54 protein-coding genes (2 of these 54 running past the window's edge) are annotated in these 57308 nt (G+C 68.3%); 25 read left to right on the top strand and 29 right to left on the bottom strand.

Annotated features, from left to right (window positions below):
- Window positions 1–210, bottom strand: partial view of an ABC transporter ATP-binding protein gene (locus ACGFH6_RS11155; RefSeq protein WP_393382569.1) — the beginning only. The gene continues 1572 nt to the left of window position 1, outside the view; the window shows 210 of its 1782 coding nt (coding positions 1–210); it begins with the start codon at window positions 208–210; the stop codon falls past the left edge of the window.
- A complete protein-coding gene (locus tag ACGFH6_RS11150; RefSeq protein ID WP_393382567.1) occupies window positions 203–2026 on the bottom strand; it encodes an ABC transporter ATP-binding protein in 1824 nt (607 codons plus the stop codon). The genes ACGFH6_RS11155 and ACGFH6_RS11150 overlap by 8 nt, the downstream gene beginning before the upstream one ends.
- Window positions 2027–2122: 96 nt before the next feature.
- On the opposite strand from ACGFH6_RS11150, the gene ACGFH6_RS11145 reads away from it, so the two are divergent.
- The 4 genes from ACGFH6_RS11145 (at window position 2123) to ACGFH6_RS11130 (ending at window position 6717) form a co-directional block, all read left to right on the top strand.
- Entirely contained in the window at window positions 2123–4759 is a 2637-nt protein-coding gene (locus ACGFH6_RS11145; RefSeq protein ID WP_393382565.1) for a LuxR C-terminal-related transcriptional regulator, read from the top strand.
- Between the two features lie 53 nt (window positions 4760–4812).
- Window positions 4813–5064 (top strand): hypothetical protein, encoded by a 252-nt coding sequence (locus ACGFH6_RS11140; protein WP_393382563.1) that lies wholly within the window; start codon window positions 4813–4815, stop codon window positions 5062–5064.
- Window positions 5061–5759 carry a DUF4386 domain-containing protein gene (locus ACGFH6_RS11135; RefSeq protein WP_393382561.1) on the top strand — a complete coding sequence of 233 codons (699 nt, stop codon included), beginning with the start codon at window positions 5061–5063 and terminating at the stop codon, window positions 5757–5759. Before ACGFH6_RS11140 ends, ACGFH6_RS11135 begins: the two co-directional genes overlap by 4 nt.
- A 94-nt stretch (window positions 5760–5853) precedes the next feature.
- On the top strand, window positions 5854–6717 hold the full coding sequence (locus tag ACGFH6_RS11130; RefSeq protein ID WP_393382559.1) for a DMT family transporter: 864 nt from the start codon (window positions 5854–5856) through the stop codon (window positions 6715–6717).
- Here ACGFH6_RS11130 and ACGFH6_RS11125 read toward each other — a convergent pair whose 3' ends face one another.
- The 3 genes from ACGFH6_RS11125 to ACGFH6_RS11115 form a co-directional block, all read right to left on the bottom strand.
- Window positions 6718–7086, bottom strand: a complete 369-nt coding sequence (locus ACGFH6_RS11125) for an STAS domain-containing protein (RefSeq protein ID WP_393382558.1) — start codon at window positions 7084–7086, stop codon at window positions 6718–6720.
- Between the two features lie 162 nt (window positions 7087–7248).
- Window positions 7249–7950, bottom strand: coding sequence for an NADPH-dependent F420 reductase (locus tag ACGFH6_RS11120; RefSeq protein WP_393382556.1), 702 nt, complete (start codon window positions 7948–7950; stop codon window positions 7249–7251).
- Window positions 7951–7954: 4 nt separating this feature from the next.
- Window positions 7955–8986, bottom strand: coding sequence for an LLM class flavin-dependent oxidoreductase (locus ACGFH6_RS11115; RefSeq protein WP_393382554.1), 1032 nt, complete (start codon window positions 8984–8986; stop codon window positions 7955–7957).
- A 161-nt stretch (window positions 8987–9147) separates the two neighbouring features.
- Here ACGFH6_RS11115 and ACGFH6_RS11110 point away from each other — a divergent pair, with 161 nt between their 5' ends.
- Window positions 9148–10215, top strand: coding sequence for a mandelate racemase/muconate lactonizing enzyme family protein (locus ACGFH6_RS11110; RefSeq protein WP_393382552.1), 1068 nt, complete (start codon window positions 9148–9150; stop codon window positions 10213–10215).
- 122 nt (window positions 10216–10337) lie between these two features.
- Here ACGFH6_RS11110 and ACGFH6_RS11105 read toward each other — a convergent pair whose 3' ends face one another.
- Window positions 10338–12143, bottom strand: a complete 1806-nt coding sequence (locus ACGFH6_RS11105; protein ID WP_393382550.1) for a sigma-54-dependent Fis family transcriptional regulator — start codon at window positions 12141–12143, stop codon at window positions 10338–10340.
- Between the two features lie 162 nt (window positions 12144–12305).
- Here ACGFH6_RS11105 and ACGFH6_RS11100 point away from each other — a divergent pair, with 162 nt between their 5' ends.
- The 9 genes from ACGFH6_RS11100 (at window position 12306) to groL (ACGFH6_RS11060) (ending at window position 21507) form a co-directional block, all read left to right on the top strand.
- Window positions 12306–12551: a hypothetical protein gene (locus ACGFH6_RS11100; RefSeq protein WP_131354052.1), complete on the top strand. Its 246-nt coding sequence runs from the start codon at window positions 12306–12308 to the stop codon at window positions 12549–12551.
- A 95-nt stretch (window positions 12552–12646) separates the two neighbouring features.
- Window positions 12647–14296, top strand: coding sequence for a methane monooxygenase (locus ACGFH6_RS11095; RefSeq protein WP_131354050.1), 1650 nt, complete (start codon window positions 12647–12649; stop codon window positions 14294–14296).
- Window positions 14297–14389: 93 nt separating this feature from the next.
- Complete coding sequence (locus ACGFH6_RS11090; RefSeq protein WP_360448988.1) at window positions 14390–15445, top strand: 2Fe-2S iron-sulfur cluster binding domain-containing protein; 1056 nt, start codon at window positions 14390–14392, stop codon at window positions 15443–15445.
- Window positions 15442–16626 carry a hypothetical protein gene (locus ACGFH6_RS11085; RefSeq protein WP_393382548.1) on the top strand — a complete coding sequence of 395 codons (1185 nt, stop codon included), beginning with the start codon at window positions 15442–15444 and terminating at the stop codon, window positions 16624–16626. Before ACGFH6_RS11090 ends, ACGFH6_RS11085 begins: the two co-directional genes overlap by 4 nt.
- The gene (gene mimD / locus ACGFH6_RS11080) at window positions 16623–16997 is read left to right on the top strand and encodes a propane 2-monooxygenase effector subunit MimD (RefSeq protein WP_393382546.1); all 375 of its coding nucleotides are present in this window, start codon (window positions 16623–16625) and stop codon (window positions 16995–16997) included. The genes ACGFH6_RS11085 and mimD (ACGFH6_RS11080) overlap by 4 nt, the downstream gene beginning before the upstream one ends.
- A 14-nt stretch (window positions 16998–17011) precedes the next feature.
- On the top strand, window positions 17012–18055 hold the full coding sequence (locus tag ACGFH6_RS11075) for an amidohydrolase family protein (protein WP_393382544.1): 1044 nt from the start codon (window positions 17012–17014) through the stop codon (window positions 18053–18055).
- Window positions 18055–18762: an iron-sulfur cluster assembly protein gene (locus ACGFH6_RS11070; RefSeq protein ID WP_393382542.1), complete on the top strand. Its 708-nt coding sequence runs from the start codon at window positions 18055–18057 to the stop codon at window positions 18760–18762. Before ACGFH6_RS11075 ends, ACGFH6_RS11070 begins: the two co-directional genes overlap by 1 nt.
- Before the next feature lie 2 nt (window positions 18763–18764).
- Window positions 18765–19790 (top strand): NAD(P)-dependent alcohol dehydrogenase, encoded by a 1026-nt coding sequence (locus tag ACGFH6_RS11065; RefSeq protein WP_393382540.1) that lies wholly within the window; start codon window positions 18765–18767, stop codon window positions 19788–19790.
- 22 nt (window positions 19791–19812) lie between these two features.
- The gene (gene groL, locus ACGFH6_RS11060) at window positions 19813–21507 is read left to right on the top strand and encodes a chaperonin GroEL (protein ID WP_393383025.1); all 1695 of its coding nucleotides are present in this window, start codon (window positions 19813–19815) and stop codon (window positions 21505–21507) included.
- A gap of 149 nt (window positions 21508–21656) precedes the next feature.
- Here the strand turns inward: groL (ACGFH6_RS11060) and ACGFH6_RS11055 are convergent, their stop codons facing one another.
- The 9 genes from ACGFH6_RS11055 to ACGFH6_RS11015 form a co-directional block, all read right to left on the bottom strand.
- Entirely contained in the window at window positions 21657–21989 is a 333-nt protein-coding gene (locus ACGFH6_RS11055) for an ArsR/SmtB family transcription factor (RefSeq protein ID WP_393382539.1), read from the bottom strand.
- 3 nt (window positions 21990–21992) lie between these two features.
- The gene (gene groL, locus ACGFH6_RS11050) at window positions 21993–23642 is read right to left on the bottom strand and encodes a chaperonin GroEL (protein ID WP_393382538.1); all 1650 of its coding nucleotides are present in this window, start codon (window positions 23640–23642) and stop codon (window positions 21993–21995) included.
- Window positions 23643–23661: 19 nt separating this feature from the next.
- Entirely contained in the window at window positions 23662–24687 is a 1026-nt protein-coding gene (locus ACGFH6_RS11045; protein ID WP_393382537.1) for an NAD(P)-dependent alcohol dehydrogenase, read from the bottom strand.
- Window positions 24684–25421, bottom strand: coding sequence for an iron-sulfur cluster assembly protein (locus ACGFH6_RS11040; protein WP_393382535.1), 738 nt, complete (start codon window positions 25419–25421; stop codon window positions 24684–24686). Before ACGFH6_RS11040 ends, ACGFH6_RS11045 begins: the two co-directional genes overlap by 4 nt.
- Window positions 25418–26449, bottom strand: a complete 1032-nt coding sequence (locus ACGFH6_RS11035; protein ID WP_393382534.1) for an amidohydrolase family protein — start codon at window positions 26447–26449, stop codon at window positions 25418–25420. The genes ACGFH6_RS11040 and ACGFH6_RS11035 overlap by 4 nt, the downstream gene beginning before the upstream one ends.
- Window positions 26450–26533: 84 nt before the next feature.
- A complete protein-coding gene (gene mimD, locus ACGFH6_RS11030) occupies window positions 26534–26869 on the bottom strand; it encodes a propane 2-monooxygenase effector subunit MimD (protein WP_393383024.1) in 336 nt (111 codons plus the stop codon).
- Between the two features lie 2 nt (window positions 26870–26871).
- Window positions 26872–27969 (bottom strand): aromatic/alkene monooxygenase hydroxylase subunit beta, encoded by a 1098-nt coding sequence (locus ACGFH6_RS11025; protein ID WP_393382532.1) that lies wholly within the window; start codon window positions 27967–27969, stop codon window positions 26872–26874.
- Window position 27970: 1 nt separating this feature from the next.
- Window positions 27971–29011, bottom strand: a complete 1041-nt coding sequence (locus ACGFH6_RS11020) for an FAD-binding oxidoreductase (protein ID WP_393382531.1) — start codon at window positions 29009–29011, stop codon at window positions 27971–27973.
- Between the two features lie 78 nt (window positions 29012–29089).
- Window positions 29090–30727, bottom strand: coding sequence for a methane monooxygenase (locus ACGFH6_RS11015; RefSeq protein WP_131515078.1), 1638 nt, complete (start codon window positions 30725–30727; stop codon window positions 29090–29092).
- Window positions 30728–30914: 187 nt separating this feature from the next.
- Here ACGFH6_RS11015 and ACGFH6_RS11010 point away from each other — a divergent pair, with 187 nt between their 5' ends.
- The 4 genes from ACGFH6_RS11010 (at window position 30915) to ACGFH6_RS10995 (ending at window position 35622) form a co-directional block, all read left to right on the top strand.
- Window positions 30915–32615: a sigma-54-dependent Fis family transcriptional regulator gene (locus ACGFH6_RS11010; RefSeq protein WP_393382529.1), complete on the top strand. Its 1701-nt coding sequence runs from the start codon at window positions 30915–30917 to the stop codon at window positions 32613–32615.
- A gap of 197 nt (window positions 32616–32812) precedes the next feature.
- Window positions 32813–34678 (top strand): heparinase II/III family protein, encoded by a 1866-nt coding sequence (locus tag ACGFH6_RS11005; protein WP_393382527.1) that lies wholly within the window; start codon window positions 32813–32815, stop codon window positions 34676–34678.
- Window positions 34679–34734: 56 nt separating this feature from the next.
- A complete protein-coding gene (locus ACGFH6_RS11000; RefSeq protein WP_393382526.1) occupies window positions 34735–35409 on the top strand; it encodes a VOC family protein in 675 nt (224 codons plus the stop codon).
- Between the two features lie 75 nt (window positions 35410–35484).
- Window positions 35485–35622: a hypothetical protein gene (locus tag ACGFH6_RS10995; RefSeq protein WP_393382524.1), complete on the top strand. Its 138-nt coding sequence runs from the start codon at window positions 35485–35487 to the stop codon at window positions 35620–35622.
- 9 nt (window positions 35623–35631) lie between these two features.
- On the opposite strand, the gene ACGFH6_RS10990 is transcribed toward ACGFH6_RS10995, so the two are convergent.
- The 8 genes from ACGFH6_RS10990 to ACGFH6_RS10955 form a co-directional block, all read right to left on the bottom strand.
- A complete protein-coding gene (locus ACGFH6_RS10990; RefSeq protein ID WP_393382522.1) occupies window positions 35632–37098 on the bottom strand; it encodes a M81 family metallopeptidase in 1467 nt (488 codons plus the stop codon).
- Between the two features lie 94 nt (window positions 37099–37192).
- Entirely contained in the window at window positions 37193–38419 is a 1227-nt protein-coding gene (locus tag ACGFH6_RS10985) for a hypothetical protein (RefSeq protein ID WP_393382520.1), read from the bottom strand.
- Window positions 38409–38927: a SigE family RNA polymerase sigma factor gene (locus tag ACGFH6_RS10980; RefSeq protein WP_393382518.1), complete on the bottom strand. Its 519-nt coding sequence runs from the start codon at window positions 38925–38927 to the stop codon at window positions 38409–38411. Before ACGFH6_RS10980 ends, ACGFH6_RS10985 begins: the two co-directional genes overlap by 11 nt.
- A gap of 113 nt (window positions 38928–39040) precedes the next feature.
- Entirely contained in the window at window positions 39041–39319 is a 279-nt protein-coding gene (gene catC, locus ACGFH6_RS10975) for a muconolactone Delta-isomerase (RefSeq protein ID WP_393382516.1), read from the bottom strand.
- Between the two features lie 3 nt (window positions 39320–39322).
- Complete coding sequence (locus ACGFH6_RS10970; protein WP_393382514.1) at window positions 39323–40474, bottom strand: muconate/chloromuconate family cycloisomerase; 1152 nt, start codon at window positions 40472–40474, stop codon at window positions 39323–39325.
- Window positions 40474–41319 carry a catechol 1,2-dioxygenase gene (catA, locus tag ACGFH6_RS10965; protein ID WP_393382513.1) on the bottom strand — a complete coding sequence of 282 codons (846 nt, stop codon included), beginning with the start codon at window positions 41317–41319 and terminating at the stop codon, window positions 40474–40476. Before catA ends, ACGFH6_RS10970 begins: the two co-directional genes overlap by 1 nt.
- A gap of 11 nt (window positions 41320–41330) precedes the next feature.
- The gene (locus ACGFH6_RS10960) at window positions 41331–42899 is read right to left on the bottom strand and encodes a 4-hydroxyphenylacetate 3-hydroxylase family protein (RefSeq protein ID WP_393382512.1); all 1569 of its coding nucleotides are present in this window, start codon (window positions 42897–42899) and stop codon (window positions 41331–41333) included.
- A gap of 11 nt (window positions 42900–42910) precedes the next feature.
- Window positions 42911–43462 carry a flavin reductase family protein gene (locus ACGFH6_RS10955; RefSeq protein WP_393382510.1) on the bottom strand — a complete coding sequence of 184 codons (552 nt, stop codon included), beginning with the start codon at window positions 43460–43462 and terminating at the stop codon, window positions 42911–42913.
- 127 nt (window positions 43463–43589) lie between these two features.
- On the opposite strand from ACGFH6_RS10955, the gene ACGFH6_RS10950 reads away from it, so the two are divergent.
- On the top strand, window positions 43590–44408 hold the full coding sequence (locus ACGFH6_RS10950) for an IclR family transcriptional regulator C-terminal domain-containing protein (protein ID WP_393382509.1): 819 nt from the start codon (window positions 43590–43592) through the stop codon (window positions 44406–44408).
- Here the strand turns inward: ACGFH6_RS10950 and ACGFH6_RS10945 are convergent.
- Window positions 44335–45273 (bottom strand): LysR substrate-binding domain-containing protein, encoded by a 939-nt coding sequence (locus ACGFH6_RS10945; RefSeq protein ID WP_393382508.1) that lies wholly within the window; start codon window positions 45271–45273, stop codon window positions 44335–44337. The genes ACGFH6_RS10950 and ACGFH6_RS10945 overlap by 74 nt on opposite strands.
- Before the next feature lie 78 nt (window positions 45274–45351).
- Between ACGFH6_RS10945 and pcaD the strand changes: the two genes are divergently transcribed.
- Complete coding sequence (gene pcaD, locus ACGFH6_RS10940; protein ID WP_393382506.1) at window positions 45352–46104, top strand: 3-oxoadipate enol-lactonase; 753 nt, start codon at window positions 45352–45354, stop codon at window positions 46102–46104.
- On the opposite strand, the gene ACGFH6_RS10935 is transcribed toward pcaD, so the two are convergent.
- Window positions 46091–46546, bottom strand: coding sequence for a nitroreductase family deazaflavin-dependent oxidoreductase (locus ACGFH6_RS10935; RefSeq protein WP_393382505.1), 456 nt, complete (start codon window positions 46544–46546; stop codon window positions 46091–46093). The two genes, pcaD and ACGFH6_RS10935, sit on opposite strands and share 14 nt — an antisense overlap.
- Window positions 46547–46688: 142 nt before the next feature.
- Here ACGFH6_RS10935 and ACGFH6_RS10930 point away from each other — a divergent pair, with 142 nt between their 5' ends.
- Window positions 46689–47369, top strand: a complete 681-nt coding sequence (locus ACGFH6_RS10930) for a DUF429 domain-containing protein (protein WP_393382503.1) — start codon at window positions 46689–46691, stop codon at window positions 47367–47369.
- Here the strand turns inward: ACGFH6_RS10930 and ACGFH6_RS10925 are convergent.
- The gene (locus ACGFH6_RS10925; protein WP_393382502.1) at window positions 47356–47820 is read right to left on the bottom strand and encodes a winged helix-turn-helix transcriptional regulator; all 465 of its coding nucleotides are present in this window, start codon (window positions 47818–47820) and stop codon (window positions 47356–47358) included. The genes ACGFH6_RS10930 and ACGFH6_RS10925 overlap by 14 nt on opposite strands.
- Before the next feature lie 122 nt (window positions 47821–47942).
- Here ACGFH6_RS10925 and ACGFH6_RS10920 point away from each other — a divergent pair, with 122 nt between their 5' ends.
- Genes ACGFH6_RS10920 through ACGFH6_RS10910 form a run of 3 tightly spaced genes read left to right on the top strand, consistent with a single transcriptional unit; the run spans window position 47943 to window position 51362 of the window.
- Window positions 47943–48854 (top strand): nitrilase family protein, encoded by a 912-nt coding sequence (locus ACGFH6_RS10920; protein ID WP_393382500.1) that lies wholly within the window; start codon window positions 47943–47945, stop codon window positions 48852–48854.
- 4 nt (window positions 48855–48858) lie between these two features.
- Window positions 48859–50034, top strand: coding sequence for a hypothetical protein (locus ACGFH6_RS10915; RefSeq protein WP_393382498.1), 1176 nt, complete (start codon window positions 48859–48861; stop codon window positions 50032–50034).
- Window positions 50031–51362 (top strand): amidase, encoded by a 1332-nt coding sequence (locus ACGFH6_RS10910; protein WP_393382496.1) that lies wholly within the window; start codon window positions 50031–50033, stop codon window positions 51360–51362. Before ACGFH6_RS10915 ends, ACGFH6_RS10910 begins: the two co-directional genes overlap by 4 nt.
- A gap of 281 nt (window positions 51363–51643) precedes the next feature.
- On the opposite strand, the gene ACGFH6_RS10905 is transcribed toward ACGFH6_RS10910, so the two are convergent.
- Window positions 51644–54094 (bottom strand): glycosyl hydrolase, encoded by a 2451-nt coding sequence (locus ACGFH6_RS10905; RefSeq protein ID WP_393382495.1) that lies wholly within the window; start codon window positions 54092–54094, stop codon window positions 51644–51646.
- A gap of 174 nt (window positions 54095–54268) precedes the next feature.
- Here ACGFH6_RS10905 and ACGFH6_RS10900 point away from each other — a divergent pair, with 174 nt between their 5' ends.
- Window positions 54269–55126 carry a hypothetical protein gene (locus ACGFH6_RS10900; protein ID WP_393382493.1) on the top strand — a complete coding sequence of 286 codons (858 nt, stop codon included), beginning with the start codon at window positions 54269–54271 and terminating at the stop codon, window positions 55124–55126.
- A gap of 45 nt (window positions 55127–55171) precedes the next feature.
- Here ACGFH6_RS10900 and ACGFH6_RS10895 read toward each other — a convergent pair whose 3' ends face one another.
- The gene (locus ACGFH6_RS10895) at window positions 55172–56905 is read right to left on the bottom strand and encodes an L-aspartate oxidase (protein WP_393382491.1); all 1734 of its coding nucleotides are present in this window, start codon (window positions 56903–56905) and stop codon (window positions 55172–55174) included.
- A gap of 77 nt (window positions 56906–56982) precedes the next feature.
- Window positions 56983–57308: the 3' portion of a GNAT family N-acetyltransferase gene (locus ACGFH6_RS10890; RefSeq protein WP_393382490.1), read on the bottom strand. Its footprint extends 217 nt past the window's final position; only the last 326 of its 543 coding nucleotides appear in the window; its start codon lies off the right edge, out of view; the stop codon is at window positions 56983–56985.

Here is a 57308-nt window from a genome sequence, read left to right as displayed (position 1 = left end):
GGCCAGCGCACCGACGATGATGCCGATGCCGAGCGCGATCGTGCTCGACTGGTCTCCTGCGATCCCGTCGACGAGCCGGCTGACGCCGTACGTCTGCAGCGGGGCGGTGACCGCTCGGGCCGCGACGAGCACAGCCGAGATCGTCATCAGCAACGGAGCGGCCCGGAACGACGTCGACAGCCACAGCCAGCAGATCCGGAGGCTACGCATCGAGGACCTCTCTGCCCGCCTTGTCCGAGGACGTCACGTAGCGCTCGGCCTGCAGGCGGAACATGGCCGCGTACGTCCCACCCTTGTCGAGCAGTTGATCATGCGTGCCGTCCTCGATGATGTGGCCGTCGGCCAGCACGCAGATGCGATCCGCGTTGCGGACGACCGAGAAGCGATGCGAGATGATCAGCGACGCCACGCCCGACGTCAGCTCCAGGTACCGCTCGACCAGCTCAGCCTCGGCTCGTACATCGAGTGCCGCGGCCGGCTCGTCCAGCACCAGCACGCCGGCGCCCGCGTGCACGGCGAATAGCGCACGCGCCAGCGCGATCCGCTGCCATTCACCGCCGGACAGGTCGACGCCGCCGTCGAACGTCTTGTCGAGCACGGTGTCCCAGCCCTCCGGCAGCCGGCGTACGACGTCGTCGATGCCCGACTCCCGGGCGACCTTCGCCAGCCCGACCTCGTCGTCGACGCGCTCGACCGCGCCGAACGCGACGTTGTCGGTCACCGACAACGGGAAGCGGAGGAAGTCCTGCACGATCGCGGCGATGCGCCGCTGCCAGGCGGTCAGGTCGATGTCGGCGAGGTCCACGCCGTCGACCAGGATCCGGCCCGTCGTCGGCCGGTACGCGCCACCGAGCAGCTTCACGAGAGTGGACTTGCCGGCCCCGTTGACGCCCACCAGCGCGAGTGCTTCGTGCGCACGGATCGTGAGGTTGAGGTCGCGGAGTACGTCGACGTCTGAGCCCGGGTACCGGAAGCTCACGTTCTCGAAGCGGACCTCGCGGGCCGGCATCGTCTCGACGCGGTGCCTGGTCGTCGCGCGCGGCTCGGGATGACGCTCGGCGATCGTCCCCGGCAGTCCCTTCATCGCCCGGTACGCCGACAACCCGCGCCGCACCTGCACGACGCCGTACCCGTTGCTCGACACCCCGATGGCCAGGATCGCCGGAACCGTGGTCGCGACCTCGGTCAACGGCAGGTCGCCGTTCAGCGCGGCACGGCCGGCCAGCAGGATCGCCAGGCCGTTCGCAGCCAGGTGCAGGCCGCCGGTCAGGATCGACCACTTCACGTTCCTGCGGCGGCGTTCCCAGACCGGGCGGAAACCCGCGGTCCACTCGCGGACGTACCGCTGGACCAGCCAGTTGTGGAGGCCGAAGACGCGCAGCTCCTTCGGCGCGTCGCGCATGCCGAGGTCGAACAGGTAGTTGGCCCGGCGCTGCTCCTCGGTGTTGCCCCACCACACGTCGATCTCGCGCTCGATCAGGCGGCCGCCGTACCACTCCAGCAGGAACGTGACCGCGACCAGCATCGCGGCGACCGGCCACGAGAACATCACGCCGACGATGACCGCCGAGCCGATCAGGGTGACCCGGCTCGCGAGCAGCCACGGCAGGTTGCCCAAGCCCTGCGCGAGATGGAAGCCACCCTTGCCCTTGGCCCGCTCCTGCACATCCAGCACCTCGGTGTCCTCGAGATGCGCGATCCGGCGCGGACGGAGCAGGGGCTCGGTGATGCCGGTGCCGATCGCCCGGGTGAGCGCCGCGTCCATGATCAGCGTCGCCACCTGGTGGATCGCGGGCGTCAGACTCTCCAGGACGAACACCACCAGCAGTCCGCCGAGCAGCCAGCTGAACTCGGTCATCGGCATCGCTCCGGGCGCGTCGTCGATCACCCCGGGAACGGCGCCGACCACGCGGCCGGTGAGCAGTACGACGGCCATGCCCAGCAAGGAGCCGAGCACCGCCAGGCTCATCGTCAGGGCGGTGCTCCAAGGTGCAACACGCAGGGCGTACCGCAACAGGGTCAGCACTTGACCGACCGTAACGGGGCCCACCGACAAAAACATCCGAGTTTCACAGGCCCTGCCCTACGCTCGTTCCAAGAACGCCGACGAGGGGAGCTGGTGATGCACAGCCCTCTCCTCGAATCAAAGCTCTATCTGCCCCGGAACCGGCAGGCTCTCGTGCCACGAGCGCGGCTCGCCGAGCGTCTGCGACGCCGGGACGACATCAGGTTGACGCTCGTCTCGGCACCGGCGGGTTTCGGAAAGACGACCCTCCTCTCGGCCTTGGCGGCCGAGCGCCCAGGCCGGACAGCGTGGGTCTCGTTGGAGGCGAGCGATCGTCACGCCACCACGTTCTGGGCCTACGTGCTGACCGCATTGGAGCGGGCCGCTCCGGGTGTTGGTGAGGGCGCGCTCGGGTTGCTCCGGTCGGGTCAGGCACCGATCGAGTCGGTGCTGGCCGGCGCACTCAACGAGCTCAGCGTTCTTCCGGACGACGTGGATCTTGTGCTGGACGACTATCACCTTGCGGACGGTCCGGAGATCCAGCCGGGGATGGCGTTCCTGGTCGAGCATCTGCCGCCACAGGTGCAGCTGCTGATCAGCACCAGGGCCGACCCCGCGCTCCCCCTTGCTCGCTTGCGTGCGCGGGGCGAGCTGGTCGAGATCCGCGCCGCCGATCTCCGCTTCACCGTCGACGAGGCGACGGCGTACCTGAACGATCTGACCGGGCTGGATCTTGATGCGGCGGCCATCGCCACGCTCGAAGGGCGGACCGAGGGGTGGATCGCCGCTCTCCGGCTGGCGGCACTCTCGCTGCAAGGGCGTGACGACGCGACCGCGTTCATCGAAGGATTCGCCGGTGATGACAGGTACGTCGTGGACTACCTGCTCGACGAGGTGCTCGACCGGCAGCCGGACCACGTACGCCGGTTCCTGCTCGAGACGTCGATCGCCGACCGGCTGACCGGACCGCTGTGTGATGCCGTGACCGGACGGTCCGGTGGCAAGGCGATGCTCGAGGCGCTCGAGCGGCAGAACCTCTTCCTGGTGCCGCTCGACGACCATCGCCGGTGGTACCGCTATCACCACCTCTTCGGCGACGTACTGCGGTCGCATCTGCGTGAGGAACGTGGCGACCTCGCGGAGCTGCACCGACGCGCCAGCAGCTGGTACGAGGAGGCCGGAGAGACCGTCGCAGCCGTGCAGCACTCCCTTGCGGCCGGCGACGCTGAGCATGCCGCGGACTTGGTCGAGCTGGCTGTGCCCGCCTTGCAACGGGAGCGGCAGGAACCCACGCTGCGACGCTGGCTGGACGACATACCGAACGACGTCGTGCAGAAACGGCCGGTCCTCGCGATCGGATTCGTCGGGGCGCTGATGTCCTGCAACGAGTTCGACGGCGTCGGGCAACGGATCGACGACGTCGAGCGTGTGCTCGCGGGACCGGCGGACGCCTTGGTGGTCGTCGACCGCGGCGAACTCGTCAGGCTGCCCGGCACCATCGAGACGTACCGGGCCGCATTGGCGCTGGCCTCTGGCGATCCGGCCGGGACCATCGAGCATGCCGGCCGCGCGATCGATCGCGCTGTCGACGGCGACCACCTCACCACCGCCTCTGCCTCGGCGCTGGCGGGTCTCGCGCACTGGGCCGGCGGGGATCTCGAAGCCGCGCATGACGGCTACACGACGGCCGCGCGGGAGCTGCAACGGATCGGGTACATCGCCGACGTCCTCGGCTGTTCGATCACGCTGGCCGACATCGAGATCACGCAGGGCCGGCTCCGGCAGGCACAGAGCACCTTCGAGCGAGCCCTCGACCTCGGCGAAGGTCTCCGCGGGACCGCGGACATGTACGTCGGGTTGAGCCGGCTCGCGCTGGAGCGGAACGATCTCGATGCCGCTAGCAACTATCTGCGGCGCGCCGAAGACCTGGGGCCAGCCGCCGGCCTGCCGCAGAACCCCTATCGGTGGCGCGTGGCGACGGCCTGCCTCCGGGCAGCGGAGGGCGATCTCGCCGGCGCCCGGGATCAGCTCGATGCGGCCGACCGCGTGTACGTCGGCGACTTCTCACCGAACGTTCGTCCGATCGCGGCGCTCCGGGCGCGCGTCCTGGTTGCCCAGGGCCACTTGTCCGCCGCCCGCGACTGGATCCGTCAGCAGCGGCTGTCAGCGGACGACGAGCTCTCCTATCTGCGCGAGTACGAGCACCTGACGCTGGCCCGCATCCTCCTCGCCGAGCAAGCACGCGGTGACGCCATCCGGCTGCTCGAGCGGCTGCAAGAGGCGGCCGAGGCAGGAGGCAGAACCGGCACCATCATCGAGATCCTCGTACTACGGGCACTCGCCCAAGGCGACGTCGACCCGCTGGAACGAGCCCTGACACTGGCCGAGCCCGAAGGCTACATCCGTGTCTTCATCGCCGAGGGCCCACCGATGACGTCCATGCTGTCCGCTCTCGCGCAACGCCGGCCCGACTGGCTCTATCCGCCCATGCTGCTGGACGCGGTACGCCGACCCACCTCCCAGGCTCCGAAGCCGGCCGGAGATGACGCCCTGGTCGACCCCCTGAGCGACCGCGAACTCGACGTCCTGCGGTTGCTCGCCGGCGAACTCGACGGTCCCTCGATCGCACGCCAGCTCGTCGTGTCGCTGAACACCGTGCGCACTCACACCAAGCACATCTACGCCAAACTCGGCGTGACCAACCGGCGCAGCGCGGTCCGGCGGGCTCACCAGCTCCACCTGCTCACACGCTGAAATCACCACATGATGTGATGCCCGGTCACCACAAGCGCTCGTAGCTTGCGGACATGTCGCACGATTCAGCTTGGTACGAGATCCGCCTACAAGGGCAGCTCCACCCACGGTGGGCGTCCTGGTTCGACGGCCTGACCGTCACCAGCGCCGCCGACGGCACCACGGTCATCCACGGCCGCGTCGCCGACCAGGCCGCACTGCACGGCGTACTGCAGAAGCTGCGCGACCTCGGCCTCCCGCTGCTGTCGGTCGCCCGGACCGACTCCGATCCGGCGAAGCACTCATCACCTGGAGAACTGCCATGACCATCACCGCATCCACCGCGTCCGCCGACCGTCGTACAGCCGACCCGACCAGGAACAACGCCCGGGCCGGCGGCATCTTCTACCTGATCACGTTCGCCGCCTCGATCCCCGCGCTGGTGCTGCTCAGCCCGGTGCTGAACGACGCCGGCTACATCACCGGTGCCGGTCAGGACACCCGCGTGCTGTGGGGCTGCTTCCTCGATTTCGTCAACGCCGTCACCTGTGTCGGCTCCGCGGTCGCGGTGTATCCGGTGGTGAAGCGACACAACGAATCCCTGGCGCTCGGCTTCGTCAGCTCCCGGCTGATCGAGGCCGCCATCATCATGGTCGGTGTCGTCAGCCTCCTCGCCGTCGTCACCCTGCGGCAGGATCAGGCTGGCGACGTCGCGACCGGTCAAGCACTGGTCGCCGTCCGCGACTGGACGTTCCTGTTCGGCCCCGGCTTCATGGCCACCATCAACGCCGTACTCTTCGGCACACTGCTCTACCGGTCCCGCCTGGTGCCCCGCATCATCCCCACACTGGGCCTCATCGGTGCACCGCTTCTCTTCACTGCGAACATGCTCACCGTCTTCGGCCACAACACGCAGACGTCCACCTGGTCCCTGCTCGCCACGCTGCCCGTCGCCGCCTGGGAGCTGTCCGTCGGCGTCTACCTGACCACCAAGGGTTTCCGTCGGGTCCAAGCCGGCTGACACCCACCAAACTTGCCGAATCGAAGGTATCGGGCACCTTTCGCTGACCGGAACGCCATGGTCGTCGGAGGTGTCCGATTCCTACGGTTGTGGGGTGCGAAAGACCAAGGACGCCGGGCTGGTCGACGTCGTACCCGCACAGACGTACTTCGTGGTCAGCGCGATCTTCCACTATCTGGGCCCGGCCATGGCAGTCCTGCTCTTCGCGCGGATCGAGCCGCTCGGCGTCGCGTGGTTGCGCATCGCGGCCGCGGGCACGATCTTCTGGCTCTGGCGCCGGCCACTCAGGGCGTGGCGATCCCTGGACCCGGCCACCCGCAAACTGCTGGCCGGGTGGGGCGCCGTTCTCGCGGTGATGAACTGCAGCTTCTACCTGGCGATCGACCGGGTGCCGCTGGGAACGGTCGCCGCGGCCGAGTTCGCACCGGTCATCGTGCTGGCCGCGATCGCGGTGCGGAGCCTGCGGAACCTGCTGGCACTTCTCCTCGCCATCGCCGGGGTCTACATCCTCACCGACATCAGACTGTCGCAGGATTGGATCGGACTGGTCTGCACAGCGCTCAATGCGCTCCTCTTCGCGGCGTACGTCGTACTCGGACACCGGGTGTCGCGCGTCGACGGCCTGCGCAGGATCGAGGGGTTGGCGCTCGCGATGGGCATCGCCACTGTGATCGCGCTACCGGTCGGGGTCATGCAGGCCACACCGGCGTTCACGGACTGGAAGCTACTGGCCGCGGCGGTCGGCGTCGGGGTCTGCTCGTCGGTCATCCCGTATGTCAGCGATCAACTCGCGATGGCCCGACTCAAGCGATCAACGTTCGCACTGATGCTGGCCTTGCTGCCCGCCACAGCGACGGCGATCGGTGCCGTCGTACTGCGTCAGATCCCGACGCTCGCCGAACTCGCGGCGGTCGCGGTCATCGTGGCAGCGGTCGCGCTGCACCACGAGAAGACGTGATCACGCGGACGGAGCCGGCCGGTACGACGGCAACGCGTCCGCGAGGCTCGGATACTGACGGATCCGCCCGCCGAGGTCCGACAACAGCTCGGCCAGCCAGGTCGCCGCGCCGGCGACCCGCAGCCATCCGTTGTGCTGGACCGCCAACTCGCCGGCGGTCCTCAGCACCTCGATGCCGGCACGGTCCATGTGACTCACGCGGCGAAGATCGACCACGAGCGTCGGCCGCTTGGTGGTGATCACGTGGTGTAACTCGGTCTCGAACGTCGGCGCGCTGACGTCGTCGATCCTGCCGGCGACGCGAACCACCGCGCACTCTCCGACCGCCGACCAGCCGCAGACGAACGGTCCACTCACGTCCGTCGGCATGTTGGCAGATCGGACCACGCGCGGTGTACTCACATGCCCGGCCCCCGAACGCCTCACTGCTTTCACTGCGAACTCCTCGAACGTACTACGGGCCGTCCCTTCGACATGCCACGTGCATACGTCCCGTACCCAGTCGTATTCACCGTGACACCGAGGCGTGGGTCACGCCGTCAGGCGGGAGTCCTCCGACCGGGCCTCGCTGACCGCCTGGCCACGCGGTGTGTCGGGGAAGCGCGTGAGCATGGCGTGGATCTCGTCCGCCGGGACGTTCGCGCCGAAGAGCTCGGTCCCGGGTTCGAGTCGCATGCCTTCGGCGAGCGGGCCCGCAATCACCGGGTCGAAGCCCAGCGCGTCGACGATCTCCGCGACCGCGGCTGTGTCCGCGGGTTCGCCCGCGATCGCGATGGCCCTTCGATCCGGGGATCCGTGCGGGCGGGCGCCCTCGTCGAGGTCGTGGTAGCCCATGTGGTTGAAGGCCTTCACCACGCGGGACCCGGGCAGGAAGTCCTGCACGATCTCGCTGGACGACGTCCGCGGATCGGTCAGGTCGTCGCGGATGCCGTCGACCTCCCACCAGTAGTTCATCGCGTCGATCACGAGCTTGCCGCGCAACGCCTCGACCGGAACAGTCCGGTACTTGCCGAGCGGCAGCGCGAGGATCACGACCTCGGCCTGCGCCGCCGCCTCGGCCGCCGTCGTCGCGACCGCGCCCGGCGTGACGATCTCGACGATCAGCGCGATCTTCGAGACATCACCCGAGCCGGCGATCAGTACGCGGTAACCCGCCGCGACCGCGAGCCGGGCGAGCACGGTGCCGACCTTGCCGGCACCGAGGATGGCGATCGTGGTTGCGTCGTTCGTCATGACGTCAGCCCGCCAGGATGTCGCGGACCATCGGGATGACCTTGGTGCCGTACAGCTCGACCGCCTTCATCCGGGCGCTCGCCGGCACCGGACCGGCGCTGTAGATCAGGTCGAACCGGCCGACACCCAGCTTCTGGACCGCGCCGGCGATCCGGCGGGCCACGGTCTCCGGCGACCCGACGTACATCGAGCCGTGGGCGACCTCGGCGTCGAACTCCTCACGCTTGATCGGCGGCCAGCCACGCAGCGCGCCGATACGGTCGCGCATGACCTTGTACCGCGGGTAGAACACTTCCTTCGCTTCCTCGTCGGTGTCGGCGACGAAGCCCGGCGAGTGCATCCCGACCGGGTGCGCGACGGTGCCGAACTGCTCGGCCGCCTTCTTGTACAGATCGAGGTACGGCGCGAACCGGTCCGGCGCTCCACCGATGATGGCCAGCATCAACGGCAGGCCGTAGTACGCCGTACGCACGACCGACTGCGGCGATCCACCGACGCCGACCCACGTGTTCAGGTGGCCGGACTCGGTCTTCGGGTAGACCTCGGCGTTGTCGAGCGCGGCCCGGGTGGTGCCTTCCCAACTCACCGGCTTCTCGTCGAGCAACCGCACGAACAGCTGCAGCTTCTCCTCGAACAGAACGTCGTAGTCCTTCAGGTCGTAACCGAACAGCGGGAAGGACTCGGTGAACGAACCGCGACCCAGGATCACCTCGGCGCGTCCGTTCGAGAGCGCGTCCACGGTCGAGAACCGCTGGAACACCCGGACCGGGTCGTCGGAGCTCAGCACGGTCACGCCGGATCCGAGCTTGATCCGCTCGGTCTTCGACGCGATCCCGGCCAGCACCGTCTCCGGTGTGGAGATCGAGTACTCCGGCCGGTGGTGCTCCCCCAGCGCGATCGCGTCCACGCCGAGCTGGTCGGCCAGCACAGCCTCCTCGACCACCTGCCGGATCGCCGCCGCGGCCGGCACGAGCTCGCCGTTGTCACCCTCCGGAATGTCCCCGAAGGTGTCGAGCCCGAACAAGAGGTCGCTCATCCGCTCCACTTCCCATCTGCCGTTCACGTCAGCCTGAACAATTCTAGGTTGACGTGTCAACACCACTGGGGGCGGGTTCATTCCGGGGCGGCCGCTGCCAGGATGGTCCGGACGATCCCCGAGGCCTGAGGCAGGTGCGAGCCGCTGTGAGAATCATCGCCGTGGAGACGATCCGACCCCGGATCCAGCCGAATCTGATGTTCCTGCGCCTGCACACCGACGACGGGCGGATCGGGCTCGGGGAGGCGTTCTTCGGTGCGCGGGCCGTGGAGGCGTACATCCACGAGTCCGCCGCCGAGGTGGTGCTGCAGGCCGAGGACCCCACCCCGGAGGCGATGGCACAGGCGCTCACGCCGTACCTCGGGTTCCAGGGCGCCGGCGCGGAGGTACGCGGCAACGCTGCCGTCGACCTCGCGCTGTGGGACCTGCTCGGGCAGTACGCCGGTCTGCCGCTGGCCGCGCTGCTCGGCGGTCCGGTGCGGACGTCGGTGCCGATCTACAACACCTGCGCCGGGCCCGGGTACATCGGCTCGAGCACGCGACAGCGGTCGGACAACTGGGGTATCCCGGATGGCTCCGCCGACCAACGCCAGTACGAGGATCTCGAGGCATTCATGACCCGGCCCGCCGCGCTCGCGCGGGAACTGTTCGACGAGGGCATCGGTGGTCTCAAGGTCTGGCCGTTCGACCAGGCCGCGGAAGCGACCGGCGGGCTGACGATCGGCCACGACGACCTGCAGCGGGGTCTTGCCGTCATCGACGCGATCCGGTCCGAGGTCGGGATGGACATGAAGCTGATGGTCGAGTTGCACGGCTTGTGGAGCCGCCGCGCCGCGACCACGATCATGGAGGCGCTCACGCCGTACCGCCCGTACTGGGTCGAGGATCCGATGCGCTCCGACGCGGTCGACGCCCTCCAGGTGCTGGCGTCCTCCGTCGACGTACCGATCGCCTGTGGCGAGACGGCTGTCGGACGACGCGGGTTCGCAACTCTCCTGCAGTCCGGTGCCATCGATGTGGCCACCCTCGACGTCCAGTGGACCGGCGGGCTGACCGAAGCCCGCAAGGTCGCCTCACTGGCGGACACCTACGGCATCCCCATCGCCCCGCACGACTGCACCGGCCCCGCCTCCCTGGCCGCCTGCACCCACCTGACCCTCGCCTCCCCAACGGCCTCATCCAGGAAACAGTCCGAGCCTTCCTCCGCACCTGGTACACCAACCTGGTAGAAGGCCTCCCCCACATCACCAACGGCCAAATCATCATCCCCACCACCCCCGGCCACGGCGTACGTCTCCGCCCCGGCCTCCCCGAGAGCGACACGGTGGAACGGATCGTCACCAGGGCGTGACTACGAGGGCTGGATGCCGTAGTCGTGGATTTTGCGGTAGATGGTGGCTCGGGACATGCCTAGGGACTTGGCGGCTCGGCCCTTGTGGCCGTCGTTGGCGACGAGGCTGCGGATGATGGCGTCGCGTTCGAGGGCCTCGAGTTGGCTGAGGCTGCGGCGGCTGATGGCCTGGACGCGGGCCGGGAGGTCGGCCGGCATGATCACGCCGGTACGACGGCGGCGGAGAACGACCTGCTTGAGGACCTGGCACAGCTCCCCGGTGTTGCCGGGCCACGAGGACCGCATCAGCTGATGCATCGCTTCCGGTGAGCAGCTCAGGTCACCGTGGCTCACCTGGTTGAGGACGTACGGGACGAGTTCGCGGACATCCTCGATGTGGTGCCGCAACGGTGGTACTTCGACGGTCAGCGGGAACAACGCCAGCAACTCCCCCAGATCGGGGAGATCCGTGCCGTCCGAGGTCATCGTGAGCACGATCCACGGCGGCTCCGACGGCCGGCGCTCGAGTACGTCGTACAGGGCCTCGATCGTCCCCTCGACATCGCGCGGGCCGAGGCGGTCGGCGTGCCGGATGACCAGCGCCTGAACCATGTCGTCGGCCAGCTCGGCCTCCAGCTCCGCGCCGAATCCGCCGCTCGAGCCGACAGCGTCGACGATGTGGAACAGGCCGGCCGGATTGTTCTGGTGGTGCGCTGCGCGGGCGAGTGCGACCTTGCCGACACCACGCTCGCCGGTGAGCACGACCCATTGCCCGGCCCGGCAGGCGTTGTCGACCTCACGGCTGCTGCCCAGCCACGGCGCGCTGCGGCCGACCAGGCCAGGAAGGACCGGCCGGGGCGGCGGACGATGCGTCGCGGTCGGCATCCGATTCTCCGAGCCGGAGTTGTGCGGGCTGACCTGGATGATGCCGGCCTCGTCCCGCGCGCCGACCGCGATCGGGCGGCAGCTGATCTTGACCCAGCTCCCGGTGGGCAGCTCGACCACGACGGCGTCGCTGCCACCGCGCGCCAGCAGCTCGCCGGCGTACCCGAGCACCGCTCGCTGGTCGGTGGCGTCGAGACACTGCCGGGCCTTGGCGTTCATCAGCAGCAGGTCGTCATCGACCGCGAGAATCATGTCGCCGAGCCGGCGTGCGCTCTGCCGGTACGCCTGCAGCAGCGCCAGCTCCCGCGTCGAGCTGTCGGTCAGCATCGCTGCCCTGATGTTGTCGGCCGTGGTCTTGGCGAGCGCGATCAGCAAGGTGCCGGCGTCCTTGCGCCAGCAGGTCAGGTCGATCGCGCCGACCGTCTTGCCGGTGACCGGATGCTTGATCGGCACGCCCGCGCAGGCGAGGTCCTCGAGATCCTCGGCGTAGTGCTCGTGCCCGAAGACATGCATCGGTCCGCCGCCTTCGAGGGCGGTCCCGATCCCGTTCGTCCCGGCGAACTCCTCGGCATAGCTGAAGCCGGGCGCCAGATGGACCTTGTCCAGGTGCCGGGCCAGCTCGGTGTCAGCGGTCAGACGCTGGAGCACCAGGCCGGTCCGGTCGGTCAGGATGACGCTGATCGGTTGACCGGCAAGGTGTTCGTGCAACTGCTGCAGGACTGGTCTCGCGCTCCTGGACAACGGAAGTTCCAGGTCGGGATCCGCGACGTACGGCAGCGAGATCCGATCGGCGGGCAGATTCCACCGCCGCGACCGGACCCAGGAGGCAAGGATCGACGGCCGGACGTCCTTCGGCCCGACCGGGTCGAGCGTGAGGAAGTTCAGCCGTGCCTTTGCGGCCCGCCCGCTGTCGTCTTCCGTCGGGAGCACGAGTTCTTCCACGGGGCCTCCTGACGCCCGGCGGGGACGGGTGCGGAAGTGCCACCGCCCCACCGGTCGCTCGCACTTCGAGCCTAATGCAGTCCGGCGCCGTTGGCGTCTCAGATTGAGACACCCATCGAGGCCCGGCGGGATTGTGATCGAAGCAGCGATCAGGAGGTTGCGATGGACAGCGCTGTCCCGAGCCGGGAGACCTACAACCCGTGGACTGTCGTGAACGTCGTCTTCGAGCACCTGGCCGACGCCGGGCTCCATCCGGTCCTCGGTACGACCGGGAACCCGGGTGAGCCGGCCGCCGCTCTCCTGCAGGCGTTCGGGATCCAACCCGACCCGCAGGGTGACGAGCAGATCGCGCTGGCCAAGGATGCGCGGCTGGCGGAGCTCAGACAGGCGATGTTCGGCAACCCCTGAGCCGGTGACCGTCCGTCATCTCAATTTGAGACCTCCACGGCGGTCACACCGGCGATGTACTGCAAGTGCAGTCGGCCACGAGTGTGAGGAGTGCCATGAGTCGCCAAAGTGTGGCGAAGGCCCACCAGAAGATCCAGGAATTGTCCTGGGAACCTGCGTATCACGAGCCGGTCTCGCACTACGGGACCGACTACACGTTCCAGAAGGCGCAGAAGAAGGACCCCCTCAAGCAGGTCCTGCGGTCGTACTTCCCGATGCAGGAGGAGAAGGACCACCGCGTGTACGGCGCCTCCGACGGAGCCATCCGCGGAAACATGTTCCGCCAGGTGCAGGAACGCTGGCTGGAATGGCAGAAGCTGTTCCTGAGCATCATCCCACTGCCGGAGATCTCGGCCGCCCGGGCGATGCCGCTGCTGTTCCGGACGGTGCCGAACCCGGAACTGCACAACGGCCAGGCAATCCAGATGATCGACGAGGTACGGCACTCGACGATCCAGCAGAACCTCAAGCGCCTGTACATGAACAACTACATCGACCCCGCCGGCTTCAACTCCAGCCTGCGGAACTTCCAGAGCGACTACTGCGGCACCATCGGCCGTCAGTTCGCCGAGGGGTTCATCACCGGTGATGCCATCACGGCGGCCAGTATCTACCTGACCATCGTGGCGGAGACGGCATTCACCAACACGCTGTTCGTCGCCATGCCGGCCGAGGCGGCCGCGAACGGCGACTACCTGCTACCGACCGTGTTCCACTCGGTCCAGTCCGACGAGTCCCGGCACATCAGCAACGGCTACGCGACGCTGCTGATGGCACTCGCCGACGAAGGCAACCACCAGCTGCTCGCCCGCGACCTGCGCTACGCGTGGTGGAACAACCACCGTGTCGTCGACGCCGCGATCGGCACCTTCATCGAGTACGGCACCAAGGACCGCCGCAAGGACCGTGAGAGCTACGCGGAGATGTGGCGGCGCTGGATCTACGACGACTACTACCGCAGCTACCTGGTGCCGCTGGAGAAGTACGGCCTCGAGATCCCGCACGACCTGATCGAGGAGTCCTGGAACCAGATCTGGAACAAGGGCTACGTGCACGAGGTGGCGCAGTTCTTCGCCACCGGCTGGCTGGCCAACTACTGGCGGATCGACCCGATGACCGACAAGGACTTCGAGTGGTTCGAGTACAAGTACCCCGGCTGGTACGACAAGTACGGCGCCTGGTGGGAGAACTACAACCGCCTGTCGATGCCGAACGGGCACAAGCCGATCGTCTTCGAGGACGTCGACTACGAGTACCCGCACCGGTGCTGGACCTGCATGGTCCCGTGCCTGGTCCGCGAGGACATGGTGATGGCCAAGGTCGACGGCCAGTGGCGGACCTACTGCCACGACATGTGCCGCTGGACCGACGAGGTCGCCTTCCGGCCGACGTACCAGGGCCGGCAGACGCCGAACATGGGCAAGCTGATCGGCCACCGCGAGTGGGAGACGCTGTACCACGGCTGGAACTGGGCCGACGTGGTGTCCGACATGGGCTTCGTCAGGGACGACGGCAAGACCATGGTCGCGCAGCCGCACCTCGACCTGAACCCGGACAAGATGTGGACGCTCGACCACCTGCGCAAGTGCCCGCCGCTGGCGAGCCCGAACGTGCTGCTGAACGAGATGAGTGACGACGAGCGGACCGCGTTCGCCGCCCGCTATGTACGCGGAGGCCCCGCCGGCCGCGCACCCGCCGACGCATGATCCCCTCCCCGGGGCGGGCGGGCACCCCCGTGTGTCCGCCCGCCCCGGTCCGTCCCCGCAGAGACGTCAGGAACCATGGGCGATAAGCATGTCGTGAGGTTCGAGCCCGTCGGCATCGAGATCGAGGTCGACGAGGATCAGACGATCCTGCGCGCCGCGGCCGAGCAGGGCGTGATGCTCATGCACGGCTGCAAGGAGGGCCAGTGCTCGTCCTGCAAGTCGTTCGTCCTGGACGGCGAGGACATCGAGCTGGACCGCTACTCGACGTTCGCGCTGCCCGAGTACGAACTGGACGAGGGCTACACGCTGTTGTGCCGGGCCCATCCGTACGAGGACCTGACCATCGAGCTGCTCAACTACGACGAGGACATGATCCGGTCCGGGCTGCCGATCCAGGACCGGGTCGCGGAGGTCGTCGCGATCACGCCGGTCACCCACGACCTGCGTCATCTCGTCCTGCGCCTGACCGACCCCGGGGAGCTCAAGTTCTTCCCCGGCCAGTACGTCGACATCCTGGTCCCGGACAGCGAGGCCAGCCGATCGTTCTCGATGGCCAACACGACCAGCCGCGACTCCGGGCAGCTGGAGTTCGTGATCAAGGTCTATCCCGGCGGAGTCTTCTCGGAGTTCCTCGACACCCGGCTCAACGTCGGTGACCGGCTGCAGCTGAGCGGGCCGTTCGGGGTCTTCACCCTGCGGGACAATCCGGGCGCCCGGATCGTCTTCGTCGGCGGTGGCGCCGGGATGGCACCGATCCTGTCGCTGCTGCGCTCGATGGCAGAGCGCGGGATCGACCGGCCGGCGACCTACTACTACGGAGCCCGGACCCATCTGGATCTGTGCTTCGACGAGGAGCTCCGGGCGCTGCAGGAGGTCCTGCCGGGGTTCAAGTACGTCCCGGCGCTGTCCGAGCCGGCCGAGGACGCCGAGTGGGACGGCGAGGTCGGTCTGATCACCGACGTCGTCCGCCGGCACGAACCGGATCTGGCCGGAGCCGACGCCTATGTCTGCGGTCCGCCACCGATGGTGGAGGCCGCGATCCCGCTGCTCGAAGGGCTGGGCGTCGTCACGAAGCACATCTACTACGACAAGTTCACCACGACCGGCGACGCCGGCGACCCGAAGGTGCTGGAGGCAGAGAGCCGATGACCACCACACAAGACTCCCCGACCGAGCGGAGCGTGCCGAAACCGGTCTTCACCGACGCCGAAGCGGGCGCGCGTGTGTTCCCGGACTCGAGTTCACGGCGGTACAACTACTACCAGCCGCAGAAGCGCAAGCAGAGCCACTACGAAGACGTCACGGTCGAGGTGCAGCCGGATCCGCGGCACTACCTCACCCAGGGCTGGCTCTACGGGTTCGCCGACGGACGCGGCGGCTACCCGCTGGACTGGACCGCACTGAAGGCGTGGGGCTCGGACAAGCCGTCACCCCAGCGCGGACCGGGCAGCGGCGGCATGCTCGTCACCGACTGGCCGGCCACCGGCTGGCACGAGTTCCGCGACCCGAACGAGGAATGGGAGCTCACGCTCTACCGCTACAACTCCAACGTCGTCCGCCAGGTCACCCAGAACGTCGAGGCCGCCAAGCAGTCGAAGGCCTTCGAGCAGTGGAACACCAACTGGGTCCGCTTCGTCGAGCAGCACATCGGCGCCTGGATGCACGTCGACCACGGTCTCGGCCTGTACCTGTACGCGAACGCGAACCGGCGCGCGCCGACCAATATGCACAACAACGCGATCTCGGTGAACAGCATGCACCGGATCCGGGCCGCGCAGGATCTCGCGCTCTACAACCTGACCCTGTCCGAGGAGCTCGAGGGGTTCGACGGCAGCGCGCACCTGGAGACCTGGAAGTCCGACCCGGCCTGGCAGGGCGTCCGCGACCTCGCCGAGCGGCTGACCGCGATCGACGACTGGTGCGAGGCGATCTTCGCCGCGAACATCGTGTTCGAGCCGCTGGTCGGCGAGCTGTTCCGCAGCCAGCTGGTCCAGCAGGCCGCACCCCGCAACGGCGACTTCGTCACCCCCACCGTGATCGGCGCCGCCGAGTACGACTTCGCCGAGCGCGACCTGCGCTACACCACGGCGATGTTCGAGCTGCTCACCAACGACCGCGAGTTCGCCGACCACAACAAGGCGATCATGCAGGACTGGACGTCGAACTGGGTCTCGCTGGCCCTGTCGGCGGCCCGCACCCTGCAGCCGCTGTGGTCGCAGCCGGACGCGAAACCACCACGGTTCGAGGACGGACTCGACCGCGTCAAGAGCCGCTTCAGCGGCATCGTCACCTCGCTGGGTCTCGAGGAACCGAAGGAGTTGGCACAGTGACCACGCTCAAGGCAGTCGTCGAGAGCCCGTTCAAGTCCGACAACACCGCGTCCAACCGGTGCGGCGTCACGCTGATGAACAACCAGGTCGGGGCGGTCGTCGCCGACGTGATGAGAGGGCTGGACAACGTCACGGTGACGCCGCTGCCGTCGATGATCCGTGTCGACGCGGTCGGCAAGATGGAGTTCGTCTACGACGACATCTCCGAGGCCCTCGGTGAGGAGCCCGGGTACTTCGACCAGGCCGAGTTCGAGGAGAACATGTCGACCCACTACGGGCGCATGGTCCACCTCGACGACCGGACGATCATGTTCGCCAATCCAGAGGACGCGGCCGAATACATCGGGTTCGACCTGTCCGCTTCCAAGTAGAAGGAGGGCCGGACGTGTACGAGAAGAATGGTGAGAAGTACTTCGTCGTCGACAGTCACATGCACTACTGGGACGCCTCGCCGGACAACTGGGTACCAGGCGCCGAGCAGTACGCGAAGGGCTGGATCGAGTGTTTCCACGCCTATCAGAGCCTCGCGCCGAAGGAGACCCACTGGACCATCGGGAAGTTCATGAAGTACTCCGAGGACGACCTGATGAAGGACGTCTTCGAGGACGGCTACGTCGACGTCGCGGTGTTCCAGCCGACGTACCTGAAGGAGTGGTACACGGAAGGGTTCAACACCACCGCGAGGAACGCGGCGCTGGGTGAGAAGCACCCGGGCATGTTCGTCCACAACACCCGGTTCGACCCGCGCGACGGCGACGTCGGGATCGAGGAGCTGAAGCGCAACGTCGACCGGTACGGGTCACGCGGCGTCAAGCTCTACACCGCCGAGTGGAACGCCGGTTCCCGTGGCTACAAGCTGACCGACCCCGCGGCGTACCGGTATCTGGAGAAGGCGCAGGAGTTCGGGATCAAGAACATCCATGTCCACAAGGGCCCCACGATCTGGCCGCTGGACAAGGACGCGTTCGACGTCTCCGACGTGGACCACGCCGCGACCGACTTCCCCGAGCTCAACTTCATCGTCGAGCACGTGGGACTGCCGCGGATCGAGGACTTCTGCTTCATGGCGACCCAGGAACCCAACGTGTACGCCGGCCTGTCGGTCGTCATCGGCGGCCTGATGCACGCCCGGCCGCGGTTCTTCGCGAAGGTGATGGGCGAGCTGCTGTTCTGGGTCGGCGAGGACAAGATGACCTTCGGCAGCGACTACGGCATCTGGGAGCCGAAGTGGCAGATCGAGGGCTTCGTCGACTGGGAGTTCCCCGAGGGTGACGAGTTCGCCGACTACCCACGACTCGGAGTGGAGGGCAAGAAGAAGATCCTGGGCCTGAACGCCGCGAAGCTGTACGACCTCAAGGTCCCCGACGAGCTCCAGCTCAAGGAGGCGGAGCCGGCCGCGCAGGACGACGCCAAGCTGGTCACCCAGTAATGACGGCGGTGGCTGGGGAGAAGTCCCGGGTCCTGACCGCGCTGGACGCGGTCCGGGACCCGGAGCTGGACGAGCCGATCACGACGCTGGGTTTCGTGTCCACCTGCGTCGTGTCGGCCGCCGGTGACGTGGTGGTGCGGTTGCGGCTGCCGACGTACTTCTGCGCGCCCAACTTCGCCTTCCTGATGGTCGCCGACGCGTACGACGTGGTCGCCGCCCTGCCCGGTGTCCGCGGTGTCGACGTCGCGCTGGAGGACCACTTCGCGTCCGACCAGATCAACGCCGGGGTGGCGGCGCGGGCCGGATTCGCCGCCTCGTTCACCGGCGAGGCGGCCGGCGAGCTGGACGAGCTGCGCCGGACCTTCGTGACCAAGGCGATGCTGGCCGGGACCGACCAGGTGTGCCGGCCGCTGCGGGCCGCCGGCGCCGATCCGGCCCGGCTCGCCACGATGACCCTCGGCGACGTCCCCGCGTCTGCCGAACTGGAGCGGCTGCTGCGGCGGCGGGCCGAACTCGGGCTCCGCACCGATCCCTCCGCTCCGCTCCTCGTCGACCCCGGTACCGGCTCCCCCATCACCGGTGCCGAGGCGACGAGGCATCTCGGGTTGGCCCGCGTCACCCGGACCGGGATCGAGGCCAACACCGGCATCTGCAGGGGAATGCTGCGCCACCGGTACGCCGAAGCCGGCGTCGGCGAGGAGGAGTAGGGATGAAGGCCGTTCGACTGCACGGATACCACCAGCAGCCGGTCATCGACGACGTACCGGAACCGGTCGTCAAGGGCCCGCTGGACGTCATCGTCAAGATCGGCGGCGCCGGGGTGTGCCGCACCGACCTGCACATCATCGAAGGCCAGTGGGCCGAAGCGATGCACCCGGCCCTGCCGTACACGATCGGCCACGAGAACGCCGGCTGGGTGCACGAGATCGGTTCGGCGGTGACCAACGTCCAGGTCGGTGACACGGTCATCCTGCACCCGACCCCGACCTGCGGGCTCTGCGCCGCCTGCCGGGCCGGCAACGACATGCACTGCGCGCAGAGCAGTTTCCCGGGTCTCGACAGCGACGGCGGCATGGCGGAGTACCTGCTCACCTCGGCGCGCGCCTGCGTGAAGCTCGACCCGAGCACCCGGCCGCAGGACGTCGCGGCGCTGGCCGACGCCGGCATCACGGCGTACCACGCGGTCCGCAAGGCCATCCCGCTCCTCCCACCCGGTACGACGTGCGTCGTGATCGGTGCCGGCGGTCTCGGGCACATCGGGATCCAGTGCCTGGCCGCGCTCACCGCGACGAGGATCATCGTCGTCGACCGCAACCCGGAGGCCCTGAAGCTGGCCGAGCAGCTCGGCGCCGATCAGACAGTGGTTGCCGACGGCAAACAGGTGGAGGCGGTCCTCGACCTGACCGGCGGCGTCGGCGCGAACGTCGTCCTCGACTTCGTCGCCGAACAGGGTGCGGAACAGGACGGCTTCGCGATGACCGCACCGGCCGGTTCGTACTTCGTCATCGGGTACGGCGGCCAGGTCCAGATCCCGACCCTCGACATCATCTCGACCGAGCGCAACATCATCGGCAACATCGTCGGCACGTTCAACGAACTGGCCGAGCTGATGGCGCTCGCCCAGGCCGGGAAGGTCACCCTGCACACCAGGACCTACCCGCTGGACGCGGCCGTCGATGCGGTCGCCGATCTCGACGCCGGCCGGGTCCGCGGCCGCGCGATCCTCGTTCCGTAAGTCACGACCGACCGGGAGGGCTCTGATGGCCAAGGAACTGCGATTCGGTGAGCAGGCCCGCGACCTGCTGCTGTCCGGAGTGGACCAGCTGGCGGACGCGGTGAAATCGACCCTGGGCCCGAAGGGCCGCAACGTGATCCTGGAGAAGATCACCGGATCGCCGGTGGTCACCAACGACGGCGTGACCATCGCCCGCGAGATCCATCTGAAGAACCAGTTCGAGAACATGGGCGCCCAGCTGGTCAAGGAAGCCGCGATCAAGACCAACGACATCGTCGGCGACGGAACCACGACGGCGACCGTGATCGCCCAGGCGATCATCCGCGAGGGCATGGCCGCGATCAGCTCCGGCGGGAACCCGGTGCTGGTGAAGCGCGGCATCGACATGGCCGTGGCCCGGCTGGTGGAGCGGCTCCGTGAGGTGGCGCACCCGGTCGCCACCGAGCACGACTTCGCCCGGGTCGCGGCCATCTCGGCCAACGACGACGACATGGTCGGCGCCGTGATCGCGAACGCACTGCACACCGTCGGCGACGGCGGCATCGTCACCGTCGAGGAGTCGGCCGCGCACGGCATGCGGGTCGACTTCGTCGAGGGCTTCGAGTTCGACAACGGCTACCTGTCGCCGTACATGGTCACGGATCCGGGCAGCCTGCAGGCCGTGCTGGACGACCCGTACATCCTGTTGTGCAGCGAGAAGATCACCAAGGTGCAGGAGGTCATGCCGCTGCTGGACAAGATCATGCGCGAGCCGAAGCCGCTGGTGATCATCGCGGAGAGCCTCGAGGGCACCGCGCTCAGCATGCTGGTGCACAACCACGTGAACGGCCTCTTCCAGTGCGTGGGGGTCAAGGCGCCGGGCTTCGGTGACCGGCGGCTGCACAAGCTGGAGGACATCGCGGCGATCACCGGCGGCGCGGTCTACAGCCGCCACTCCGGTTTCACCCTCGAGACGATGCGACTGGAGCAGCTCGGCCGGGCGGACCAGGTCAGGGTGACCGCGGACCGCACAGCGATCGTCGCCGAGTCAGGGCACGAGAAGGACGTCGAGTTCCGGATCACGCAGTTGCGTGCCGAGTTGGAGCGGGCGACGTTCGGGGTCGACGAGGACGTGCTCACCGAGCGGATCGGTGCGTTGTCCGGCAAGGTCGCGGTGATCCGGGTCGGTGCCCCGACGCCGGCCGAGTTGAAGGAACTGCAGCACCGCGTCGAGGACGCGTTGTCGGCGACCCGCGCCGCCATGGCCGAGGGCATCGTCGCCGGTGGCGGGATGGCCCTGCTCCATGCCGAGTCGGCGCTCGACAGTCTCGACGTCAAGGACGACTACGCCATCGGTGTGAAGATCGTCCGGCGGGCGCTGCGCGAACCGGCGTACCTGATCGCTGCGAACGCCGGCTACAACGGCGCGGAGGTCCTGGAACGGACCTCGCAGCTCGGTGTCGACGAAGGCTTCGACGCCCTCGAAGGCAAGTTCGGCAACATGCTCGACATGGGGATCGTCGATCCCCTCCGCGTTGCCCGCTCAGCACTACAGAACGGCGCCTCGGTCGCCGGTCTGCTGCTCACCACCAACACACTGATCGCCGAGGAGCAGACGCCGTGGGGCGGTAGCCCCGCCCTGATGACCGAGTACGGCGCTCTGGACGAAGGGCTGCACCAGCCCTCCCCCGACTCCAGCACACCTCAGTCCCTGGGTCTCGGCCCGTCGGTCGGCTGACCCCCGCCAACCGCCGGCCCGAGCACCCAGCCCGGGCCGGCGGTCTCAGGTCTGGGCGCCTCGCCGGCAGGATGACCGCCGGGTTGTTCGCCCGATGCCCGGTTGTATGCCGCCAGCGACGACATAACCCGCCAGCGGGCCGGTCGCGCTCAGGCTCTGAGGCGTACGGGTGGGTCGGGGGCGAGGGTACCGTCGGGGGCTATGTGGGCGAGGATCTGGTCGACCAGGGCCACGATGTGGGGATCGTCGACGGTGTAGATGTGGCGTCTGCCCTCCCGGCGCAGTGAGATGAGACCGGCCAGGCGGAGTTTGGCGAGGTGCTGGCTGGCCGTGGTGATGCTGACTCCGGCGCGATCGGCGAGCGTGCCCACGTCGTACTCACCGTTGGTTGCGAGCCAGACCAGGTGCAGCCGCACGGGCGCGACGAGCAGCCCCAGGGTGCGGGCCGCGGCGTTCAGCTGCAGGCTGGTCGGCTCGGTCATGACTCAGTAGATGTTGGACGGACGGACCATGCCTTCGGCCAGATCGCCGAAGCCGGGGGCCATGATCGCGCCGGGGTTGCCGAGGATCTCCTCGACGACCGCGGTCTCGGTGGTGATCAGGAGTGCCGCGATCGAGGCCGCACTCTCCAGTGCTGCCCGGGTGACCTTGAGCGGGTCCATCACACCTTCGTCGAACATGTCGGCGTACTGGCCGGTGAGCGCGTTGAAGCCGGTGCCGAGCGGCTGGCTCGCGACCTTGGCGACGACCTCGTCACCGTCGTACCCCGCGTTGATCGCGATCCATCGCAGCGGCTCGGGCAACGCCCGCCGGACGACCTCGCGGCCGACCGCGGCGTCACCGGTCAGCTCGACCCGCGACACCGCCTCCTGTGCCTGGACGAGCGCCGTACCTCCGCCGGCCACCACGCCCTCCTCGACCGCGGCGCGGGTCGCGGCGAGCGAGTCCTCGACCCGCAGCATCCTCTCCTTGCGCTCGACGCTCGTCGCGCCGCCCACCTGGATGACAGCCACCCGCCCGGACAGCCGGGCCATCCGCAGCTGCAGGTTGTCCCGGTCGGCGTCGATCCTGGCCCGCTCGAACTGCGTCTCCAGCTGGGTCAGCCGCGCGTCCACCAGGTTCGCGTCGCCGTGACCGCCGACGATCGTCGTCCGATCCTCGGTGATCGTGATCCGGTCACACGACCCGAGGTGGTTCAGCGCGACCTCGGCCAGGTCCAGCCCGGTGTCGGTCGCGATGACCTGACCGCCCAGAGCCACCGCGAGGTCCTCGAGCTCGGCGACGCGGCGGTGCCCGAAGCCGGGTGCCCGGACGACAACGGACCGCATCGTGTTGTGCATGTTGCCGCCGACAAGCAGTTGCAACGCCGGACCGTCGACGTCCTCGGCGAGTACGACGAGCGGCCGGTCCGCGCGCTTGGCGGCCTCGACCGTCGGCATGATGTCCTGCACCTGGGAGATCTTCTTGTTGGTGAGCAGGATGACCGGGTTCTCGTAGACGGCCTCCATCCGCTCCTTGTCGGTGACCATGTACAGCGACACATAACCGTGGTCGAACTCGATCCCGTCCACGACCTCGACCGACAGACCGATGGCATCGGACTCTTCCGTGGTGACGACGCCGTTGCGGCCGACCCGGGTGACCGCCTCGGCGATCACCTCGCCGATCGTCTCGTCGTCACTGGCGGCCAGCGTCGCGATGTGCCGCAGGTCGTCCGGGCCGCCGACCTCGGCCGCCCACGAGCGCAGCGTCTCCACCACGACCGGCACCGTCTGCTCGATGCCACGACGTACCCGCATCGGGTTCGCGCCGGCGTCCACCGCACGCAACCCTTCGCGGACCATCGCCTGCGCCAGCACGGTCGCCGTCGTGGTGCCGTCGCCGACGGCACCGTTGGTGTTCATCGCGACTTCCTTCACCAGCTGGGCGCCCATGTTCGCGAACGGCTCGCGCAGCTGGATCTCCTTCGCGATCGTCACGCCGTCGTTGGTGATGGTCGGCGGGCCGGTCAGCTTCTCCAGGACGGCGTTGCGTCCCTTCGGGCCGAGCGTCACCTTGATCGCGTCGGCGAGCGAGTTCACGCCGGACTCGAGCAGCCGGCGTGCCTCCTCGTTGAACCGCAGTTCCTTTGCCATGGTCAGACCACCTTTCGGGTCACGGGATGAGAATCGCCCGGCCGCGGACCTTGCCCGCGTCGAGGTCATCGAGAACCTGCTGGAAGTCGGCGAGTGGGTACTTCGTGGTGTGCAGGGCGACCTTGCCCTGCGCGGCCAGCACCATCAGCTCCTGCAGATCGGTGTAGGAGCCGACCAGGTTGCCGACGAAGTTGATCTCGGTCGAGATGATGTCGATCGTCGGTACGACGAGGTCCTCGCCGTACCCGACGACGTAGTAGTTGCCGGCCCGACGGAGCATCCGGACGCCCTCGGAGGTGGCGCCGCCTTCGCCGACGAAGTCGACGACCGCCTCCGCGCCCTTCCCGCCGGTCAGTGCGAGTACGTCGTCCACCTGGGTGCCGTTGGCAACAATGCCGTGATCGGCTCCGATCGCGACGGCCAGCTCGACCGCCGCCGGGTTGCGGTCGACCACGACCAGGGTCGCGGCCGAGATCGCCTTCAGTACCTGGATGCCGATGTGGCCGAGGCCGCCGGCGCCGATCAGCACGCAGACGTCCCCGGGCCCGGTCGCCCGGGCCACCTTGGCCGCCGCGTGGTACGCCGTCAGTCCGGCGTCCGCAAGTGCGGCTACGTCGGCCGGCTCGAGGCTGTCGTCGATCCGGACCACGCTGCGGGCAGTGGTCCGCAGGTAGTCGGCGTACCCGCCGTCGGTGTCGATGCCCGGGAACCGGCTGTTCTCGCAGTGCACGTCGTCACCGGAGCGGCAGGCACGGCACAGGCCGCAGGTCATCAGTGGATGCAGGATCACCTTGTCGCCCGGCTGGACGTTGGTGACGGCATCGCCGACGGCATGCACCCAGCCCGCGTTCTCGTGGCCGATCGTGTACGGCAGCGCCACGCCGCTCTTCTCGGCCCACTGGCCTTCGAGGATGTGCAGGTCGGTCCGGCACACCCCCGCCCCGCCGATCCTCACGATCACGTCGAGCGGCCCCTGGATCTCGGGTTCGGGTACGTCGGTGAGCTGCAACTTGGTGTGGTACCCGACTACCTGGACCGCCCTCATGACGTGCTCCTTGCGTTCGTGACTCGGATGGACATGCCGTCGGGCTCCACGTCGGCGTACCGGGTCGCGAGCAGTCCGCGGCAGAAGTGGGAGTTTCCCTCGATCGAGATCCGCACGGCCTTGGCGAACCGGAGCCGCAACGGCACCGCCTCGGCGGCGAGCGGCGCACCGTCCTCGTCCACCAGCACCGGTTCGTCCGGGTGTACGCCGAGACCGATCGCGACTCGTCGTCGCAGCAACGCCTCCTTGTGCGGACCTTCCGGCAGATCGGCGAGGGTGACCTGATGGAGATCGTCGACGGTCATCGCGCTGTCCTTCAGCAGCGCCTCGGCGCAGCGCTCCATCGCCGCGGTGTGCGCCTTGTGCCGGAAGATCCGGCGCAGTTCGTCCAGGCTCGTCTCCGCCTCGACGCCGAAGGTGCCGACGTAGCCGGCGTCGGCGGCCAGGCCGGCGTTGATCTTGTCCGAGTCGTGGTGATCGTCGAGTCGCACCACCACCCGTCCCAGGCCGCCGACCCGCCGGAGCGCGTCGACGGCGTCGGACGCCATCAGGTACGCGAAGTTCGGCGAGCAGAACGACGTCGGCAGCCGCAGATGGACCACGACCTTGGTGTCGTCGACCCGGATCGACCGGACGAACCCCAGCGTGGTGATGGGTTCGTCCAGTTCCGGATCCGTGACCGTGGACAGTGCGGCCACGATCTCGTCGACCACCGAGGTCGCGACGGCCGTCATGCGCGTGCGCCGGCCGCCACCTCGACAGAGGTGTCACCGGCATCGGTCGGCAGCCGCAGCTCCTGCGGTACGTCGAGGTCGTACAGCGCGGCCGCGTTCAGGCCGAGGATCTTCTTCTTCTGCGCGGTCGTGATCGGCGCGTACTCCGGCAGCTCCGCGGGGATCTGGAAGTCCACGAACTTCTCCACCAGCCACTTGGGTGTCCAGAGGGCGTAGTCGCTGGCGAACAGGATCTTGTCCTCGCCGAGCCAGTAGAGCAGCTCGCCGATGATCTGCGCGAAGTACTTCGGCCGGGCGTGCACGAACGGCATGGCCACCGCGAGACCGCCGTACACGTTGGACTCCTGGGTGGCGATCCAGCAGAAGTCCTCCAGCCGGGGCAGGCCGACGTGCTCGACGACGAAGTTCAGGTCCAGGTAGTCGGTCGCGACCTTGTCGATGTCGGCGACGTCGAACGCGTCCCGGTCGAGCGGGCGGATGGTGGGGCCCTTGTGCACATGGATGTTCTTGATGCCGAGCTTCAGGCACTCCTCCAGGTACCGGCGCGACCACGGGTCGTCGAGCTTGTAACCGCGCGAGTCACCGTGCCACTCGGCGGTGTAGAGCTTCACGCCCTTGAGGTTCATCCGCTCGGCGTCCCGCCGGAGCTGCTCCAGACCCTCCTCGCCGTTGCGCGGGTCGTAGGCGTGGTTGTAGGTCAGCTTGTCCGGGTGCTTGGACGCCAGCCCGAACGCCTCCTCGGTCTGGCCGAACCCGTTCTTGTAGAAGTCGCTGAGCAGCGTGGCCTGGAAGATCGCGTGGTCGGCGTACCCGTCGTCGAAGACGTCCTTCATCAACCGGTCGCCGCCGTAGTACGTGTAGGTGTCGTAGTCCCACACCACGTCTTCCGGGCTGAGGTTGCGGTGGTAGTCGTAGAAGCAGTCGATGAACTGCTTGCCGTGCACGTTCTTCAGGTTCGACTCACGGCCGTCCCAGATGTGTACGTGCGCGTCGACCACGTAGTACTTCTCGCCGTTCTTCTCGTACATGACGTCCTCGCTTCGTGGGGCTGATCTCGGGATGAGCTCCGGTCCGGGCGCGGGCCAGGCCCCGGACCGGAGCGGCACAGCGTGTCAGTGCGCGGTCAGGTCGAAGCCGATGTACTCGGCGGCGTCCTCGGGGCTGGCGAACAGGATGGTCTTGTCGTCGAGGTGGACCATCCGGCCGTAGTGGGTGGAGCTGATCTCCTCGAACACCGAGCCGTCGAACTCCGAGCCGAGCGCGTCGGTCAGTTCGGCGTAGTCGAAGTCGAGTACGCCGGTCCCGTCGACCCGGATCATCGACGGGTACTCGGTCAGCTCGACGCCGTCCTTGGCGCCCATCACCTGGGCGACGACCCGGCCGACCGGGGTGTTCATCAGGGTCACGCCGGTCTTGTTGGAGAACTCGGCGGCAGATCCGAACTGCATGCTCACTTGTCCAGCTCCTTCGGAATGTCCAGCCCGAGGTCCTCGAGCAGGGAACGGAACTTCTGCTTGGCCGCGTCCAGGCTGTCCGCGAACGTGACGGACTTGTCGGCCGGCTGCGACCAGATCGGCTGCAAGGCCTGCGCGGCAGCGATGCAGCGCGGCACCCAGGTCGTCAGCCACTCGCCGAACAGCACCTTGTTGGTCTCGCCGTACTGCTCGTCGCGGGTCAGCAGGCGGAACAGGTTGCGGGTGTAGGCCAGGTCGCGGTCGTAGTCGTGCTCGCCGGTGCCGACGATGGTCGGCGTCAGGTAGTCGCCGTTGCGGGCCGCGATCTGCATCACCAGCTCGGTCCGGAACAGCGAGCCGACCAGCTGCTCGAACACGATGTTGGTGGCGAACAGCAGCTCGCACCAGTCGCCGACGGCGGTCAGCCGCTCGACCACCTCACGCGTCGGCTGCCACTCCGGCGCGCTCTGCCAGACCTCCTTGTGGGCGGAGCCGTCGAACTCCACCTCGGCCTCGGCCAGGTCGAGGTTGAACAGGGCCAGGTCCTGGGCGAAACGCATCTTGTGGGCGGCGTTGACGGCCACCGCGGTGTTGATCATGTTCGTCGGGCCGGACCGCTGGATGCTGGTGAAGACGTGCAGCGCCAAGCCGTTCTCGGCGTGCATCCAGGCCCCGAGGTTGCGTTCGACGAACTTCAGCCAGGCCGGGTTCCAGGCGTCGTACGCCCTGGCCCGCTTGGCGTTCTGCAGGCCGAGGTCGACCTGACGGACGACCGCGGAGTTGTTCCGGTAGATCGTCTGGTTCCACTCCTCGTTCGGGTCGAGGAAGGCGTGCCAGTTCGAGGACTTCGCGGCGGTCCACTCCTTCGGGTAGCCGCCGGGGCCGTCGCCGAACCCGTAGATCCAGCCCTGCGTCAGGTGCCGCTCGGGGTCCGGCTGGACGTCGACGGTGACGTCCTCGTACATCGTCGCCCGCAGCTTGGCCGGCTTGTAGTAGTTGTACGACCGGCTCTTCGAGCTCGGGAACTCCAGCGCCCCCGCCTCGGAGTCGGTGAACTCGATCTTGGGGAAACTGCGTTGCTTGGTTTGCTCCATCTCAGACTCCATCGGTAGTCGCTGGGCTGGTGAACTTGTCGTAGAAGACCTGGTCCTTCGGCACGTTGGTTGCCTCCAGCAACGCCAGAGCGGCGTCGACCATCGGCGGCGGACCGCACAGGTAGACCTCGCTGCGGTGCAGCTCCGCCTCCCGCCGCTCGACGATGTCGGTGACGTTGCCCTCCTCGACCACGAGACCGTCCGCGTCCGCGGCCGACTCGGACAGGCAGGCCACGAACTCGAAGCCGGCCAGTTCCGCGCCGAGCTCCTGGATCGCGTCGAGGTAGAACAGGTCGCCCGCGGTCCGGGCGCCGTAGTAGAACCGGACCGGACGGGTGCTGCCGGTCTCCCGCAGGTGCCGGAGGATGGACAGGATGGGTGCCATCCCGGCCCCGCCGGCCACGCACACGACCGGCAGTACGTGCCCGTCCTTCAGCGTGGACGAGCCGTACGGCCCGGTCAGCGACAACTCGTCGCCGACCGCGAGCTCGCCGTCCAGCAGGGCCGAGAACCGGCCGCCCTGGTACTTCTTGATCAGGAATTCGAGGTCGTCCGGCGTCGACTGGGTGGTCGCCATCGAGAACGACCGGTGGTCGTCGGTGCCGGGGATGGTGATGTCGGCGTACTGGCCCGGCTTGAACTCGAACGGCCGCTCGGCCTTCAGCCGGAGCGAGACGATGTCCCGGGTGACCGGCTCGATCGCCACCACCCGGGCGCTCAGCGTCTGGATCGGGACCCCGCCGAGCAGCTCCTCCTCGTCGAAGTTGAGCAGCTCGATCGTGCAGTCGCTGAAGGCGTGTGCCCGGCACAGCAGCACGTAGCCCTCGGCAACTTCGGCGTCGTTGCAGGCGAAGGTCGAGTAGCGCTCCATCTGCAGGTCGCCCTCCAGCACGTACGACTTGCAGGCGGAGCACTGCCCCTCCTTGCAGCCGTGCATCAGGTGGATGCCCTGCCGGAACGCCGCGTCGAGGATCTTGTCGTCCTCGGTGACGTCCATCTCGATGTCGACCGGTTCGAAGCGGATCCGGTGGGTGTCGGCCACGTCGGGGCCTCCTCACGCTCGGTGGAACGACTGGTGGCGACGCTCATCCCCGCGCCGCCACCAGCCGGTTCGGTGGGGTCAGGCGACGGCCTTGGTGCCGTTCGCCTTGTACGCCGCGATGTGCGCCTCGCGCTCGGCGTCGGTCATCTCGTTCAGCAGTACGTTGGGGCTGTTGAACGTGTTGCCGCGGACGTCGTCGAGGGTCCACATCTTCTTCGGGTCGTCCAGGTCCAGGTGCGGCTGACCGATCAGGGTCTTGCCGTCGTCGCGGACGTACCCGAGGTCGGAGACGATGTCGGCCAGGTCCTTGCCGTGGTGCAGCGTCTCCCATTCGCGGAAGCCGGTCAGGCGGCCCATGTTCGGGGTCGGCCGGCCGTCGTACTCACCGCGGAAGGCGACCGCGTCGGTCCAGTAGCACGTCTCGGAGCAGTAGGTGCGCCACTGGCCGTCAACCTTCTCGGTCACCATGTCCTCGTGGATGAGCGCCGGCACCATGCAGGTCCAGCAGCGGTGCGGGTACTGGTAGCCGACGTCCTCGAACGCGATCGGCTTGTTCCGGCCCGGGTAGGCCAGCCGGTTGTAGTTCTCCCACCACTTGCCGTACTTCGAGTACCAGCCCGGGTACTTGTCCTCGAACCACTCGAAGTCCTTGTCGGTCATGGCGTCGATCCGCCAGTAGTTGACCGGCCAGCCGGTGGCGAAGAACCGCGCGACCTCGTGCACGTAACCCTTGTCCACGATCCGCTTCCAGGCCTCTTCGACCAGGTCGTGCGGGATGGTGAGTCCGTACTTCTCCAGCGGCAGCAGGTAGCTGCGGTAGTAGTCGTCGTAGATCCACCGGCGCCACATCTCCGCATAGCTCTCACGGTCCTTACGGCGGTCCTTCGTGCCGTACTCGATGAACGTGCCGATCGCCGCGTCCACGACACAGTGGTTGTTCCACCACGCGTACCGCAGGTCGCGCTCGAGCAGCGGCCGGTTGCGCTCGTCGGCCAGCGCCATCAGCAGGATCGAGTACCCGTTGCTGATGTGCCGCGACTCGTCGGACTGGACCGAGTGGAAGACCGTCGGCAGCAGGTAGTCGCCGTTGGCCGCGGCCTCGTCCGGCATGGCCACGAACAGCGTGTTGGTGAAGGCCGTCTCGGCCACCACGGTCAGGTAGATGTTCGCCGCGGTGATCGCGTCACCGGTGATGAACCCCTCACCGAACTGCCGGCCGATGGTGCCCGCGTAGTTGTTCGCGAACGCCTTCTCGGTCATGTCGAACCCGGCCGGGTCGATGTAGTTGTTCATGTACAGCTTCTTGAGGTTCATCTGGATCGTCGAGTGCCGGACCTCGTCGATCATCTGCACCGCGAGCCCGTTGTGGATCTCCGGGTTCGGTACGGCGTCGATCGCCATCGGCATCGCCCGCGCCGCGGAGATCTCCGGGAACGGGATGATGCTGAGGAACAGCTTCTGCCACTCCAGCCAGCGCTGCTGGACCTGGCGGAACATGTTTCCGCGGATGGCGCCGTCCATGGCGCCGTACACGCGGTTGTCCTTCTCCTCCTCCATCGGGAAGTAGGACCGCATGATCTGCTTCAGCGGGTCCTTCTTCGGCGCCTTCTCGAAGGTGTAGTCAGTCCCGAACCGGGTCGCCGGAGTGGCGAAGGTGGGCTCCCACGAGAGTTCGGTGATCTTGGCATGCGCCTTGGTGAGACTCTGCCTGCTCAATGTCTGCCTCCAGGGTCGGGAGCCGGCTTCTGCCCGGCTCCAGCGGTACGGCTGAGCTGCGTTCCAGGCATGAAAGCCGGACCGGTGGGGGCGTTTTGTCTCAATGTGAGACGCGAGTCACAAGCTTGCCAATTACCGTTGGTCGTGTTCTTCTCTCGAAGAGTCAAGCGAGCGGAAGGAGCTGACCATGGCCCCCAGACCCGCCGTCCGGGACTCCATCCGGATGTCCTGGCAGCGCTCGGAGGCATCCCTGGTCGACGCCGACCGGCCCGCGCCTGCGTACTTCGACGGTCTCGATCTCGGCACCACGCTGGCCCGGGCCGCCCGGCCGGTGATCGACGCCCTGGCCTCGGAGCTGACCAACGAGCCCGTGTGCATCATCCTGACCGATGCCCGCGGCATCGTCCTGGACCGTCGCGGCGGCGACAAGTCACTGATCCGCCGGCTCGACTCCGTCGATCTGGCACCCGGTTTCCGGTACGCCGAGTCCGAGGTCGGGACGAACGGGATCGGCACCGCGCTGGAGGTCGGTGGCCCCATCCTGATCGACGGCGCGGAGCATTACACCGGTGTACTGCGCGGCTTCTCCTGCGCCGGGGCGCCGATCACGCACCCGGTCACCGGCGGCCTGCTCGGGATCCTGGACATCACCACCCAGGCGAAGAACTCCAACGCGATCCTGCTGTCGTTCGCCAAACTCGCGGCCCGGCGGATCCAGGAACGCATCCTGGAGGAGGCGAACGCCCTCGACCAGGCGCTGCTGACCGAGTACTACGCGGTCTGCCGGCACACCGGAGGCTCGGTGATCGCCCTCGGCGACGAGGTCTTCATGATCAACGCCCACGCACAGCAGCGCTTCGACTCCGCCGACCAGGCCGCGCTGATCGACCGGACCCGGGACGCCCGCGGAGGGACCAAGCCGGTCACGTTCCTCGCTGACCTGCCCAGCGGGATCAGCGCCAGGCTGGCGTACCAGCCGACGTTCCTCGGCGACGCTCTGGCCGGCGGGATCGTGCAGATCAAGGAGCAGCGGTCCGGACCCCGCACGACCGGTGGCGGACGAGTCCCGTCGCTGCCCGGCATGACCGGGACGAGCGCGCTGTGGCGGCACACGACACAGGAAGTGCTCGACGCCTGTCGCCGGGCGGAGTGGCTGGTCGCCGAAGGTGAGCCGGGTTCAGGCAAGTTGACTCTGCTCCGCGCGGTCCACGACTACAGCTCGCCGGGCCGGCGGCTCGCGGTGCTCGATGCCGGCGATCAGGATGATCTCCTCGCCTGCGCCACCAGCGAACTGGACTCCGGCTCCGATCTCATCATCCGGAACGCCCACCTGCTCTCCGCGGAGGTCATCCAGGGTCTGGTGGACCTCCTGCAGTCGGTGCGCGACAGTTCGGTGGCGCGCGAGCCGTGGGTCGCGCTGACCCTGCTGACCGGACAGTCGCGCGGCCAGGACGAGCTCGGGACGCAGCTGCTGCGATTCTTCCCGCGGACTGTCGCCGTACCTCCGCTGCGTCATCACCTCGAGGACATCCCGGTCCTGGTGCGGTACCTGCTCGGGCGCGCTGGCATCACCAGCGTGACGGTGTCCGGGGCGGCGCTCAACCAGCTCATGCGGCTCCCATGGGCGGGCAACGTGACGCACCTGCGGAAGGTACTGACCGACGTCGCCCGCCGCCGTCGCTCCGGCGTCGTCGAACTGGAAGACCTCCCCGCCGAGTGCCACGCGACAACCCGCCGGCACCTCACCCGCATGGAGGCCCTGGAGCGCGACGCCATCGTCGGCGCCCTCGCCTCCCACCACGGCGACAAGACCGCCGCCGCATCGGCCCTCGGCATGTCCCGGGCCACCATCTACCGCAAGATCCGCGACTACGGCATCGTCACCTGATCCGGCCGCTACGCCATCACGAAGCCTGCTGAGCTCTCCGAGCAACAACCCCGACCCGATCCCTGCAACCGGAGCAACTAATCCGGGTGGTGGGGACGTCTCTCTTGGTGAGGCGGCGGCGGAGGGGGTCTGGGGTGGGATCGCGGCGGAGGGGTAGTGGGGTTGGGCTGGCTGTTGTCTGTGTGGTGGTTTGTGCGGTGGCGTTCGCTGGGGCGATCAGGGTATTGATGCCTGGCGGGCGGGAGAAGGCGTCGGTGGTGTCGGCGGCGGATGGGACGCCGAGCCCGGTGGCGCCTACGACCCGGTCTCCGTCGCCCAGTGCGGTGAAGTCGACGCCGGTCCCGCGGACCGGGACGTATGCGTGTCCTGGGTTCAGTGGGATCGAGGCGGACGTTCCGTTGCGGATGGTCCTGCGGGATACGTTCGCCTGGGGCAACGAGCCGGCGTACAAGGTCGGTGATGGTTCGGGTGACATCCGCTGGCGGTCCGATCCGTATCACAAGCCCAGTTGGTACATGTGGCTGCATTCGCTGCGGTGGTTGGGACAAGGGATCACGGCGGCCCGGGGCGGCGACCGCAAGGCGTTGACGCACGTGATGGCGATCATCCACGACTGGGTGCGCGACAATCCGTACTCCTGGAAGGGCGATGTCGGTGCCTGGGAGTCCACCATGCATCGCACCAACGTGCTGATCTGTGCCCGGCAGGCCGTCCTTGCCGGTCTGCATGTCCGTCGGCTACCGGCGCAGTACGGCTGGCTCGATCAGTCCCTGCTCGACCACGCGAAGTTCATGACCGAGAACTGGGGCGGACCGTCGAACCACGGCACGGACGAGAGCATCGCGCTGTTCGGCGTCGGCTGCACTCTCGGCCGCGCGGACCTGAAGAACCGCGCTGTCGACCGGTTGACCCAGGCAATCACCACTGCGATCGACGCGCAGGGGTCGACGAACGAGCAGTCCGTCGGCTACGCCATGTTCAACTACCAACTGTGGGGCCGGGCGACGACGGCACTCCAGCGCTGCGGCGCCGACCCAGGACCAGTCATCGAGGAACGGCGACGTGCGCTGGCGGAGTGGATCGCCCTCGCCACCACCTCAGCTGGTGAACTCCCCCAGGTCGGCGACGCGGAACGCCAGAAGCCGCAGGCCGCGGCCGGGACCTCGTTGGAGTACGCCGCCACCCTCGGGGCACGCGGGACGAAGCCGCCCAAGCGGACCGCGGTCTTCGACGCCGGGTACGTCTTCGGCCGGACCGGATGGGGCGAGACGAGGCCGTTCACGCAGGAGTCGACGTACAGCATCCGGTTCGGGCCGGCCCGCCGGTACCACGGGCACGACGACCACATGTCGATCACCTACAACTCGCACGGCCGCGACATCCTGATCGACCCGGGCCATCCCGGATACCAGCTCGACAAATGGCAGGAGTGGACCAGGAGCCAGGCATCCCACAACGTGATGACGATCCCGTCGGCCCAGGGCGCACCCGTCGAGACGAAACTGGTGAGCGCGGCGATGACACCGACCTCGGAGTACTACGAGTTCCGCGACACCCCCGCGGCCGGGGTGGAACGGACCAGAGATGTTCTCGTACTGAAGGATCCCGATCTGATCGTCGCGCTGGACCGCGGCAAGTCGGCCGGCAGTGAGCGGTACGAGACGTTGTGGCACCTGCCGCCGGGCCAGAAGGTGACCGTGCAGTCCCCGACCACCGCGGTCGCCGCGAAACCTGGTGACGGCACGAAGACGTACTTGCTGCAGATCCCTTACGGGCAGGGGCTTCCGGCCGACGCGATCACGGTCGAGCAGGGCAAGCAGGATCCCGTCCAGGGCTGGTACTTCCCCGACATCTTCCACCGCGTGCCGGCACCCGTGGTCAAGTTCAACCGCAGTGGATCGACCGCATCGATCCTGTCGGTCGTCGTACCTGCCGCGGGCACCGAGAAAGTTGCCTTCAGCACCAGAACCGTGGGATCCATGCTGCTGGTCGACCTGACCGTCGGCGCGCGGCAGACCACGGTCCGGGTGACGCCGAACGGTCGCCTCTCGCGCATCCGCTAGGCCGGATCCGGTCAGCGCTCATGGCGTCATTGGTAAACGTTTGCCATGATGGTCGGGTGATCTATGAACTGAACCATGTCGGTGGTCGTGTCCAGGATCTGGATGCGAGCTTGGCCTTCTACTCCGGGATCGGCGCCGAGGTGGTCGACCGGTTGTTCATGACCGGTCCGCGGGTCCATCGGGTGCACATCCAGCTGGCGACCGGGCTGGTGGAACTGCTCCACAACGAGGAGGCCGACCCGGACGCGGCGTACGGGCTGAACCACGTCGGGTTCATGACCGACGATCTGGACGCCGACTACGCCCGGCTGATCGGTGCCGGGTACGCCGAGCTCAGCTCGCCGAGGGTGGCGGGGAGTGGGCAGGGCCGGCTCGCGTTCCTGTCCGATCCGAACGGCGTACGGGTCGAGCTTCTCCAGCGGTCCGAGGAGTTCCGGGTCCCGCCGATCACGTCGGGACCGGTCAGCCGGCTGTCGTTCATCGCGCTGGACGCACCGGATCTCGACGCCGCCGTCGAGTTCTACGGCGACCACCTCGGCATGGAGCGGGTGCCGTCCGACGAGGCCGACGCGGCGTACTTCCGGATCGGCGCCGACGCCGTGAAGCTCTGCAAGTCATTGCCACCGGCAAACACCCTCGTCAACCACCTCGGCCTGGCGGTGGCCGAACCACGGCCGGACGCTCACGACCCGGACGGCAACCGCATCGCGTTCGTCCCCGGGTTTCAGTGACCGGCAATCGCTGAAAGCGAACTGAAAGCCCGGTCTGGGACTCTCACTCCCTGAGCACGTCGGGCAGGGGGATTCGTGAAGCGACCGTCATTCGTCGAGGCCGCGCTGGCACTCGCCCGCTCCTGGCTGGCCCCCACCGGCCCGGAGCGGGACACCCCTCCTCCGGCCGACGCGAACGGCGGCCGGCCGGAGGAGGACGACGTACGTCGTTGATGCCAGCGGTCAGATGATCTCGGGGGTGAGGTCCGGGTCGGGCATGTCGGGGTCGAACGGGAACATCGGGCGCTCGATGCCGTGGTGGCCGAGGCTGAGCAGGTCCTGGTTGACACCGCCCGGGGTGAGGGCGAGGAGCCAGTCGGCGGCCATCGCGTACAGCTCGGGCTCGAGATAGCCGATCTTCACGATGACCAGATCAGCGTCGCGCGGCGCCAATCCAAGGGCGACGAAGTCCGACTCGATGTGGTACGGCTTGCGGCGCATGGTCACGATGACGTGCAACCCGCCGACCGCGAGCGCCACCGCGCCGGCGGCCGTGTCGAGTCCCGTCACTCGACCGGTCAGCGCGACCGGACCGCACGGCTCGGAGTCGATCTTGCCGCCCACCTCGACGCTGATCGTCGCGCCGACGCCTGCCTCCATCGCCGCGGTGGTCACCTCGGGGTCGACGATCGCCGCGTAGATCGTGGTCAGTTCGGACTCGGTGATCGCCGGCGTGCGGAGCAGCTTGTCCAGGGTCCACGAGGTGTCCCCCGCCCCGCCTGCCGTCGGGTTGTCGCCGGAGTCGCTGATGTAGAACGGCCGGGCGGTCGACGCGAGCGCCTGGTCGAGGCACTCGGCGAGCGTCCCGGTCGGCGCGACGAACTCGAACTTGTCGTGCGCGTCCCAGTAGGCGTCCGCGAGCCGCTTCGCCTGCGCGGTGATGACCTGCTCGTCGTCACCCATCACCACGACCGCGGCCTGACAGCGTGGCTCGTCCGCCCACGCGTACCCGACCCAGATCGCCGCGTCCAGTACGCCGTCCATCGCCTCGACCTCGTCGACCTGCGCGTAGATGCTCTTGGCCGGCTCGATCCTGGTGCTGGTCTTCTCCCCCGGCAGCAGCACCGGCACCTGCACCCACGCCTTGAGCGGCCGGCCTCCCGAGCGCAGCCGTGCCACCAGGTTGCGCGCCGCGCGTTCCTTGGTGTCCCACGCGTCGGTGTGCGGGGCCTTGCGGTAGCAGGTGGCCAGGTCGAGCAGCCCGATCAACTCGCGCGACATGTTGCCGTGCAGATCCATCCCGGTCGAGAGAAGTACGTCGGGACCGACGATCCGGCGGATCCCGGCGACGAGGTCGGCCTCGATGTCGGTCCGGCCGATCACGCTCATCGCACCGTGCATGTCGACGAAGACGCCGTCCAGCTGCCCCGCCTGTCCCAGCCGCTCGTAGATCTCCGCCGCGAGTTCGTCGTACACCTCTGGTACGACGGGACCGCCCGGGACCGCGCGGGCGTGCAGCAGCGGCACCCACTCGACGCCCTCGGTCAGCGGCTTGCCCGGCGCGAGGAAGTCGTACCGGCCGAGCAACTCGTCGCCGCGGGTCACGTGGAAATCGTCCAGCCTGGTCCGGTGCGGCGAGAACGTACTCGACTCGATCGCGATCCCCGCAATCCCGATCCGCAACCGCCCGGACTCCGCTGATGAGCTCACAGAATTGCTCCTTCGTGTGTACGACGCTGCCTTCGCACACAATTCTGCGCTCTCGACCCCCGCTGATGCGAGGCCGAGAGCGCAGACGGGCCGGTCAGTGCGGGAGAGCTGTACCGGCGTCGTACCAGTTGGCCGGGTTGGTGGGGTTGACCGGCAGGGTGAGTGACTCGGCGATCCTGCGGAGCTGGGTCTTGTCGGGGTGGTTCCCGAGGGCGCGGACGGTGATGGACAGGCCCTTGCCCTCGAGGCGGAGGACGTTCGGGGCTCCCGGCTGGGCGAGCGGCGGCTTGCCCTTCTCCGTCGTGACGATCATCTTGTCGGCCGAGTACCAGGCTTTGAAGCCGTGGATGGTCAGGTCGGCCGGGAGAGTGTCCTCGTGCCGGGTCTGCTGGTTCCAGAACTTGTCGGTGCTGTACCGGATCTCGAGGTCCTCGCCCGGCTGCGGCTGGGGGCCCCACAGACTGCCGGTCTTCGGCCAGGCCGGGTCGGGCTTGAGGCCGGTCCGCGGGTTGCCGTCGCTGAACACGACGTCGAAGGAATGCCCATCGCCGGTGAAGTTCGCCGTCTTGTCGACGACCCGCTGCGTGTGCAGTCCACTCGGCACGTAGCCGATCTTGAACGGCGCGGTCAGCGGTTGGGGGGTGGCCTTGATCGACTTCGCCACCGCCACCGCGGTCTGGCTGTCGGCGTCGTACGGCGCGTCGATCTGCGGCACCGCGCGGGTCCCGAGCTCCTGCTGCTTCTCACAGCTGAGCAGCGCCCAGATCCCCTTGGCCGGCTGCCAGGCGACCGACGTCATCGGGCGGACCGGCACCGACGTCATCGCGTACCCGACCGGGAACGGCACGATCGGCTCACCGTTCGGCATCGTGATCAGACGCCCGGCCAGCCCGTTGAGGTCGATGCGGGGGCTGTCCGACGGGATCTTGCCCGGGTTGAAATCGCCGTTGCGGTGCAGTGTCAGCAGGCACCATGAGGCCCACGGACTGCCCACTCCGGCCAGTTGGTAGACCTGCCGGTTCGCCTCGTAGGCACGCGGGTTGACGATCATCCCCTTCGGCGCGGTCAGCGTGACCCAGTTGGTCCAGGGAGAGCCGGCCTGCTCACCGGCCGGCTGGGTCGTGGTGTCCCGCAGGTGGTCGACCAGGATCGGGCCGCCGACGGCCGCGGCCGCCGTCGCCATCACGGTGGCCAGGACCAGCGCCGTACGACGCCGCCGCGGCGGACGGTCAACAGGCAGATTGTCGACAATCGGGCTGCGGTCGGGAGCCGTCGCCGCGATCCGGTCGAGCGCGTTCCGGAGATCTTCCTCAGTGCGCATTGATCACTCCGTGGGGTGCGGTGGTGGCTGGGGATGAGGGGCCGAGTTCGATCCGGAGTGTCGCGAGTGCCCGGGAGGCGTACGAACGCACCGTGGTGGGTGAGCAACCCATCGTTTCCGCGATCTCGGCGTCGGTCAGGCCGCCGTAGTACCGCAGCGCGAGCACGGTCCGCTGCCGGCGCGGCAGCTTGGCCAGCTCGGCGACCAGCTCGTCCTGGTCCGCGAGCCGGGCCGCGTGGTCCGGCTGCTGGCGGTCCGCGTCCGCCCAGATCTCCGGGCGTGGCACGAACCGGGACCACTTCCGGCGCCAGGACAGGTACTCGTTGACCACCATCCGGCGCAGGTACGCGTCCGGCCGTTCGGCCCGCTGGATCCGGTCCCAGTGCCGGTGCGCCTTGATCACGGTGTCCTGGACGAGATCCTCGGCCAGGTGGCCGGACCCGCACAGCACGGTCGCGAACCGCAGCAGGTCCGGCGCGCCTTGTCGCGCCCATTCCTCGAAGGTCACCCTCGACTCCCCTCTCAGGCCGGTTCAGCAACCGGCCTTCCCAGCAAAGACAGCCCCACCTCCTGATTTGCTGCGCGGATCCACCGATTTTCTCTCCGGCCCGGAGAAATCGGTCAGTCGAGCTTCGACGGGTGGTGCGCGAGCGGCGTGACCTGGACCCGCAGGTACGGGAAGAGCGGGAGGCTGGAGAGGAGATCGTGGAGGGTGTCGTTGGAGGGTACGTCGAAGATGCTGAAGTTGGCGTACTCGCCGACGATCCGCCACAGCTGCGGCCAGACACCCGCCCGCTGGAGCTCGAGCGCCCGGGCCTTCTCGCGGGCCACCAGGTCGGCGCGGACCTCGGGATCCAGGTCGGGTGGCAGTGAGACGTCCATCCGGACGTGGAACAGCATGCGTCAGTCCTCCCGGGTCAGGCCGGTACGACGGAGTGCGGCGACGGCATCGTGGTCGAGTTCGACGCCGAGGCCAGGCCCGTCCGGCAGGTGCAGCGAACCGTCCTCGTAGCGCAGCGGCGTACGAAGAATTTCTTCGGCGAAGAGCTTCGGCCCGAACAGTTCACTCCCCCACGTGACGCCGGGGGCAGCACAGGCCAGGTGAAGAGAGGCGGCCGTGCCGATGCCGGTCTCGATCGACGTACCGCCGTGACACGGGATCCCGGCAGCGGCGGCGATCGCGACGACATCCCTGGCCCGGCGCAGCCCACCGACCTTGGTGGTCTTGATCGACCACACGTCGGCTGCCCGCAACCGCACGAGCCGCAACGCATCGACCGGCGTACGCAGGCTCTCGTCCGCCATCACCGGGATCGGCAGCAGTGCGTTGAGCTCCGCCAGTGCCTCCACCTGCTCCCCGGGCACGGGCTGCTCGATGAGCTCGACACCGGCCGCGGCGAGACGAGGTAGGTAGGTCTTGGAGGTGCTCAGATCCCATCGTGCGTTGAGATCCACGCGGACGCCGGACGATCCGCACAGCTTCTCCGCGATCGCGCAGACCCGGCGGGTGTCGGCCTCGGGATCGAGGGCACCCATCTTCAGCTTGAAGGTCCGGTGCTCACCGGACTCCAGCTTGGCGAGCGCCTCCTCGACCACGACGTCCTCGGGTTCCGCGCCGAGCGCCCAGGTCACGCCGATACTCGTCCGCGCGAGCCCGCCGAGCAGCGTGTGCAGCGGGAGTCCCAGCACCCGTGCCCACGCGTCGTGCAGGGCGACCTCGACCGCGGTCTTGGCGTAGAGGTTCGCGTTCACGTGGTCGGCGATGTCCTGCCACACCTCCTCGATCCGGTCGACGCGCTTCCCCGGCAGCAGCGGGGCGACGTACGTGTCGAGGGTGACCTTCATCGACTCGACCGACTCACCGCCCCACCACGGCCCGCCGGGGACGACACCTTCGCCCACACCGACAACCCCGCCGCGGGTGTGGACGAAAGCCAGCAGGACCGGTTGGGCCGTCATCGTGACGCGGGCGAACTTGTGCGGCCGGCGCAGCGGTACGTCGATGATGACGGTCTCGAGCCGGTCGATGACGAGATCGTCGTCCGAGCTGGGCATCACGCCGGTTCGAGTTCGAAGTCGTACGACGCCCGCCGCGCACCGGTGCCGTCGTCGGCCGGGTCGAGGATCAGCTCCGGCTTGGTGGCCTCGGCGACGTCGGAGTCCAGCCACTCACCGCCGGCGAAGTACAGCTGCGTTGTGATCGTGCGGTGCCCGTCGGCGCGCACCATCAGATGCAGATGCGCGGGGCGCCAAGGATGCCACCCGGCGGCCTCGATCAGCTTGCCTGTCGGCCCATCGGTCGGGATCTGGTACGGCGCCGGCTGCACGGTCCGGACCGAGAACTTGCCCTCGGCATCGGTCTCCACCACGCCCCGCAGGTTGCCGAGCGGGATGTGCGGCGCGAAGCCCGAGTAGTAGCCGTCGGCATCGGCATGCCAGATCTCGACGTCCGCGCCGGCCAGCGGCGTACCGTCGAGATCGCGGACCTGACCGGACAGCACCAGCGGCGCACCCTTCTCGTCCGGCCGGTGCGGCAACTCGCACTCTGCCGGCAGCCGGGTCTGGTCGGGCAGGTAGTACGGCCCCAGGATCGAGCCCTTGGTCCCGTGCTGCGCGTCGGCCGCGACCTCCTCGACGACGTGCTCGACGAAGACGTCCATGAACAGCGGCCACTCACCGACCTCGCCGACCTCCATCAGCCACGCCTTGGCGGCCTGGAACTCCGGATAGGTGACGTGATGCTCCTTGATCGCGGCGTGCACGCCCTGCAGTACGGCGGTCACGACCGCGCTGACGCGTTCGGGGGAAGCGTGGGCGTCGTTACGCTCCTTGGCCCTGAAGTTCGAGCTCGCGCTGGCGCCGGAGCCGGCGGCGGTCGGGGAATCCTGCATGGTGGTCATGATGCTCTCCTTCAGCGGTTCAGGATCCGGCTGACGTCGGTCGGGTTGATCAGGTCGGGGACGGTCCAGCCGTCCAGGTCGTACTCGTCGAGCATGGTCTCGGCGAAGCCCTTCATCGCCGCGGTCTGGCCCTGCGCCTCGGCGGCGAACAGGATCTCGGCCTTGACGTTCTCGTGGTTGCCCGAGTAGTTCCGCTCGTACAACTCGTGCCGGCCGCCGAACTCGGTGCCGACCGAGTCCCACAGCGCCTTCATCAGCTTGGTCCGCTCGACCGCGTCGTAGCCGTTCGAGCCGCGCACGAACCGGTCCAGGTACGGGCGGACTTCGGGGGTCTTGAAGTCGACCGCGTTGGAGTTCAGGTAGATCAGGCCGGACGCGACGTCCTGCTGGATGATCTCCTTCACCCGCGGGTAGCCGCTGATCATGAACTGGCGGTAGATCAGGCCGTAGTCCAGCTTCGGCAGCACACTGCCGTTCGGCCCCTCGTCCGGGTTGAGCGCCATCGCGTCGGCGAGCGCGCGGAACAGGTTGCGCCAGCCGATCACCTCGCCGGCCCGGGTCTGCACACCGCGGAAGTCCTTGCTGCCGGTGCATTCGAGGGCCTTGAGCAACAGTCCGGCGATGAAGTCGAGTTTCACCGACAGCCGGATGCAGCCGTGGAAGGTGAACCGCGGGATGAACCCGGACTGCGGGAAGAACCCGTTGATCTTGTCCACGTCGCCGTACAGGAAGATGTTCTCCCACGGCACCAGCACCTTGTCGAAAACGAAGATCGTGTCGTTCTCGTCCAGCCGGCTGGACAGCGGGTAGTCGAACGGGCTGCCCATCACGTCGGCCTGCATCGTGTACGACGGCCGGCAGATCAGCTTCACGCCCGGGGAGTTCATCGGCACCGTGCAGATCAGCGCGTACTCCTTCTTCTTGATCGGCAGGCCGTAGTGCGCGATGAAGTTGTAGTTGGTGATCGCCGAACCGGTCGCCACCACCTTCGCGCCGGACACGATCACGCCGGCGTCGGTCTCCTTCTCCACCCGCATGAAGATGTCGCCGGCCTCGTCCGGCGGCAGGTTGCGGTCGACCGGCGGGTTGATGATCGCGTGGTTCCAGTACAGGACCTTCTCCTGCGACTCCTTGTACCAGCGCTTCGCGTTCTCCTCGTACGGCGCGTAGAACTCGGTGTTGCCGCCGAGCGTGCCGAGGAAACTGGCCTTGTAGTCGGGGCTGCGGCCCATCCAGCCCCAGGTCTGGCGGGCCCAGTGCTCGATCGCGATCCGGTCGCGCTGCAGGTCGGCGGAACTGTGCGGCGTGCGGAAGAACGGATGCGTGTAGCCACCGTTGCCGGTGTCGGTCGGGACCGTGATCTTGTCCTTGGTCGCCGGGTCGTGCAGAGCGTCGTACAGGCGGGCCGTCATCCGGGTCGGGTTACGGAACGCGGGGTGTTCGGTGACGTCCTTGACGCGTTCGCCGTAGATCCAGATCTCGCGGTCGTCGCGGATCGAGTCGAGGTACTCGGCGCCGGTCATCGGCCGGGTCGTCGGTGCGGCATCCGACGCGACCGGGGAGGCTGTGGTCGTGGTCATGGAAGGTCCTTTCAGGCGAGGGCGAGGGGTGTGAAGACGGCGCCGGCGTTGAACCAGCCGTGATCGGGGCAGTCCAGCGATCCGGACCAGTGCACTCCGGTTTCGGGCGGGCGGAGGCGGCCGAACCGGCCGCCGTGGAACAGCAGCGGCTCGCGGGCGGTGATGCCGACCGCGGTCACCTCACCGATCACGATGAGATGGTCGCCGCCGTCGTACGTCCGCCAGGGCCGGCACGAGATCGTCGTGGCCGCACCCTCGAGCAGCGGGGCGAGCGGACCGTCGACCCAGCCGGGGGCCTGGTCCGCGGGGCGCCCGGCGAAGTGCCAGGCGACGTCGAGTTGGTCGTCGGCGAGCACGTTGATCGCGAACGGCCTGCCGGTCAGGTACTGGCAGGCCTTCGAGGTCCGGTTCAGCGTGACCTGGGCCAATGGCGGCTCGAGCGAGACGGCGGTGAAGGCGTTCACGGTGGCGCCGTGCGGACCACCGCCGTCGCTGACGCAGGTCACCACGGTCACGCCGGTGGCGAACTGCCCGAAGGCGTTGCGGAGTTCTCGTGCATCCATCTGCGGCCACCTCCAGGTGTTGTACGCTCTGCGTACATTTCGTACGCTTGGCGTACATCAAGACCATGGAGTTCTCGCGGATGACTGTCAAGGGCTCAACAACTTTTCGTGAGGGAGAATGACGCGCATGACCGCGGAGGGCAGTGAGCGCGACTACGTGCAGAGCATCGAGCGCGGGTTCGCCGTCCTGCTCGCCTTCGACGCCGAGCACCCGAATCCGACCCTCGCGGAGGTCGCCACGGCGACCGGGCTCTCCCGGCCGGCGGTCCGCCGGATCCTGCTCACGCTGCAACGCCTCGGGTACGTCGCCGCCAACGGCAGCCGGTGGTCACTGACGCCCCGGGTGCTGACGATCGGCCAGCACTACGCGGCGACCCATGGCTTCGTCGAGACCGCGCAGCCGCATCTGCTCCGGCTCGCCGAGGCGACCCAGGAGTCCGCCTCGCTCGCGCAACTCGACGGCAGCGAGGTCGTGTACGTCGCCCGGGTCCAGGTCCGCCGGATCATGAGTGTCGCCGTCGATGTGGGGAGCCGCGTTCCGGCGTACGCCACCTCGATGGGCCGTGTGCTCACGGCCTGGGCGGAGGCATCGGTCGTCGACGCCGTCATCGCGGGCGGCCTGCGGCGTCTGGCTCACCGGACGATCACCGATCCGACCGCTTTCCGCGACGCGCTCCATCAGGTCCGCAAGCAGGGGTACGCCGTCGTCGAGTCGGAACTGGAGGACGGACTGCTGTCCGCGTCGGTCCCGGTCCGCGATCAGCATGGCGACGTCCTGGCGGCGCTCGCCTACTCGACGACGGCCGGGCGGATGACGGCCGAGCAGGTGGTCGACAAGGTGGTGCCGCTGATGCTGGAGACGGCCAAGGCGATCAGCGATGACCTCCGGCTGGTCGGGAACCACGCGCCGCTGCCGTCGATCCCTGCTCGCGACGGATTCTTCTGAGCAACACCTCGAGCGCCCGTTGCAGTTGCGGAGCATCGTCGTCAGCGCGCGTCGCCACAGCCAACTCGACCGTGAGCTTGCCGGTCAACGGCCGGTACGCCGCTCCCGGCACCTGGAGCTCCGCGACCGACGCAGGCACGACTGCCACGCCCAAGCCGGCCGCCACAAAGGTCACCAGTGTCGACGTCTCGGCGACCTCGTGCCGGATCCGCGGTTCGAACCCAGCAGCGCGGCAAAGCTCCAGAACCGTCCCGTACATCACGGATCGCCCGGAGCCGGCGTGCATGACGAAGTCCTCAGCGGCCAGGTCCTGCAGCCGCAGCCGTTTGCGTGCGGCCAACCGATGTCCGTCGGGTACGGCGACGATCAACCGCTCGGAGCGGACGGTCTGAACGTGCAAACCGGTCTCGTCGACCGGGCGGCGGAGGAGGCCGAGGTCGATCTGGCCGGCCTGGAGTGCGGCGACCTGGGCGGGCGCGAGCATCTCGCCCTGCACCGCCACCTCGACGCCCGGTAGCTCGTCGCGGAGTCGGCGCACGAGCGGCGGCAGCAGGCTGTACGTCGCTGAGCCGACGCAACCGATCACGAGCCGGCCCTGTGAACCCGCCGCCACTCGTTGCGCCTCGTCCGTTGCCCCCGAGACCGCTGCCAGGATCTCCCGGGCGCGGACGAGATAGGTCTCCCCTGCCGCAGTCAGCTCGACGCGGCGCGTGGTCCGCTGGAGCAGCCGAAGGCCGAGCTCGTCCTCCAACTGGCGGATCTGCTGCGACAACGGGGGCTGGGCCATGTGCAGCCGAGCCGCCGCGCGACCGAAATGCCGTTCCTCGGCGACGGCGACGAAGTACCGCAGATGTCGGAGCTCCACCGATTCATACTCGCAAAGTCTTGATCGGGCCGAAATGGATACTTCTCCCTCTCGGTCCCGATCGCCTACGGTGAGGCGATGAACGCCGTCGACCATGTCGTCACCGGCCGCGCCGGCGGGCCGGTCGTCGTACTGTCCAATTCCTTGGGCGCCAGATGGTCGATGTGGGACGCCAACGTCGCGGCGTGGGAGGACCACTTCCGCGTCGTGCGGTACGACACCCGCGGCCATGGGCGCTCCGCCGGTCCTGCGGGGCCGTACACGATCGATGATCTGGCCGACGACGTGATCGCTCTGCTCGACCGGCTCGGCGTCGAGCGCGCACACTTCGTCGGCCTGTCCCTCGGCGGCATGACCGGGCTGCGGCTCGCGGCTCGCAACCCGGACCGGATCGATCGGCTCGTGGTGCTCTGCACCGGCGCACGACTCGAACCCGTGCAGGCGTGGACCGAACGCGCCGCGACCGTCCGTGCGCGCGGCACGGGTGCGATCGCGGAGGCTGTCGTACGGCGCTGGTTCACGCAGGCGGATCCCTTGCTACGCAAGGAATGTGAGGAGATGGTGGGTTCGACGCCGGCCGAAGGCTATGCCTCGTGCTGTGAGGCGATCGCGATGATGGACCTGCGGACCGACCTACCCGCGATCACCGCGCCCACGCTGGCGATCGCGGGTGCCGACGATCCGGCCACCCCGCCGTACCACTTGGAGCAGATCGCGACGACGGTCGCCGACGGCCGGCTGCTCGTCGTCCCCCGGTCGGCGCATCTCGCGAACGCGGAACGGCCGGACGTGATCACGCCGGCCGTCACCGCCCACCTCACCGCGGGGTGAGGCGGATGACCGGGTACTGCCGATCCGACTTTGCCTGGTACTTCGCGAGCCGTGGCTGTGCGGCCGTGATGCGCTTCCAGGCTTGGTCGCGTTCGTTGCTGTCAAGACTGTGTGGCGTCACCTGCACTGAACCGCTGCCGGGCAGTTCGACCGACACACGGTCGGGATGCGCCGTCAGGTTGGCGTGCCAGTCGGGGTGCTGACTGCCGCCGCCCGACGCGACGACCAGCCAGCCGTCGTCGTCCGCGAACCAGCCGAGCGGCGTCTCGCGGGGCTCGCCGCTGCGGCGGCCGATCGTCTTGAGGATGAGGACGTCCATTCCCATCATCTTGTCGCGACCGCCGCGGATCTTCTTGGCCGTACGGGCGTTCATCGTCCGCTGCACCCACCGCGAGAACGCGCCGGGCGTCCCGGGCTTACGTGTTGCCTGCTGCTGAGTCATTACGCCACCTCGCCGATCCGTACGGTGTTTCCCGCTCCGTGCGGCAGGAAACTCGATTGAATGGTGCTGTCCATGGCCACGACGCTACGAGCGGGTGGCGATCCGCTGCTTCTCGATTCCTGATCGGTTCCACGAGGTGAAGATGACTGTCCGCGTGATCGGGATCGATGCCTGCAAGGCGGGCTGGGTCGGGATCAGTGCGGAGGTGCGCGGGTACGTCGGTGCGACGATCGAGCAGTTGATCTCATCGGCTGAGCAGGACGGCCCGTTGGGTGTGGTGGCGATCGACATTCCCATCGGGCTGCCGGTTGATGTCCCGCGGCAGGCCGACGTACTCGCGCGCCGGCTGATCGGCAAGCGGTCGTCGTCAGTGTTCTCGACGCCGGTCCGGGCGGCGTTGCTGGCGGCAACTCACGCCGAGGCGTCAGCCCTCAACCGAGCGGCCACCGGCAAGGGCCTGAGCCAGCAGGCGTATGCGTTGCGCACCAAGATCCTCGAGGTCGACGCCTGGTCCCGCACCACACACCACCAAGTCATCGAGTCCCACCCCGAGCTCTGCTTCGCCATGATGGCGGGTCGCCCACTCGCCCATCGCAAGTCCACCTGGGCAGGTGTCGAGGAACGCCGCCAGATCCTCGCAGCGGTTGGCATCGCGGTCCCGTCCGACCTCGGTGTTGCGGGTGAGCTGGCAGCAGTTGACGACGTACTCGACGCCGCGGCAGTGTCCTGGACGGCCCGACGCCACGCCGAGGGACGCTCGGTTGCCTACCCGGATCCGCCAGAGCTCGTCGAGGGCGGAGGGCTCGCCGCTATCTGGGTCTGAGAGACGGGGAGACCTTGCGGACAAAGGCTTCGGAGGAGTCGAGCGTGCGACCGGTGGCGTCGGTGACCTCGAGTTTGCCGAGTGGCTGCTCGTCTCTGCTGTCGAGAAGGACCGAGTGTGGCTCGTCCGGGTCGAAGAGGTGGTCTTCGCCCCATTGCCTGAGGCTGACCAGGATGACGAACAGATCCCGTCCTTTGCCGGTCAGCGCGTACTCGCGGTAGGCGCTGCCGTCCGCGGCGGGCACGACCTCGAGGATCCCCTGGGCGACCAACTCGCGCAGCCGCGACGACAGGATGTTCTTCGCCAGGCCGAGGTTGCGCTGGAACTCGCTGAACCGGCTGATGCCGTCGAAAGCGTCCCGGATGATCAGCAGCGACCAGCGGTCCCCGATGACGTCCGCCGTCCGGGCGACCGGGCACTCCGCCCCCTCGTGCGTCACGCGCCGCGGCATCCGCGCCCCCTTTCCGATCACTCGAGATTCCTGAGAACAAGTGGTTGCAAGTATAAACCAGGTCCTCTACGCTCCCAGAACCGGTTTCAAGTTGAAACCGGATTTGCGTGAGGAGGATCGTCATGACGGCACAGGTAGAGGGCGCGGCGGACCGGCGGGTGAGTCCGGTGCGGGTCGCGGTCGTGCAGTTCGAGCCGCGGGTCGGAGTCGAGAACCTCAAGTCGAACGCCGTGGCGGTGGAGCAACGGCTGACGGCCGCGGCGGACGCGGGAGCCGGCCTGATCGTGCTGCCCGAGCTCGCGACCACGGGCTACGTGTTCGAGACCCGCGAGGAGGCCTTCGCCCACGCCGAGCAGGTTCCGGACGGACGCACGGTCGAGTCGTTCGCGCGGATCGCGGCCGAGCGGAACGTCTACATCGTCGGGTGTGTGGCCGAGCGGGCCGGCGAGAAGCTGTACGACACCGCCGTCCTGGTCGGTCCGGAGGGCTACATCGGCCGCTACCGCAAGACCCACCTGTGGAACACCGAGAAGCTGTGGTTCACGCCTGGCGACGAAGGATTCTCGGTGTTCGACACCAAGATCGGCCGGATCGGACTGCTCGTCTGCTGGGACATCTGGTTCCCCGAGACCGCGCGGATCGTCGCGCAGATGGGCGCGGACATCATCTGCGTCCCGACCGGATGGGTCTGGACCCCACCGCCGCTGTACGACGCGAGCGGTGTCTGCATGGCGGCGTACCTGACCATCACCGCCGCCCATGCCAACAACGTCTTCATCGCCACCGCGGACCGGATCGGCCAGGAGCGCGGCGCAGGGTTCATGGGCAACTCGCTCATCGCGGGCACGAACGGCTGGCCGATCGACCGGATCGCCGGCCCGGACGAGGACACGATCATCTACGCCGACATCGATCTGACGGCGGCACGGACCGCGCCGATCTGGAACCAGCTCAACGACCTGCACCGGGACCGTCGTACCGACCTCTACGACCAGATGCTCGGCTACAGCCGCAGCGCTCCGCTGCCGCGGTGACGCCATGACGACAGTCCGCGGTACGACGAACCCGCTGCGCACGCGCTGGATCACGCCCGCCGTTGCCGTACTGGTTGGCGTCCTGCTGATCGCCTTGGCCGCCTGGACGGTTGCACAAGTCGTCCGCGGTACCGCTGCGCATTCATGGGACGGCGACTACACCGATCCGAAGGCCCTGGTCTCGTGGCTGATCGGATCGATCAGCGAACCGCAGTTCTACGCGGTGGCTCCCGCCGGTGCCTTCTTGCTCATCGGCGGGCTTGTGGGCCATCTCGCGTACCGGAGGTCATGGCGCTGGCAGGGATTCGTCCAGGCGTGCGGCTCGGGGCTGTGGCCTTGGGCGGTCGGCAGTGCGCTCGGCGGTTTGCTGTTGGGCAACCTCGCGTGGGGCTGGACGCTGGCGCCCGGTAGCTGGCAGCCACTGTTCGTGCCGCTGGTCTCGGTGGCGCCGGCGATGGTCGTCCTCTACGGTCCGGGGTGGAGAGTCGCTCTCACAGCGGCGACCTTCGGAGCGCTCCTGACTCCGCCGGCCTCGATCCTCGTGGTCGAGTACGTCTGCAAGCCGTGGGATCTCCCACCCGTCGTCGGAGCGACCACCGGGATGTGGCTCGCGGCCATCCTCACCTTCTGGTTGTGCCGTGGCCTGCCGTGGATGCCTGCACCCGGCGCGTGGCGCAGGGGTACGCCGGATGACGTCCCGGCCAGAGGTCTTCTGTGGGTTCCTCGCCGTGCCTTGGCCGACTTCTCCGAGGCCCAGTTCTTCGGCAACGAGTGGGCGAGCGCGGCGCTGATCCTCGGAGCCGTCGTCGCCCAGCTGATCAGCCCGGCCGGCGTCGCGTACGGGACGGGCCTGTTCCTGGCCGTCCTCGGTAGCCAGATCCTCACTGCCCTCGCCGGAGTACTCATCTGGCGCCGGCGCTGGGAGGCGCACGGCTTCTACCCGACCTTCGTACCGGTCGTTTCGGTGGCGCCGGCCGTCGTACTCGCGTTCGGCGGAACGATCCAGTCCATCGTGGTGGGTGCGTTGGCCGGCGCGCTCATCGCTCCACCGATCGCGGCCGCCATCTCGGCCCGCTTGCCGGCCGGCTTCCATCCGTTCATCGGGAACGTCGCCTCAATGACCGTCTGTACGGCGTTGCTGGTGCCGCTGCTCGATCTCGTCCCGGGATTCACCTCATGACCTCTACCGCTGCACGCCTGGCCACCATCGCCGGCCTCGCGCGCGCCCTCCGCGATCGCGAGACCTCCGCGAGCGACCTGGCCGACGCGGCCCTGCGCCGTACCCACGACCTGAATCCGACGCTCAACGCGTTCGCCCTCGTCGACGACCAGGGGGCGCGGACGGCGGCGCGGACGGCGGACGAACAACTTGCCTCGGGCATCGATCTTGGTCCACTGCACGGTGTGCCCGTCGCGATCAAGGACCTGATCGACATCGCCGGGCTGCCCACCACCTGCGGATCCGCGACGTCTTCCGGTGCCACGGCGCAGGCCGACGCCGAGGTCGTACGGCGGTTGCGCGACGCCGGTGCTGTGATCATCGGAAAGACCACGCTGCATGAGTTCGCCTACGGTGCGACCGGCGACCGCTCTGTTCACGGTGCCTCACGGAACCCGGCCGACCCCAGCCGGATGTCCGGTGGCAGCAGCGGTGGAAGTGCGGTCGCCGTGGCGTCCGGCATGGTGCCCCTCGCGTTGGGCACGGATACCGCCGGCTCGGTCCGTGTGCCGGCAGCCCTCTGCGGCGTCGTCGGGTTGAAGCCCGCCTACGACGCCGTTCCCAGCACGGGCGTTCACCCGTTGGCGCCGACGCTGGATCATGTCGGCCTCTTCGGGGCAACCGCCGAGGACGTCCTGATCGGCTACGAGGCGCTCAGCGACCGGCAACTCTTGCCTGGCAACGGCGAGCGACTCAGCGTCGGGTGGATCCAACCCGGTGACCTCGCCGTGGCGGACCCACGCATCGAGGAGCTGACCCTGGCTCTCCTCACGCGTGCGCCGTTCGCCTTGGCAACCGTGCGCGGTTTCCCCAAGGACCGGGACTTGTTCGAGGTCTTCTCGACGCTCCAAGGCCGCGAAGCGTTCCAGGTGCACGAACACCACCTCGACGACGACCAGGACCGCATCGACCCGGAGGTCGTTGCCCGCCTCTATCGCGGCAAGGACATCTCCGCTGCGCAGTACGCCGAAGCCGACGAGGCCCGCCGCGAGTTCCGGGCCACGGTCGACCAGCTGTTGTCGACGTACGACGTACTGGCTTTGCCGACCGTGCCGACCGTCGCGCCGACCTTGGGCGAGCGCCGAATCACCGTGGCCGGGACCGAGGTCGAAGTACGTGCGGCTCTGCTTTCCCTGACCAGTCCCTGGAACCTGGCCGGCGTGCCGGCGATCAGCGTGCCCGCCGGCCGATTGGACGGGCTGCCGGTCGCCCTCCAACTTGTCACAGCTCCCGGCAACGAGCACCTCCTGTTCCAGGCTGCCCAGGCACTCGAAACCACCAGTATCTAAAGGAAGGACCCCGCATGCCATCGATCCAGATCGACCTGCCGCTGACCGTCGATGCACCCACCAAGCAGGCGCTGGCGCAGCGAGTCGGCGTCATTTACGCGGAGATCATGCAGGTCGGCATGGATCTCCTCACGGTCTCCGTCCACGACCTCGGCGAGGGAGGAGTGTGGCGATGCCACCAGTCCGGTCCGCCCACGCCCTCGGGTTTGATCATGTGCGACATCCGCAAGGGCCGCACGAACGAGGTTCGCGCCGAGCTGGCGCGGCGACGAACGACCGGCCTAGGCCGGCGTGGTGAGGAGGATGGTGGGTGGGTTGAGGAGGCCGGAGTTCAGGTAGTCGGCGGCGTGGGAGATGTGCTGGAGGTCGAAGCGGTGGCCGTAGTCGGTGGTCACCGACTCGACCAGAGGAAGGAGGTGGGGGTCGGCGGAGAGGGCGTTGGCGGCCGTGTTGTGGATGGTGATTCGGAGTGTGTTGCGGCCGGGTACGGCGGCGTTAGTGAGGTCTACGCGGTACGGCGGGGACCAGAGGGTGCCGCAGGGTACGTCGTTGAGCCAGATCTCCGCGGCGACGCCGATCGGAGGGACGAGCGTCGCGCGGTAGGAGTTCGGAGGCAGATACGTCTCGGTGTCGGCCGGCGCGGGTTCGCCGGCGCCGAAGTCGAGCAGGACCCGCGTCTTGGGATCGAGCTCCGGCAACTCGAGCTCGGTCTGGTACGACGCTGCCCCTGAGTACGCCGCCCGTCCGGGATCGTCCTCCCACCGATGCGGCAGGTCGACCGGCGACGGCGACTTGTCGAAGGTGACCTGCCAGGAACCCTGGATCGTTGCCCGAGTCACCTTCTCGATCGTCAGGTCGGGCGCCGCCTCCTCGGTGGGTACGAGGATGGTTGCTTCGTAGGGGTGAAGCGTCAGCGAGATGCCATCGGGTGAGCGGCGGTGGAGCGACGTCTTGCCGGTGGCGGCATCCCATTGTTCGAAGGAGGTTGTGGCGTCGGGGGTGTCGAAGTGGAAGGTTCGCGTCTGGTTGCCGGTGTTCGCCAGGAAGTAGACGTCCCCGTCGTCGAGCCGTCGATGCACCACGCCGATGTCGTCTCGAGGACTCACCTTGGGCCCAGGCACCTCCGCCAATCGCTCCGCCAGCTCACCGACTGCCAGTTCACCGACCGCCACTCCCCCGGCAAGCGTCGACCCCTCCGGTACGACGACCAGCCCGAGGTCGAGCTGCGCCGGATCGACCAACTCGAGCGCATCGTCGTCGATCAGGTCGAAGTCCAGCCCGGACTCACGAATCGTCCGCGGGATCTCGTCACCGATCAACCGACGCGCGGTGCGGTACAAGTTCAACGGCCCATCGGCGTACGCCTCAGCAGCGGGTACGTAGACCTTCACCGGCCGGACCGGCGTCCCCTGCTGCAACAACCAGGACAAGCGGTGCAGGTACCCGAACAGATCCCCCGCAACCGGCCACCAAGGATTGCGGTCGTCGAGCGCACCGGAGGCGTAGAAGATCCAGCCGACCCCAGGCGCACTCGATGGCGAATACGGCCAGCCGTGACCGATCAGCTGGTTGACGCCCGACAGGAAGTGCTCATGCGCCTCGCCCTTGAGATCGAGCGGGGTCGCCCGGAACGACGGCGAGTGCACCCACGTCCACACCTCGGCGGACACCACCGACCGCCCGTACAGGTTCGCGGCCGACGACGCCCATCGAGTCTCCGGCAGCCGGGTCCATCCCCACCCTTCACCTTCGAACAGGTCGGCGAAGCGATAGCTGCTCATCGTCGCCGGCGGCTCGCCGTAACTCTGGATCCGGAACGGTACGCCGTGTCCCGCCGCCCACCGCTGGAAGACCGCGACGAAGTTCTCCTCGTACAACTCCGACAACGTCCGCCGGAAGTCGATCCGCACCTGCGCGGACTCGGCCGTGTCGACGAGCAGCTCGTACAGCCGAGGACGCAACTCGTAGCCACGCCGCCGCGCGAACTCGTCGAACAAGCGCGGCGTCCAGTCCGCCTGATAGACCTCCAAGCTGTCACAGAACACCGACCCGAGCAGCTCCGGCGTTGCCGCCAGCAACAACGGTTCGGCCACGCACCTGATGTGCTCGGCCGCCGCGGCCGCCGAGTAGTGATCGAGCACCGGCCCTTCCGCACCCGCCGCGGCCCGCTTCACGTTCTGCCCGGTCAGCCGCGACGACGCGATCAGCACCTCACGCGGTCCGTGCCCGGCCGGTACCCGGATCATTCCGTTGCTCACAGCAACCTCGACGTACGACGCCGGTACGCCGGCCGACTCCTCGCCCACGAAGGCCGCAACCACCTCGTCCCCGGGCCACGCGGCCACCACGGGTACGTCGTACGCCTCGGCACCGATCTCGCGCCGGTCCCAGCTGAGGCGGCGCGCCGCGTGCTCCGGACCGATGTGCCCGCCACCGAAGGACCAGCCGCTGCCCAGCGTCACGTCGAACCGCAGACCCAGTTCCCGTGCCGTCCGCGCGGCGTACCCGACAAGCTCCAGGAGCTCATCCGATCCGAACGGCGTCTCGACCGGCCCCATCGGATAGACGAACGCGACCTCGACGCCACCGAGGCCGGCCGCGGCCATCGCCCGCAACTGACGCTCGAGCTCACCGCGCTGCACCGATGGTCCGAACCACCACCAGCGCATCATCGGCCGCCCCTCCGCGGGCGGTGTCCGGAACTGCCTTCGTACGTCGTCCACCGTCGCCACAGGACCGGCCTCCGCACTCGGTTGTCTCGGTCCGTTCACCCCATCGCGACCGGCAACCCGCCGTCAACGAAATCGACCACTACCGGTCAACCGACCCTGGTCCCGCGGTCTAGGCCGGATCATTTAGGATCTCCGCCGGGGGGATCGAGCTGCCGACGAAAGGTTCTGTCGTTCATGTCTCAGCCCCCAGAGGGTGGTTATCCCCCGCCGTCCCAGGCTCAGCCCGGGTACGCCGGCCCGCCGCAGGGCTACCCACCGGGCCAGCAGCCTGGTCCGCAGCCCGGCCCGGCGGGATATCAGCCGGGATATCAACCTCCGCCCGGCTACCAACCGGGGTACCAACCGCAGCCGGGATATCAGCAGCCGCAGGGCTTCCAGCAGCCGGGGTTCCAGCAACCGCAGGGGTTCCAGCAGCAGGGGTTCCAGCAACAGCAGCCTGGTCCGCCGCCGAAGAAGAAGCCGTCGGCCGGGCAGCGGGTCGTGGGGATCCTTGTCCTGGTCGTCGCGCTCCTGGCGTTGTTCCTCGTCATCGACAAGGACTTCCGCAACAACGTCTTCGACGCCGTCGGACTCAAGGACGGGATCGGCGGCGGCAGCGGTTCGTCGGCCCCGGACATCGCGCAGATCAGCTGGCCGAAGACGCTGCCGGGCGGGTACTACGCGGTCGAGTCCGCCCCGTCGTGGCACGACACCCGCGCGAAGAAGTACAAGTGGGTCACCGCGGAGTTCTACGCCAACAAGCCGCCCGCGTCCCGCGGTACGCCGGGCTCCTACCTGTACACCGTGACGGCGTACGGGCCGCTCGCCGAACTCGACGAGGCGTTCCTCGGGGTGAAGGCACCGATCGAGGAGGTCGCCGGCGGCTCCTGCTACAGCTCGGACGAGCGGGCCCGGGACTGCGCCGTCACCAACGGCAAGATCGTCGTGATGGTCGGCACCGCCTGGACATCGGCGACCAAGCGCCCGCGCACCGATGCGCAGATGATCCAGGACGGGAAGAAGTTCGCCGACGCCCTCACCCAGGGCCAGTAGTCGGACCGGCCCGGCGCTCTACCCAGCGCCGGGCCGGTGTACGGGTCACTCGACCAGCTTGCCGTCGGTCGAGATGTCGTCGCGCATCAGCTTGCGGAGTTCGTCCGGGATCGGTGGGATCGCCTCACGTTCCACCGCTCCCGGCCCGGACCACACGAGGTTGACCTGCAGCGACTCGTCCAGGTGCGGGTAGTCGGACCGGTTGTGGCAGCCGCGGGACTCACGTCGCTCGAGCGCCGCGTCGAGGGTCGCCCGCGCGGCCAGGGCCGAGGACTTCAGGTCGAACGCGTGGGCCAGGTCCTGGTAGCCGGCGATGTCGGGGTGTACGCCGATCCGCGTCATCCGGTCCTCGAGGTCCGTCAGCTCCGACAGCCCGGCCTCCAGTCCTGCCTCGTCGCGCACGACACCCGCCCGCGTCGTCATCGTGTCGCGGAGAGCCCGCTGCAACGCCCGTACGTTCTCCGGACCATCGCTCGCCAGCAGGCCGTCGACCTCGGCCCGCGCCTCGGCGACCGCCTCCGCGGATCGCTCCTGGGACTGCCGGCCGATCGAGTACTTCGCCGCTTCCTCGGCAACGATCCGGCCGAACACCAGCAGTTCGATCAGTGAGTTGCCGCCCAGCCGGTTCGCGCCGTGCAGACCGCTGGCCGCTTCGCCGATCGCGTACAGCCCGTCGACACCGGTGCCGTGATCCTCCGGGCGGACCCAGACGCCACCCATCGAGTAGTGCGCGGTCGGTGCGATCTCGATCGGCTGCTTGGTGATGTCGAGCATCTGGAGTTCGAGCAGCGTCTGGTAGACCCGCGGCAGCCGCCGCATGATCGTCTCGCGCGGCAGATGCGACACGTCGAGCCACACCCCGCCGTTCGGCGTACCGCGGCCCTCTTTGATCTCCGTGTACGCCGCGAGCGCGACCCGGTCCCGCGTCGACAGCTCCATCCGCTCGGCGTCGTACCGCGCCATGAAGCGCTCCCCCAGGGCGTTCCGCAACTGCCCGCCCTCGCCGCGCGCGGCCTCGGACACCAGGGTGCCGGCGGCGTTCTCGGGTTCGAGCAGACCGGACGGGTGGAACTGGACGAGCTCCGGGTCACGGATCTTGCCCCCGGCAAGGACCGCCAGGCGGAACGAGTCACCGGTGTTCTCGTCGCGACGGGACGACGTACGCCGCCAGATGCGGGTGTGACCGCCCGCGGCGAGGATGACCGCGTCGGCGTGGATGACGTAGCGCCGCCCGGTGGTCAGGTCGAACCCGTAGGCGCCGAAGACGGTGTTGTCCCGCACCAGGATGCGGGTGACGTACACGGTGTCGAGGATCGGGACGCCGAGCTGGACAGCACGGTTGACCAGGGTCCGCTGGATCTCCAGGCCGGTGTAGTCACCGGCGAACGCGGTCCGACGGTACGTGTGGGCGCCGAAGAAGCGTTGTGAGATCCGGCCGTCGGCCTCGCGGGCGAACGGCATGCCGTACCGCTCGAGATCCTCGATGCCGCGGGCGGCACCCTCGGTGACGATCTGCACCGTGATCGGGTTCGCCAGCAGGTAGCTCTCCTGCAGCGTGTCGGCCGCGTGCTGCTGCCAGGAGTCCTCCGGGTCCATCGTGGCCAGGGCCGCGTTGATCCCGCCGGCGGCCAGTGACGTGTGGGCGTCCGACCGCGGGCGCTTTCCGAGGACCAGTACCTCGACGCCCTGCTCGGCCAGCTCGATCGCGGCCCGTAGACCGCCACCACCGGATCCGATCACCAGGACGGACGTGGCGATCTGCTGTTCGGTGGTACTCATCGGAATCTCCTCGCGTTCCAGGCGGTGGTCTCACCACTAGGACCACGTACGGCACCGATCTGTGACTGTCTGCTCAGTCACACCGCCTCGTCGTCGCGGTAGGCCAGATCGTCGTGGCGGAGGCGGTACAAGTTCAGACGCTGGTGGTGGTACTGATCCGTCTCGCCGATCGGCTCCATGCCGATCCGCTCGGCCGTGGCCGCGGCGCGGGCGTTCTTCGGGCTGACCAGGGCGAACAACTCCTCGACATCTACCTTGTGCATCGACCACCGCGCCACCGCCTCCCCCGCCTCGGAGGCGTAGCCGTGACCCCACGCCGTACGGGCGAGCTGCCAGCCGACCTCGAGGTCCTGCCATGGCTCGAGCCGGAGCAGGGCGACTCCACCGATCACCCGCCCGGACT

It is taken from the genome of Kribbella sp. NPDC049227 (genome assembly GCF_043197265.1).
GTDB lineage: Bacteria > Actinomycetota > Actinomycetes > Propionibacteriales > Kribbellaceae > Kribbella.
Note: the sequence above shows the minus strand (reverse complement) of the source record. Positions and strands in the feature narration are given on the sequence as shown.

Coding starts and splice junctions, on each gene's coding strand:
- ACGFH6_RS11145 (WP_393382565.1), top strand. CDS start 2,123: ATGCACAGCCCTCTCCTCGAATCAAAGCTCTATCTGCCCCGGAACCGG.
- ACGFH6_RS11140 (WP_393382563.1), top strand. CDS start 4,813: ATGTCGCACGATTCAGCTTGGTACGAGATCCGCCTACAAGGGCAGCTC.
- ACGFH6_RS11135 (WP_393382561.1), top strand. CDS start 5,061: ATGACCATCACCGCATCCACCGCGTCCGCCGACCGTCGTACAGCCGAC.
- ACGFH6_RS11125 (WP_393382558.1), bottom strand. CDS start 7,086: ATGCCGACGGACGTGAGTGGACCGTTCGTCTGCGGCTGGTCGGCGGTC.
- ACGFH6_RS11120 (WP_393382556.1), bottom strand. CDS start 7,950: ATGACGAACGACGCAACCACGATCGCCATCCTCGGTGCCGGCAAGGTC.
- ACGFH6_RS11115 (WP_393382554.1), bottom strand. CDS start 8,986: ATGAGCGACCTCTTGTTCGGGCTCGACACCTTCGGGGACATTCCGGAG.
- ACGFH6_RS11100 (WP_131354052.1), top strand. CDS start 12,306: ATGGACAGCGCTGTCCCGAGCCGGGAGACCTACAACCCGTGGACTGTC.
- ACGFH6_RS11095 (WP_131354050.1), top strand. CDS start 12,647: ATGAGTCGCCAAAGTGTGGCGAAGGCCCACCAGAAGATCCAGGAATTG.
- ACGFH6_RS11085 (WP_393382548.1), top strand. CDS start 15,442: ATGACCACCACACAAGACTCCCCGACCGAGCGGAGCGTGCCGAAACCG.
- ACGFH6_RS11070 (WP_393382542.1), top strand. CDS start 18,055: ATGACGGCGGTGGCTGGGGAGAAGTCCCGGGTCCTGACCGCGCTGGAC.
- ACGFH6_RS11065 (WP_393382540.1), top strand. CDS start 18,765: ATGAAGGCCGTTCGACTGCACGGATACCACCAGCAGCCGGTCATCGAC.
- ACGFH6_RS11055 (WP_393382539.1), bottom strand. CDS start 21,989: ATGACCGAGCCGACCAGCCTGCAGCTGAACGCCGCGGCCCGCACCCTG.
- groL (WP_393382538.1), bottom strand. CDS start 23,642: ATGGCAAAGGAACTGCGGTTCAACGAGGAGGCACGCCGGCTGCTCGAG.
- ACGFH6_RS11045 (WP_393382537.1), bottom strand. CDS start 24,687: ATGAGGGCGGTCCAGGTAGTCGGGTACCACACCAAGTTGCAGCTCACC.
- ACGFH6_RS11040 (WP_393382535.1), bottom strand. CDS start 25,421: ATGACGGCCGTCGCGACCTCGGTGGTCGACGAGATCGTGGCCGCACTG.
- ACGFH6_RS11035 (WP_393382534.1), bottom strand. CDS start 26,449: ATGTACGAGAAGAACGGCGAGAAGTACTACGTGGTCGACGCGCACGTA.
- mimD (WP_393383024.1), bottom strand. CDS start 26,869: ATGCAGTTCGGATCTGCCGCCGAGTTCTCCAACAAGACCGGCGTGACC.
- ACGFH6_RS11025 (WP_393382532.1), bottom strand. CDS start 27,969: ATGGAGCAAACCAAGCAACGCAGTTTCCCCAAGATCGAGTTCACCGAC.
- ACGFH6_RS11010 (WP_393382529.1), top strand. CDS start 30,915: ATGGCCCCCAGACCCGCCGTCCGGGACTCCATCCGGATGTCCTGGCAG.
- ACGFH6_RS10985 (WP_393382520.1), bottom strand. CDS start 38,419: ATGCGCACTGAGGAAGATCTCCGGAACGCGCTCGACCGGATCGCGGCG.
- catC (WP_393382516.1), bottom strand. CDS start 39,319: ATGCTGTTCCACGTCCGGATGGACGTCTCACTGCCACCCGACCTGGAT.
- ACGFH6_RS10970 (WP_393382514.1), bottom strand. CDS start 40,474: ATGCCCAGCTCGGACGACGATCTCGTCATCGACCGGCTCGAGACCGTC.
- catA (WP_393382513.1), bottom strand. CDS start 41,319: ATGACCACCATGCAGGATTCCCCGACCGCCGCCGGCTCCGGCGCCAGC.
- ACGFH6_RS10960 (WP_393382512.1), bottom strand. CDS start 42,899: ATGACCACGACCACAGCCTCCCCGGTCGCGTCGGATGCCGCACCGACG.
- ACGFH6_RS10955 (WP_393382510.1), bottom strand. CDS start 43,462: ATGGATGCACGAGAACTCCGCAACGCCTTCGGGCAGTTCGCCACCGGC.
- ACGFH6_RS10950 (WP_393382509.1), top strand. CDS start 43,590: ATGACCGCGGAGGGCAGTGAGCGCGACTACGTGCAGAGCATCGAGCGC.
- pcaD (WP_393382506.1), top strand. CDS start 45,352: ATGAACGCCGTCGACCATGTCGTCACCGGCCGCGCCGGCGGGCCGGTC.
- ACGFH6_RS10935 (WP_393382505.1), bottom strand. CDS start 46,546: ATGACTCAGCAGCAGGCAACACGTAAGCCCGGGACGCCCGGCGCGTTC.
- ACGFH6_RS10930 (WP_393382503.1), top strand. CDS start 46,689: ATGACTGTCCGCGTGATCGGGATCGATGCCTGCAAGGCGGGCTGGGTC.
- ACGFH6_RS10925 (WP_393382502.1), bottom strand. CDS start 47,820: ATGCCGCGGCGCGTGACGCACGAGGGGGCGGAGTGCCCGGTCGCCCGG.
- ACGFH6_RS10920 (WP_393382500.1), top strand. CDS start 47,943: ATGACGGCACAGGTAGAGGGCGCGGCGGACCGGCGGGTGAGTCCGGTG.
- ACGFH6_RS10915 (WP_393382498.1), top strand. CDS start 48,859: ATGACGACAGTCCGCGGTACGACGAACCCGCTGCGCACGCGCTGGATC.
- ACGFH6_RS10910 (WP_393382496.1), top strand. CDS start 50,031: ATGACCTCTACCGCTGCACGCCTGGCCACCATCGCCGGCCTCGCGCGC.
- ACGFH6_RS10900 (WP_393382493.1), top strand. CDS start 54,269: ATGTCTCAGCCCCCAGAGGGTGGTTATCCCCCGCCGTCCCAGGCTCAG.
- ACGFH6_RS10895 (WP_393382491.1), bottom strand. CDS start 56,905: ATGAGTACCACCGAACAGCAGATCGCCACGTCCGTCCTGGTGATCGGA.